Genomic DNA, 48,597 nt, shown 5'->3' with positions numbered 1-48,597 from the left:
AATTACATCCGGAACGCAGCAGATTTTGCAATTGGAAATAAGTATATACAGATAGCGGATTACAGGAATATAAGCAGAGGTTATTCAACAGTAGTTTCTTTGAAATTATCCTGTAGCTGCTTATTCAAAATAAATTCACCGATTTTTTCGCTCAGCTTATGTCCGGAATCTTTGTAAATGTGATTACCATCGGTAAATTCGTACGTGGTAGTATCACTAGTAAAGTTTAAGTAGTCAATATGATTTTTTGTTGCAATATCATTCATCAGAGAATCGAATTGTGGGCATACCTTATTTTCTAACTCCTTAATTTTTTCATGTACCGGGATACGAACCAGAAAGACTTCTCCGTGCTTACGAAAAAACCCGATTATTTTATTGAGATAATAAAGCCTTTCAGAAGACAAATTAAAATCGGAGGGCGGCGGATATTTGTCCTCGAGATCCTTAATTTTTTTCTTAATTCTTCTTTGTACTTCGGCTGAATCCATGCCAACAGTAACTTCAAGCCATCCATTGTTGTGTAAATAAAGGCTTTCTTTGCCTTCTAAATGCAGGATTCGTAATAATTTGTTCATCCAAATCATTAACAATGGGCTGGAATAGGAATGTAAAAGGTAGTCAAAATTAGGGTTACAATCTACACATGTTATTTTTCCTAATGAAAGATTATCTTCAGGAAAGATGATCTTATTATTTTCTTTTTCTTCTTCCAAATATAGGGTCCAGGGATCTGCGGTCACGATAAAGATTCCATTCTTTGCGTTTTCATTGAGCTTCTTTTTTATTGACTCATAATAAGTAGGGCCATAGGGCGACTGATTAATAGTAAAGGCATAATTAAACATAGTTGTGTAATAGCCGCCTTTATTTAATATACTATCAATTGTTGAAGGTAGTATGCCCTGCGCTGCTCTTGACGAACCTACGATCATACTGTTTTGTTTTGGGGTGGCAAAACGAATATAGTACGGATCGGTTCTTCCATCTGCGACAAATAATGCCGACACAAGCAAAAGTGCAGGTAGAAGTAAGAATAATAAGGTTTTTTTTATAAATTTTTTTTTCATCAAACTAAAATTGAAAATAAATAAACTCTTGATTTTTTCCATAAGACAATAAGATGGAAAATACTACAGCATAATAAAACGTCCAGCGTACCAGTGTGGGTTGTTTTTGACCTATTTTTTCGATGGCATATTTATTTGATCTGCCTATCCATTCTACTACTAAAAACACTGCAATCAACATAATGCAAATAATTGATTTGAACAATTCCGGATGAGTAAGAAATGGAATGGAGAATAGGTCATGTGAAAAAATGCCGGAGATATAGCTTAGTGCATGATGCAAATCGTTGGCCCTGAAAAATATCCATGCAAAAGTAGTTAAAGCAAAAGTTACAACGAGCTGGACAGCTTCTTTAATGGAAGGAAGTAATTTGCCGGATGCAACAATATCGAGATGATTTCTGTTGGTTTTGAGAATAACGGAGGGCATGATATATATTGCATTTAGCAGCCCCCACACGATAAAAGTCCAGTTTGCACCATGCCAAAATCCACTTACCAAAAAGATAATCAGTATATTCCGTATTTTTTTATACACCCCTCCCCGGCTGCCTCCAAGAGGAATATACAAATAATCCCTGAACCACGTTGATAAGGATATATGCCACCGTCGCCAGAATTCTGCAATATCTCTTGAAAAATATGGATATGCGAAATTTCTCAGCAATTCAAAGCCCAACAACCGGGCTGTACCTAACGCAATATCCGTATAGCCGGAAAAATCTCCATAAATCTGAAAGGCAAAAAGCACTGCTCCCAGGATCAGGGTACCACCTGAGTAACTTTCGGAATTATTGAAAATAAGGTTGACATATTCAGCACACGTATCTGCAATAACTATTTTTTTAAATAAACCCCATAATATTTGACGTAATCCATCTACCATTTTCGGATAGTCAAATGTTCTAATTTTTTCCACTTGTGGCAGAAGATGGGTTGCTCTTTCTATAGGACCGGCAACCAAAAGTGGAAAAAAGCTTACAAATAATGCGTAATCAATCCAGTTGGTTGTTGGTCTGATCTTATTATTATAAATATCGAACACATAGGACAGCCCGTGAAAAGTATAAAAGGAAATCCCGACCGGAAGAATAATATTGAGAGTAGTTAAATGAGCCTTTAAACCCATTGCTCCCAACAAATCGGCAAAAGATTCAATAAAAAAATTATAATATTTAAAAAAACCGAGAAAACCTAAATTCACAAAGACGCTGATAAATAACCACGTTTTTCTTTTGGCAGCGGAAGTCGCATTAGATATCCTTAATCCGGTAAAAAAATCCAGGAATGTTGAGAAAGCTAAAAGAAAGAGAAAGCGCCAGTCCCAAAAACTATAGAACAAATAGCTCACCAGGAGTATAAATATATTTTGAAGTGTAAGCGACTTGTTTAGCAGGAACCAGTAAACAAGAAATACAACTGGTAGAAAAATAGCGTACTCAACAGAATTAAAAAGCATACTTTTAGTTAAAGCGTGATGAGCAAGAGCGTTTAAAATAAAATTATTTAAAAAAAGTATATTTTACAGAATCAGGCTCAGGCAAATTCTCCTTCCGCTAACCGGTAGCACAAACGCAAAGTTACTGGCTATACCAACTGGCAAATAAATCAGTAGCTAACAACATATGACTGCACTGCTTCGAGGAAACGTGTTAACAAATTTTTGCCGGCAAATAAATAAGCAATAATGATCAGGAATACTATGCCATACACGGCCCCCCATATGTGTGCAGAGTGATTGATATTGCCACCACCCTTTTTATCTAAATAGGAGGAAAGCACAAGGTAGAGAAAACCAAAAAGGAAACCTGGTATCATAAACTCTCTTGGCAAAAAGATCAACCCTATTCCCTGTAACGGATTAAGAAAAATAAAAGCAAATATAACTGCGGAAACAGCTCCGGAAGCACCGAGGCTCCTGTAATTATAATTGGTTTTATTTTTTACATAGGTGGGCAGGAGGCAAACTACCAGCGCCGTAATATACATGACCAGATAATACCAACGCCCAATGGGGCCGAATATCGTCATAAAAAGTATTTCAACGTACTCACCAAATATCCAGAAAGAGTACATGTTAAAAGCGAGATGAGGTACATTGGCGTGTATAAAACCACAGGTAATAAAGCGATAATACTGCTTGCGTTCGGTTATTGCAGGTGGATAAAAAATTAGATCATCCACGAGCTTTTGATTTTTAAATGCAATAATGGAAGTGGCACAGGTGAGTATAAGTATGATAAGCGTTATGGACATGATTGGCTTTTTCCGAAGATAAAGGAATGAGGGTTAAGCATGGTTATCTTTCGTTAAAATAATCTTATGCATGATGATATTTTTCGTTTTTGACGATCGTGCAGGCCCGGTAAATTTGTTCAGCCAGTATCAGGCGTACCAGTTGGTGCGGAAACGTAAGCGGCGACAAAGACCATACAAAGTTGGCACGCCTGATTATGCTTTCATCCAGTCCGTACGCTCCTCCAATTAAAAAGAGCAATTGCTTAACACTTTCATTGGCCCTTGATGCTATCCATGAAGCCATATCCGCTGAGCTTACCATGCTGCCTCTTGCATCCAAAGCCACTAGGTAATCTTCTTTTTTTAAGTTTTGTAATATCAAAGCAGACTCTTTCAATTTCAGCTCTTTTTCCGACAAACCCGATTTAATTTTGTTAGTTGGAATGATCTTCCATTCCACCGGATAATAGTGGCTGATTCGTTTGGAGAAATCTTCTATGCTCGATTTTAGAGCGTCGTCATTTCCTTTTCCTATGCTGCATAAGATGATCTTCATTCGATGTAAAATGAAAATTTATAATTACGGTTTACCAACTACTTGGTAACCTTGTTTGGAAAGCTTTTGTTTTGTGTAGTTTATCCGGGGCATATAAATCATCAATAATTTTAAGGTACTTTTTAGTCAAAATATCATAGTTCAGGTTTTTGAGTAAATATTCTTTCCCTTTTTCCCCCATCTGCTTGAGTTTTGTTTTGTCCATGTTACTGAACCGTAGTATTTCTTCAGCCATTCGTGCCGGGTTGTTGGCCTCAATGAATGTGCCGCAGCCTGCCTCGTTAATGATACTGTGAAAGCCATCCAAAGCCACCAGAATTGGCTTGGAACTATACATATAATCAATCCATTTGTTAGGCGAGACGCCATATCTGTAAATAGCATTACCGCCCAGCCAGGGATTTACGAGGAGATCGGTGTGTTTCAGGAAAACCCCGACCATTTCTTTATTTACTTTATCAAAAAAATATACATTACTGAGGTTGGTTTCCCGAACATGTGTCATTAATTTGTCTTTGAGGGGGCCGTCGCCAAGAATGGCAAAGACGATAGGTTTATCTTTCAGTATTGTGGCAGCATCAATAATTTGATCCACGCAATTTGCCAGTCCAATAGTTCCGGAGTACCCCACTATAAAATTGCTTTCAGGAATCTGAGAAAAAAATGATTCGTAAGGATCTTTCACTTCAATATCAGCAGCAAATTCAGGATCAAAGCCCATCGGAACACAATGCACTTTGTGTGCATCGGGTTGCGACACCTGTTCCACATGTTCTTTTAAATTGGGCATTGTTCCTACTATAGTATCAGCATTTCTATAGCCTTTCTTCTCGATGAAAGACAATAAGCGGATAAAAAAGTTTTTTCGATTCCAATTTTTTGCTTCAATGATGGTTAGCGGCCAAATATCCCTGATTTCAACAACGAGTTTGCATTTGAATTTTCTTTTGAGAAGAATGCCCGACAGAAATGTGAGGATGGAAAGCGAAGAAACAATAATTACATCCGGTTTTTCTTTTGCTTTCAGCAAGCTCCAGTACAATAGCCTGATTTCGAAAACAAGCCAGCTTAGTATTCGTTTTAAGTTAAAGCCATATTCTATCTCCGTGCCATTCAGCAAAACACCTTCAACACCTTCGCACTTATAATAATATTCGTTCTTTAATCCCATATCGGGCGACTGATCGTAGTTAGACGATTTAGCAGAACGTGAACTGATCAGTTTAACTTTTCTTCCGTTTTTGGCCATATATTTCGAGAAAAAAAATTGTCTGGTAGGAGCACCGAACAGGGGCGGATTGGCATATTTAGAGATATACCAAATGATATGGGGGTGCGGATAAATGCAATCATTCATAATTTATGGGCTGCTGTTATTTTAAATGATAGATACGTTCAATAATATCCACAACTTTCAATCCTTCCAGAGCGTTTGTTGTTATTGCAGCTCTTCCGTTTAAAACCTCTACCACGTTGTTAATAATATAATGGTGATTTGCTGCCGAACCTTTATATGCGCCATAATCATTTCCCGGATTGGTTGGAGCTAAAACAGGCATTTCATAATCCTTGATATGGCAAACGTCCACCTTATCCATATATTGACCGCCAATTTTCACCGATCCATTTTCTGCGATAATTGTCATAGAACTTTCGAGGTTTTGATCCCACACGGCGGTGGAATAATTAATGGCACCCATCCCGCCATTGACGAAATCAAAGCTTACGAAGCCGCTATCTTCAAAATCGGTTGAATGGGAGTGAATGTGATCCGCAAACCTGGCCTGAATATTTTTAATGTCACCAAATAACCAATACATGATGTCAATAAAATGAGAAAACTGAGTAAACAAGGTGCCTCCGTCTAAATCCTTTTTTCCGTGCCAGCTTTCGGGCTTATAATAACGATCATCACGATTCCAGTAGCAATTCAATTGCACCATAAATATTTTCCCTAATATGCCGGTTTCAATAAGGTGTTTAATCCACTCGGAAGGGGGTGAGTACCTGTTTTGCATAACCGCAAATACCTGGCGCTGAACCTGCAAAGCTTTGAATATGATATTTTCGGCATCCTGTTTTGTAAGGGCCATTGGCTTTTCAATAACAATGTGCTTTTTTGCCGCAAGGCAAAGCATGGCCTGCCTGGCGTGGAAACCGTTGGGGCTTGCGATATTGATAACATCTACGTCAATATTTGAATCCAGGAACTCACCTAATGACCTGAAAAAAGGAACATTATGGTTATTGATTCCTAATGAACTTTTATCTTTAATATCCACTAACGCTACCAATTCGCATTCTTTGTTCCGAACGATCATTTCTGCATGTCTTTTTCCAATATGTCCACAACCGATAACCGCAAATTTAATTTTCATGTTTTCAAACGTTATTTTGAATTTTGCTTACAATGTTATTTTCCAACCTATATTGTTGCTGCGTTTCAGGACAAGTGGCCATATTGTTCTCGTCAAAATGCAGGCGATGTCCATATTCACTTACCCATCCGATTTGCTTCGCGGGATTACCCACTACCAATGCGTAGTCGGGTATTGTTTTTGTAACTACTGCACCTGCACCCACCATAGCATATGCTCCTATATCATGTCCACAAATTATTGTGGCGTTGGCTCCTATTGATGCGCCTTTGCCCACATGGGTGTTTAAATATTGTCCCCTTCTATTTACCGCACTGCGGGGATTTATTACATTCGTAAACACCATGGAAGGGCCTAAAAATACATCATCATCGCAGGTAACGCCTTCATATACAGAGACATTATTTTGAATTTTCACATTTCTTCCCAAAATGACGCCCGGTGAAACAACAACATTCTGTCCTATGTTGCATTTGTCTCCAACCTTGCAACCAGGCATAATATGAGAAAAATGCCAGATGTTGACTCCTTCTCCTATTTCTGCCCCTGCATCAATAACCGCAGAGGGGTGTATAAAAGTTTTCTTTTTCATGATTATTAACGAACAAATCAGCAAAATTCTTGTCAAAATAATCCGGAACCTCAAAATAACGGAAGATAACGGTGTTTTGAGATAATCGGTCTCTTTTTAATTTTATAAAGATAGTTCAGGCTGAATTCCAAATTCTGAATGTTTCTTAAAACTGGCACATTTGATACCTCCTCGTGATGGCAACATTGAAATATCATCAATAATCTAAACTGAAGGGACAGGCTTTTGCTGCAGATGAGAATTTTTGAATCATATATTACGGGCCGTTTTGTTAGGCATGCCTGTAATAGTAGTTTAAAGCAATGAATAATTTATGTTGAACCTTGCCGTGTCTGTTATTGTGGGGGATCGTTCACGACGGTTAATATTTTACTCATTCCGGATTATTCAAGATTGAACCGGGTTGGTAAACTGTTGCCCTAACGTTTCCCTAATGTGCGGTTGCAAGGGTATGAAAAAGTATGCCCTCCGCGCTTTGTTTTCACAATAACGATTAGAAGAATAATTTAGTTTAACAGGTGTATGACTCATCTGTAAAAAGTTCCGCACAAGAAGTTTTGAAAGGCATCGTAAGGCACAGATCGGGATTCCTCAGATTTCCTCTTGAGGCGTTTTTGAATTCTATTCGTTGTGGGGTTCCAAAGATGTTCGGCGAAGATATTTTATTGCAATAGTTAAGCACCTATCTAGGAATTTCGTAAATGTTCAATTAGAGCGAGATTGGCATAGTATTCCATTTCCTGGGTGTAGCTTTGTATCAAATCCTGACGGCGAAGCGCAAAATCAACGTATATATTCCGGGTTTGATCATCAAACAGCCCCAGTTGAACCCACCCTTCGCACTGGGAATTTCCCCATCCGGGTCTGCTTGTGGAAGCAGTTCCGTCTACATTATCGGTAAACGTTACTGTACTCTGTTGGAACATAACCTGCTTAACCGTATTACAGAAAGCCAAAATGTTAGCGTCGGTCCAATTGGGGTTGTTGTATCTTTTCGCCACTACAATATAAGCTATCACATGATTTCCATGCGAAACGTCCTGAATAGTAGAGGGGGATGCTGCCTGAGCCTGGGCGCCCTGTACATCATCCCAGGTAGAATTCCAGGTATATGCATCCGGAAATTCTGTGTTGTATTTCAGGTTTCTTTTTAAAAGTAGATCAAACATGTTTACCACGTCCTGGCACTGTGTTTTAATTTCCGCCTTATCTGTAAGTTCTTTGAGAAAGAGCCCTACATGGGCCCAGTGGGATCCCATGTGAGTCCTCGATCCCAGAAAGGTTGCATAGGGAACCGCACTACTGCGCATGCTCCTGCTGATCCATTTTTCCCAAATATTTTTCTCTATAAACTGGAGAGTTGAATTGTACCAGTCCCTGTTCCTGTCTGAACGATCTTTCCACCCCGTTTTCTTTATTTCATACAGGAACTGCGTAATATAGCGAAAAAGATACCCTTCATACAACTCTGCTTCGCTGTAATATGTAGACCCCAGAGTTCTGCATATCCATCCGAGATAGTCATCCTTTAATTTATATTTGTTTCCCGGGATTGATTTTGTTACCGCAGCGGTAGACAATACATTATTGATAATTTTTATTTCATCATTTAGGTACTCTTCATTTTGCGTAGCTACATACATATTCATCAATGGTGCTACCATATTATTTAAGCGCATGAAATCGTATTGGTCGCCTGACGCACTCAGTTGCAGATAGTATTCCCTGTAAGTGCTTTCAGACGTGCATAAACTGGTGTATTTCAGATCAAAATAATCAACCCAGTTTTTTTGAGACTGAACATTTGAACAAGCGCACAAGGCTATAGTAACAATGAGCAATATTTTCATATAGTATTTGGTGATCAGGTTCAGGTATGTAAATGGTCACATGTTCCTTGTGTATAACGGATTTTATTCTCTATCAACAATCGGGCCGGGAATATATTATCAGGCAGTTTCGGAAAACAATTGAACATCGGTTTTCTTGTACCTTCTTTTGATAGGAATGGGTTCACAATTATTTATCACAAATGCGATGTTCCGAAGCCTGATGAAAGTCTGTAGGTCTCCAAATATTCTTTGGCAATCAGCTGCCAGTTATGATTTTGTTTTATCAATGGAATATTAATTTTATAACTATCGAAACTCTCATACAGCAACGTTAGCTTTTCTTTTATTTCTTCTGCATCTCCAACAGTTACCGCTTCTCCAATTTTTTCACTGTAAAAGCCATCAATACCTTCATTTTTTTGATACATAACGGGCAGCCCTTGTAGCAAGGCTTCTACGTATACCAAGCCAAAAGTTTCATGCTTTGAAGGCATGGCAAAAACGTCACAATTTCTAAAGCGTTTCAGCAATTCGTCTTTATCAAAAATTTGTCCATAATATTTAAATATATCCGGGTACTGATGTACATTGGCTATTACCTCCTTTGCTTTTTTGCCTCCTCCTCCAACAATATGCAGTTTAATATGCTTATTGTTTTCCAGGCTTAGACGGCGAACTGCTTCTTGCAGGGCTACTATATTTTTACTCTTCGTAAACCTTCCTATAAATAAAACATCAAAAGTGTTGTGGTTCCGAATTTTCCGGGAGTGCGCTGCATTTTCTATCCAGTAAGGATCCACTCCATTGGGTATAATCCTTATTTTTTTTTCCAAATCTTTTTTTATAGTTTGAAGAGAATTTTGAGACAGAACCCTTTCCCTGTACGAGGCCGCTATCAGAATTACTCCTGTAGCCCTGTTAAGAATTTTTTTTCCAAAAGGTCTTAAGTAAACCAGCATTTTCTGAAAGAGATTCAAGTCTGTGTTTCTGATAGCCGTGACATACGGGATATTGTATTTTTTTGATAAAAGGTAAGCAACGCCTCCGTCGCTATACCAGGTATGTGCATGAAGAAGATTAACCTGGGTGAGGTTTACTTTTCGTTCTATATCTGCCAGAATTTTTTTGATTTTCAGAGGGTATAAAATCCTGTCGGTGGTTTTATTGAGTATATGCGAATAGATTATCCGGGAGTTTGTATTTTTAAGCTCAATCTTGTTTTTATTAATCAATCCGGCATCTCTCACAGGGCAGTAAATGATTTGGGTCAGGCCTTCCTGGTCTAAAGCGGTAACGAGATTTTTATATACCGCGGAGCCGGCGTAATCGTTAGCTAAATGTAAGATATTCAAGCTATTCATTTGTCGGGTATGATTTTATACAGATTGGCTTTAAACTGCAATTCCTGATTGTATTTTTTTAACATCCCGCTCTTCTCAAACTTCTGAAAAATTACTTTTGTCTCCTCGTCGTAGGCTGCCAGTTTCACCCAGCCGTCACCAACAAAATTCCCCCAACCTTTTCTTTGTATGTTAGCCGAACCATCCACGTTATCCCGAAATCTGTTGTGTTGGGCATCATAGATAATTCTTTTTAACGTAAAAGACAGCTTTTTAATATCGTTGAGGGTCCAATTCTTACTCTCCATGACATATGCCGAAATAATATAGGACACCACATGATTTCCATGGGAAACATCCTGTATGATGCTTTCTGATGACTTGCCGGCAAAACTACGTTCCACGTTATCGTATGTAGAATTCCATATATATCCGTCCTGATATGCTCTCAGATTTCGTTTCAAAAGAGTATCATATTGCTGTATCAAAAGTGTGGTTTGCGATTTAATTTCGGGATTGGCTGTGACAGCATTCAGGTACAATGCCAATCCTGCCCAATGAGAGCCCATATGGGTTCTGCTTCTAAGAAAATAGCGGTAGTGATTTTTATAAGATGAAAAGCTCCTTTTATACCATTTAGTCCAAATATGCTCTTCAATAAATGTCAAGGTATTGGTCCACCAGAACTTATTATATGAACTTTCCATCCAGGCTGAGTTTCTGACAAGAAATAAAAACTGCATGATATAAAAAAAGGAATAACTTTCATATAAAGGTACTTCTTTGTGGTAGGTACTATTTGAGGCTAATGAAATCCAGGACTTAAAACCATCTCTGAATAGAAGATTTCCCGGAATGTCTGAAGAGGTTTGAGCGGTTTCAATCAGATTGTTGATCAATGCTACCTGCTGATTGATCCAATACGTTTCACCGGTACTCTGTATCATTGCGTTAATCGCGCCTATGGTTTTTCTCAAAGCCATGAAATTATAAGCATCACCACTTTTGCTTTTATTCCATGCCTTTTGTTTTTCAGTAATATTGGACTTATTAGGGAGATTATATATGATATAAATAGGGTTGTTTTTATCAACAAAGTCTTTGCCCTGCGATAAACAACGAAAAGCCATAAAGAAAAACAAGCATATTATCAGACTTCTCTTTATATGAAGAGTTGTGTGTCCATTGCCGGAACGCATACAACAAATTCCTTTTTTTTATTGATTTTCATTTAGTGTTTTCGTTAACAATGAGCTTATTTTCTGTGCTCTGTTTTTCAGGGATTGCTCTCCTGTTTTGAGTTTTAGGGTCTCTGCCATAGACATTCGCACGTCGGGCCGGGATTTCAGTTTCTGGATAGCCCCGGCTATCTCATGTATATTTAATGGATTGATTAATATTCCCGTTGTTTTATCAATTTGTGTTTCCACGCTCGTACCCAAAGAGCTGACAACAGGAATGCAGCAGGCTTTTGCTTCCTCAATGGCATTGCAGTGTCCTTCAGTGAGGGTAGGCAGTACAAAAATGTCGAAAGCGTTATAAATTTCAGGCAGTTGATAGTTGGGTAACGGTGGTATGGTTTTGGTAAATTCATTGGCAGTTAAACCTTCCCTTCCACCCACACAAACCAGTTGAATATCCTTATCGTTCAATTGCTTTATGGCTTCAATAATTCGGTTGGGTCCTTTTCGGTGAATAAAATTACCAACAAAGCCCACAACAAATTTATGAGGTGAAATACCTGTTTTTTTTTTGCAAGCCTCTTTGTTTAAAGGTTTAAACAAAGAATAATCCACCGCATTAGGGATCACCGTCATTTTATTTTCATTAAATCCCAATGCCATCAGGCCTTTTTTATTTGTTTCTGATACACAAATAAAATGGCTCGTGCAATCCTTTAATCCTTGTAAATCCTTTTCCCAGGCTTTTGAAGATATTGGATAAGAAGATTCTCCCGAGGCGATCACTAAAGGAATGGAATGTTTCTTGGCGTACGAAAGAGCGGTCAGGGCGTTGGATATAAAATGAGCATATATTATACCCGGTTTTCCCGGTAAATTTTTTAAGCTTCTGTTAACAGCTTTTGAAATGAAAAACCGACTCCAAATTTGAGTGTTTATACCTAAAAATTTTTTATTGCTAAACGAAAAATATACGGGCCTGTACACCTTACATCGTTCTTTACCATATCCATCTTTAGAAATAGAATTGAACAACTCGCGTACTTTAAAGGGTGCAATCACTGTTATGTTGTGGTAATTACTCAACTCCTGAACTAAATTATAAACAAAAACTCCTTTGTTCGGCTTTCTGCGGGAAGGATAATTATCAGAAACAACTACGAATTCCATATTTTGATGCTTATTTTTTATAAACCAGAGATTGTATCCTGTAAAAGATGAGTTTGTATTTTTTGGCCCCAATCTCCAGATATTAAGTCATATTTTTTTTATGTGTAGCTAATAAATAAGGAATAATCAATATCTGCATATAAGCAAAAGAGCTCATGTACCACCGGGAAGTAAGTGAGGTAATTAGCACAATGCATATCACTAATATCAGCATAATTTTTTTATCTTTTGACCAGCTCTTTTTGAAAATCTGTGAGAAAAGTAATCCGAATAAAGCAAAATACACTGATAATCCTAACAATCCAAAGCTTATCAGCATGTCAACCCAATCATTATGGGATCCATGAACTGAATACCGGCTGGATGCATTGTATCCATAACCAAACAAATAGCGTATCAAGCTATCAGATTGATACCAGACCTCCAGCAGAATTTTGAAAAGATCATCTCTGCCAGAAGAGTTTCCTTCCAGCATGCTTTGCATCCGTTCTATCAAATACTGGTTTTGCATATATAAATCATATCCGAAATAGCCAACTGCAAAGAGCAAAAAGAGGGAAATGATATAACGTTTTATTTTTGATTTACTTTCAGAGGTATATAAATATTCAAATACAATTAAACCCAGCGCTACGATCCCGCAAATGATAGCAGCTCTTTTAGCACTTTGAATCATGAAAAACCAGATGATCATCAGAAATAAAAAGGAAAGCACCTTTTTTCTAAAGAGAAAAACAAAGGGCAACAAACCTATAAACAAATACACTGTATTATCAACAACCTCATCTTTCATTTGTTCTAATCGAAGCGCATTGATAGATTGATTGAATTTCAAGATCAAAACAGGCAACAATGTTAAAAAAAACGCGATCAGATGCTTGCGTGTTAATATTTCTTTTTCTGAAAAATAATAAAAGGGGAAAAAAGGTAAGAAGTTTAAAAGCACCATTTTAAGCGTACTGTAATCAGCATAATTACCGTATATAAAAAAATAAAATATATACATAACCAAAAAGAGTAGCCAAACCTTCATAATAGAAGTAAATTTCTTTTTGGTCAGTAACATTTTTAGAAGATAATAGAAAGAAATAAAAAAGATAATGACCAGTAAAGCCTGCCCCGACGCTTCCCCGCTGGGAAGCAATACTCCCTGAGAGTAATACAATATAATCAGTATTAATAATGTAAAACAGTTAAATTTATCTCTGGTTTTTTGCGATCCCATTTCCTGACCTCTGATTTGAATTATTGCTAAAGAAAGGCTTTAAACTATTTTTTACATTCCTGGTCAACTCTGATTTTCAACTTTAAGTATATTGTTTGCAAGAATATACGCTTCTTCTTCCGAAAAAATACCACAGCTTAACTGTGGCCAAAAACGAAGATCATCTAATCGCTTAATCATTCCTATATTATTGTCGATAACAACGGGGATATTTTGATACCCCAATGCGGAAAGGGCGTAAGCTCTGTGTTTTCCCGCTTTAACGATAAAACACCATTCATCATCATCTCCTGTTAAAAAATACCCCCTGATTCCTCCATCACTTAAGTAAGGTTTTTCTTTGTATCCCTGTTTTTTTATACTCTTAAAAGTTCTTATCATACGGTTCAGCTCAATTTCTCCCTTCTCAGCATCAACAGGACCGAAATCAGTATAGCCGGCAGATATATCAATTTGTTTGCCCTCCTGCCTGTTCTCGTTAAGGGCAATTCTTTCTCTTATTTTTAATATTTCGGTAACATCCTGATTATCCCATGGAAGAATATACCCGTAGGCTGGTATCTGTTTTAATTGCTCATTATCGCTTAGCCTAAGCACTTCACAGGCATTTTGGGGCATATAGCTTTCGTAATATGCTTTAATAAAAGATGAATTGTAATCAGAAGTTTTGTTATTGCTATAGTCAACAATTGTTTTTACAAACGGATTTCTGCTTTCTTCCAGTGTATGCCACAATTGGGTACGGCATTTGGAAGTTGGGATATCCATTAATAATAGCGGCATCGTTCCCATTTTAACTGCAGTATATGCCATCGTGAGAGGATGTACGGTGTCACCTCTCAGATCAATAATGGTTGATTTTCTTAATTGAAATCCCATTTTGCCTATCGAAGACCTTATATACCTGATCATTTATTGAATGAGTGCTGAGAAACGGTTAAGGATTTTTTATTTACACTATCGTATTTGCTGATCTGCTCTGAGAGCGCATTTAAAATTGCTCCCTTAATTTCGTGAACCGGTTTATCAATATCTATGTTGATTACTTCAGTAGGGTGATCAAATTGCAGATGAATAATTCCATCTTGCTTTTTTTTGATTTCTTCTCTGCTCATTTCCGGTCTTCTTGATTCTAATACATCCAGGGAACCGGTCAGTTTTATTACAAGATCTGGATAGATTTGCCTGGCAAGTTTATAACATGAAAGCTCATATCCTGACAGTAACCTCAAAATGAAATTTGAACTGTTGGCATTTGCATATAATTTGGGTCCGTCATTGTATCCTTGTATGCTTGTTTGCGGGTACCGGTCGCAGATGACTATACATCCCCGCTTCCTTTCCTTATCAATACGTTTGAGTCTGTTCTTCTTTTCAAAGGCTAAAGAAACGGATTTTATGGAAACAATGAGTTGCTTAAACAGACCTGCCCGGGGAATGTTTTTTTTTAACCCGGCATCTCCGGTTTTAGGAGCATTTTTATTTTCAGACTTACCGGAGGCGTTAAAGCTTGTACCGAGTTTTATGATCTTTGAAATCACTTTTCTTTGAAAACTCATTGGTCCGTCGCCTGAACCCATATACATAAACAATACATCTACCTTTTTAGACAATTCTTTGGTGATCTCCTTCGTCTGTGTTGATTTGCCTGCTCCGTCAGACCCCATCAAACAAAGGATAACCCCCTGATGAGGTAAGTTTCTTTTTGGGAATTTGGCTGGAAATCGGAGCCGTTTTGCCAGTTTAATTTGCATGCGTTTGATAAGATGTACAGCTTTAAGATAACCAACCCGCTGCGGCGACAAAATCCTATGCGGAGAAAAATACGGTTGCAACAGTTTTTTTAAAGAAACAAAACGCTTCTCGTTGTGCTGTCTATCGAGCCTGATCCGTTCAATTAAATCTGCCATTTCATTGCTCAAAGCCGCAGACGACAACAACTTTAATTTTGCCGGATCAACCTGATCGTACAACCATCCCGCTTCGAGATTAAAATGTTTAGAAACGGAAAGGTTTGATTTGCTATCTATTGTATTATGCTTAAAAGCTGTTCTTACCACAAGCAACAGGTATTCTACTTCAGCAGAAGATCTGTAAATATTGAAATGGGTGTCGAATACTTTGTTGTCTAAAATCAGGCTTTCCCATGGCAGATGATAGCTCTTGATTCCCACTTCTCCAATATCCAGGTTGAAGTGCGTATGCACATGTACGATTTTTCCCACTTCTTCATCAAAGCCAATATAATCCAAGATGCCTTTATATTTACGGTACCATACTGCTTCAAATAAATGGAACTTATTTCTTTTTAAGGTTTCAATTACGCGTTCTTCCTGATTTTTATCAAAAAGAATATCCAGATCCGTATCGCCGTTCACTGCGGCGTCTAAATGTTCATTGCTTTTCCAGTGACAATAGTTTATGTCTTCGGAATTTAAATCATCTAATAACCGGTTAACAATCTGTAAAGCCATTTATGATCTTTTAGTAATCTTTTTAAGAACCCCTTTAAAAGGCAAAACAGCCAGGAAGCTTAGTTTGTTAGAAAAATAATAGAACAGAACCATCAGTCCAATCCCATAAGTACCATAAGAAAACAATAGTACCATAAAATCAGATGCTATGAATTGGCGCACCAGGAAGATAACCGCAATAAAAACAACACCCAGCAGTACGGCTATGTGCAGTTCCGGTAGCGTTTTTTTTAAAAAATAAATCCAATTTATTTTTAGGATGCTGAGGCTTAAATGAATCATCAATATGTAGTTCATTGTTACCGCAAATAAGGTTCCGAAAGAAACTCCTATGATTCCCCAGCGGGATCCTATATAACATCCGAGTATTACACAAACAGCATATACAAACTGACGTTTAGCCCTGCTGTATACGTTGCCTGTAGCCCGGCTCAAACAATCGCCCATTTTATATCCCATTCGAAATACCAACCCTGCTGTTAAAATCTGGAGGGGAATAACCGTATCGGACCATTTACTACCCAATAAAACGTTAATTATTTCCTTTGAGCTAAAAATTAAAACGCAGGATATGGGAATACAAAGGAATGAGATCATCTTAGAACCATTAATAAAGGCTTCAATTAACCTATCATGCTGGTTTTGTCGGGCAGCCATTGCCGGGAATAAGGCTTTATCTATAGAGTCACCGATCAAACCAACCGGTTTAACCATTATCGAATATGCCCTGCTGTACACCCCCAATGCATCCGGCCCCAGATAACGCCCGGTAACGATATTGTCTCCCTGCAGCGCTAAATAATTAAAAAGCTTTGCAATTGTAAATCCTCCTCCAAAGTATAATAATTCCTTTGTTTCCTTCTTGCTGAAGCTGGGTGTTATAGAATGTTTACATTTTATAAAAGTAAGTATACATTTGAGGAGGGATTGCACCAATTGTCCGATAATAAGAGACCAGAGTCCAAAGCCATAGAAAGATAGTATAATTGCAACTACACCATATCCCGCCAAATAAGAAATGAAATTTATTTTAACCAGTATTTTTTGCTTCATCTCCCGGAGCAGCAAAGATTGAGAAACCGTTGTTATCCCCTCAATTATAAAAAGTATTGATATTATTTTGAGGACGTCCCGGAGTTCCGGCATTTTAAAAAAAGCGGCTAATAAGCCCGAACATAGAAATACAGTGAGGAAAAAGATCAGGCTCAATATCAGTGAAATAGTAGAGGCAACCCTTATATGCATTGGGGTGAGATTATCTTTTTGAACCAACGCCGGACCTACTCCCATCTGGCTTAGTAACTGAGAGAGTCCAACTACTACCAAAGCGGATTGCATTATGCCAAATTCAGCTTTTGAAATCAGCCTGGCAAGAACAAACAATACACCGAGTTGCAGGAATGTTTGAAATATGGTTCCCCCAAATTGCCAAAAGAAACCCTTAAAAGTTTTTTGCGTTAAATTTGCTTCCATTTATAATTATAATTATTCCCGTCAGACCGTATTCCATGCATTCAAATTGTTGCCTGCTTTTTTTTATAATATCTGCTTTTGCCGCCCCATAAATTTTCTAACCCATCTTTGATTTGTGGTGATATTCGTGTATATAATATGAGTAGGATCCCGGCTCATATTATTTTTTCTTTTTTTGAGGTGCGTCAAAGTATTCTGTATATCCGTAGCCGTATCGTTTATAACTGTTGTAGCTGTTTTTTTCGCCGACCCTGTTGATAACGGTATAGAGCGGTTGGGCGGGGTTGTCGGTCATTTTTTTATTGAGTTCGTGCATCACCCATTTAAAAGTAAATCCCTGCCTGAGCACTACAATGGTGATATGGGCGTGAGCAGCCAGCAGTGAGGAGTCAGTAACGAGTCCATAGGGTGGGGTATCGAAAATGATGTAATCGAACTTTTTATTGAGTTCCTCCATGAGTTGCTTCATATTATCGCCCAGGATGAGTTCGGCGGGGTTTGGGGGTATAGGTCCGGCGGGGAGGAGCCAGAAACGCTGTTCAAAGCCGGGCACTTCATGGAGGATATCATTGATGTTAGTGGTGTTTGCGGCGGCCAGGTAATTGCTGATGCCTGCTTCGGAGTGGATATTAACGGCTGCGCTGAGGCGTGGTTTACGCAAATCAAATTCAAGCACCACTACTTTTTTATTGAGCAGGGCATAGCTGGCAGCAAGGTTAAGGCTGGTGAAAGATTTTCCTTCTTCGGGTCTGTGGGAAGTAACCAGGATAACCTTTGGAGAATGCCCTGGTTTTGTAAAGCTGATGTTGGTTCTGATAACCCTGAACTGTTCTGCCACGATAGAACGGCTTCCCTTTTGAACTACAATGGGGGAGGTATCCTTTCTAACATAAGATATCTCTCCCAGTACAGGGGCGTTGCACTTTTGCTCTACTTCATCCTTATCCTCGATGGTGTTTTTGAAGAAATGGATGAGGTAAATAATGGCGATAGGGATGATCAGTCCCAGCAAAAAGGCGATAGCCATAACAAGTACCTTTTTTGGGCTTACGATACCGATGCTTCTGGCTTTTTCAATGCTTCTGGAGTCGGGGATTGTGGAAGCCAGGGTAATGGCCGACTCTTCTCTTTTTTGGAGGAGCAAAAAGTAAAGCTGCTCTTTTACGGACTGGTCGCGCTGTATCTGGACGAGATTTTTTTGTATTTGAGGAATATTCCTGATGCGGGCATTGAGCTCTGCATCCTTGCTGGTAATATCATTTAAAGCGATGCGGTAAGCCTGTTTGAGGTTGCCGATATTAGTGATCAAACTGGCTCTGAGGTTAGCGATCTGGTTGGCGAGGTCAACAGGGATAGGGTTTTTGGGTCCGAGCCTTTCAGCCTGCCGCTCTCTTTCGAGTACCAGCCTGTTGTGGGTCTGTATCATTTCAGCCAGGGATGGTTCGGCAATGCCTGAACCTGAAGGTACCAGTTTGGGATTGTCCTGGTTGGCTTTGAGGTTGCTTTCCAGGGATTCAAGGATGCTTAGCTGGGTTTGCTGTTCGGCTTTCTGAATGTCAACCTGTTTGGCCTGCTCCATATACTGTTGTGCTTCAACCGAAACATCGGTGATGCGGTTACTGCTTTTAAATTGCTGCACCTGTCCTTCCACGGTGCGCAGCTCATTTTCTATAATAGCCAGCCTTCCGTTTAAAAAATCGAGGGTGTTGTTGGTGACTTTGTTTTTATCCTCCAGGGCTTGTTGGTTATAGATATCAATGAGTGCGTTCAATGCGGTTTGCGCTCTTTTGTTGTTCCGGTCGGTAAGCTCCATGTTGATAATGGTAGCTGTTTTGCTTGCCGGTTGAACATTAAGGGCGGCTGAATAGTTGTTAACAGCAACTTTCAGGGGTTTCAGGTACAGCAGATAGTCGTTGTTGAGGTTTGTGCTATCAGCCTTAAAGGCCGGGTTATCGGTTATTTGGAAGAGCAGCCCGTTAATGGAGTACCATCTGCCTCTTGTAAGGGGGAGGTCTTTATTGTGTGCGCCATAGTCAAGGCGCCATTTTCCATTGGGTTGGCCGCTGATCCCCCATTGCAGCGGCTGGATAATGGTGTCGGGGTTGGCAATGCGAATGATCAAAGGGGTCTCTTTGGCGAATACGGATCTGTTGGTAAGGCTGCCCTTTCTTTTAATATCAAGGAAGAGTTGTTCTTTTTTTACCACGTCTTCCATAAGATCATAGCTTTTGAGGATCTCAATTTCATTGTCAACAAGTTTTCCTCCGCCCCCGAGATCCAGTTCTTTAAGCAAAGGGTTCTCAAGCAGTCCTGCTCCGCCCTTTTTTTCATCTTTGATCATAATGGAAGCCCTTGCCTTATATACAGGTTCTGCATATCGGTTATAGAGCCATGCGATGGTTAGCGCCAAGGTGAGCGACAGGGCGATCCATGGCCAGTTGTACAGGATCCTGAACAAAGCCTGCCTGATGTCTACGGATTCCTCAGGTAAGTTATTTTGAGGGATTTGCGAAGTAGTGGTATTTGTATGCACTGCCAATGTATTTTAATTAGAGCGTAAATAAAGATGAATATTTAACGGAACCGGGTAAGGGCAACAATAATGAGAGACAGGATACTGGTTGCTGCGGGGATAATGATATTTAGTCCTTCAGCCTGGAGCCCTTTTCGTTTACCGGGTTCTACGAGCACCACATCATTTTGTCGGAGATTATAGAACGGCGAGCGCATTACGCTGCTGTTGTTGAGGTTGAGATGGGCCACTTCCACTTTATCAGCAGCTTTACGGATGACCTTGATATTGTTTCGTTTGGCAAAAACGGTAAGGTCTCCTGCCATACCAATGGCTTCCAGCACATTGATCTTTTCACCTGCTACCTGGAAGGTGGAGGGTCTGTTGACCTCTCCCATTACAGTAACACGGAAGTTGATAAGGGTCACGCTGATAACAGCATCTTTAAGGTATTCGCTTACCACCTTTTTGATCTCTGCCTTGGCTTCATCAGTAGTTAATCCCATCACTTTTACGTCCCCGATAACGGGGATGGTAATGTTACCGGAAGGCGACACGGTATAAACGCTTTGCATGTTCTGTGTGTTGTTATTGTTGCCGGTAATAACAGCCGAACCCATGAGGTTGAACAATTGGGAAGCTTCGGGGCTGATGCTGCTGATAACGATCTGCAACTGGTCGTCGGGCTGCAGGCGGAGGGGATCAAAGGCTGCGGTTCTGACCTGCTGTACCCTGGCATCCTGCGCGGAGTTCAGATCCTGGAACAATGCCAGCTCCTTACCCGTTCGGCACGAACTGAATAACAGCAGAAGAGCAAATAATGTCAGTAGTGATTTATACATATAAGGTATAGCTTTATATTTAAAATAAACTTCGTAACGAAATTTCGGGTATTCATCTGATAATCCTGTCCTTTTTAAAGAATTATTTTATTGATTGGCCCGGGTATGGGTAATGATGGTTTGATAAGCAATGGTTACTGTAAGATATTTAAACAAGTAGTTATAGCCATTTTCTCCCATTTGTTCACGTAATGCGGTATCGTTGTAAAGCCTGTCGAAATTTTGTTTGTATTTTTTCATATCCCCTGTTAAGGACCATAGTCCTGCACCTGCTTTATCCAGCAGGGCTCCATAATCGGTGTTGGCGTCAATTGCGGCCAGCACGGGTATCCTGGCGTTGAAATAGGATAAAGTTTTGGACGGGATGTTGGGAATAGTAAATTTTTCGCTTAATGAAATTAAGCCAATATCGGCACTGCATACCAATTTCTGATAATCCTGCCGTGGAACAGCATCTTTTATTACCAAATTGGTTAAGTTGTAATCTGCTGCCATTTGTTCGAGGTGCTTCCTTCTGGTGCCGTTCCCCATAACCAAAAATACAATCTGATCTTTATGCAAGTACGCACGGGCGAGACTTACTATATTTTCTACTTTTTGGGGTTCACCAATATTCCCTCCAAAAATGGCCACATACTTTCCTTCTAATCCGTATTGCTTTCTTATGGTTTCATCTTTTTCGCGCAAGGGCTCCGCCTTTTGCCAGTTGGGCAGGAGAAGGAGTTTACGGGCATTAACTTCGGGATTATGGCGCATGATATAATCTATATTGCCCTGCGACATACAGCCAATGTAATCAGAATAACGATATAGCTTTTTTTCCTTTTTTCGGAAATAATTAATAAGAAGCTGATTTTTCATCATCCCCAGATCACGCGCATTTTGCGGGAAAATATCGCGCAGTATAAGATACGATTGCAATGTGTATTTTCTTTTCAGCCATGCCACGATGTCTACAAACGTTATGGGTGGCGTGGGTGTTATGATCAGGTCGAATATGCGTTCCGATAAGTATTTTTTTATCGCCCTTCTGAACTGGTAAGGCATCCGCACGGTGGCAATTCCCTTCAGCAGAGGGTGTACGTTAAAAATTTTTTGTGTTTTAACCCGTAATACGTCCACATTCTCTTCCTTTTGTAAAGCAGTGGGTTGACTTTCTTTAGCTGCGCTTACTACCGTTACTTCATGCCCGTTTTTAACGAATTCACCTACCAGGTCTGCATATAAATTCGACGATTCGCCTGGCTCGGGATGGTATAAAAGTAAGAAGAGTACACGCATGTTAACAGTTTTGCCAGGTTACCCTTTTTATGTAGTCTACGTATGATATGATTATTCTAACTACCTTATCGGAAACGTTGGGCATTGTATAGTCTGGAACCTGCCTGAAATTGCGGGGTGCTCTTTGCTGGTATTCCAGTTGCTTTAATCCCTGGAGTATCCGATCCGGGTTCAGTCCTACCATCATTACAGCGGCTTCCTCCATCGCCTCTGGCCGCTCATGTGCTTCCCGGATATTTAATGCAGGGAAATTGAGTATAGATGATTCTTCGGAAATGGTTCCGCTGTCGGAAAGAACCGCTTTTGCATTTACCTGCAGGGATAAATAGTTACTGAGCCCAAACGGCTTTTGTAGCTTTACCAGATCATTAAACGTGATATTCTTTTCTTTTATCATATTTCTGGTTCTGGGATGCGCAGATACAATTACAGGCAACCGGAAAGATTCTGCGATATTATTCAATGATTTAACAAGGTTATTGAAGTTTTTTTCAGCATTGATGTTCTCTTCGCGGTGTGCCGACACAACGAAATAGCTGTCTTTTTCGAGCAAAAGTTGCTGAAGTATATCGGATTTTTGAATTTTGGGCATATAGTGATGAAGCACTTCATACATGGGGCTTCCTGTTTTAATTATCCTGTCGGGAGGCAGCCCTTCCCTGAGCAGGTATTCCCTTGCGATATCAGAATACGTAAGATTGACATCGCTCACATGGTCAACTATTTTTCGATTGGTTTCTTCAGGCACGCGCTGATCAAAGCAACGGTTGCCGGCTTCCATATGAAATACCGGTATCTTTCTTTTTTTTGCAGGAATAGCGCATAAGCAGCTATTGGTATCTCCCAGTACTAAAAATGCATCGGGCTGCTCCTTTTCAAGGATGGGATCAATATTGATCAGTATTTGGCCTACGGTTGTGGTGGCATTTTTACCTGCGGCGTTTAAAAAATAATCTGGTCTTCTGAGTTCAAGATCTTCAAAAAAAACCTGGTTCAATTCATAATCGTAGTTCTGCCCGGTGTGAACCAATACATGATCTATGGCCCCGGATTCGTCTAACTTTGCGAGCACCCTGGACAGCCGTATGATTTCCGGCCGGGTGCCCACAACCGTAAGCACTTTCAGTTTTTTCGTGATTGTATTCATTAAATGAGGGTGTAAAGCTTGTTAAACGGTTTCAAAATAAGTATCCGGGTCGGCAGGATCAAAAAATTCATTGATCCAGAATATCGTATACAATTCGCCGGTGCCGGTATTGGTAATGTTATGTGTATACCATACCGGCATATCCACATAAGACGGCGCATCACCGCTTAATTCGAAGTTGAGTACTTCATCCGTATTGTATTTCCGAAGCTGTATCATTGCGTTTCCTTTTATCACAGCAAACCTTTCAATCTTCCGCGTGTGAAAATGATTGCCTCTTGTAATGCCCGGGTGGGTAGTTGAAAAAGAAACCTGACCTCCCTGTTGTAGTTTTACCAGTTCTACAAATGTTCCCCGGTTGTCGGTATTCTGCTTTAGTTTGTATGGAAAATAATGCTTAAGATTTATATGGCTTCTGAAGGTGTTGAACAGGTCAACACTAAATTTGTTCTGAAGTGAGGGAAATATTCCTTTTTCAAAATATTGGTTTTTAAACTCCTGCAATTTCGATAATATTTGAGATACATAATATTCGCCTGTGTGCTTAACTTTTTGCTCAGGGCTGTGGGTATCATTTCTTATAGCGTCAATAATCACCTTAACCAGTTCATCTATATATATCAATTTAATAAGACCATCCGTTTCAATTTTTGGTTCCTGGTTGCTGCACAACTGGTGACAAAAGGTAGCTACAACCGAGTTGTAAAAGGGTTTGCCAAACGGGCCGAACACATTTGGGATAATGAGTCCCGCAAATTTTCCGCCATGCGCCCGGGCCCAGGCTGCCAGTAAATCCCTTCCTTCCTTCTTTGATCTCCCATAGGGATTATCTCTTTCTTCCTGGGTGGAGGAAGAGAAAATGATTTGTGGTTTGGTCTGTGTTATTTCCAGTGAAGCTACAAGTTTCTTTACAAGGCTGAGGTTGATATCATAAATAACCTGCGGATCCTGGTGCCGGTTCATGCCGGCCAGGTGAACGATCACGTCACATTGCTTTACCCAGTTCTGTAATTGATTTTCGTTTTCAAAAAAAGACCTTTCAAACGGGACAAGCTGGAATTCTTCGTTCAACAGGCTTATGGTATTGAACAGGTATGTTCCGGCAAATCCATTTTGTCCTGTTATTCCAATTTTTTTCATTGCTGCTGTTTGTATCAAAATAATAACGCGTCAGGCTGTAGCCTCTGTCAAAAAGAATACTTTGCCTGCGGTTCGCATATACGTTGTTTCAGGCAGGCATTAAATTTAAGTCCTTTTGGATTATCTCAAGTCTCAATAATAATTTTTTGGTTTCCTCCAGTCCAATTTGATTGGTATTATGCGAATGATAATCTTCTATTTTGGAAACATCCGTATCACCCACCGAAAAGTACTGCTCATAATTGAGCCCCCTGTTATCTGCCGGGATCCTGAAATATTCTCCCATATCAATAGCCTTGGTCATTTCCTCCCTGTTCACCAGTGTTTCATATAATTTTTCGCCATGGCGGGTGCCTATGATTTTAATTTCATTGCTGGCATTGTATAATTCCCTGAGAGCTGTTGCAAGTAGCTCAATTGTAGTAGCCGGCGCCTTTTGTACGAAAATATCGCCTGGCTCTGCATTTGTGAAAGCATACAATACAAGGTCTACGGCATCTTCAAGCGTCATCATAAAGCGGGTCATATTGGGGTCGGTAACGGTGATCGGTTTACCCGTCTTGATCTGGTCAATGAACAGGGGAATTACCGAGCCGCGTGAAGCCATTACATTGCCGTAACGGGTGCCGGAAAGTACGAGCTGTTTGGCGGAAACTGTCCTGGATTTTGCAACCATTACTTTTTCCATCATGGCTTTGCTCATGCCCATTGCGTTAATAGGGTACACCGCTTTGTCGGTGCTTAACACTACTGCATTGTTTACACCGTTTCTTATTGCCGCATCTAAAACATTGGCCGTTCCTTCCACGTTGGTCTTTACCGCTTCAAGAGGGAAAAATTCACAGGAAGGGACCTGCTTCAGCGCAGCAGCATGAAAAATATAATCGACTCCCCTCACCGCATTTTCTACCGAATTGTATTCACGAACATCGCCGATATAAAACTTTACACGTGGATCTGTATACACTTTTCGCATGTCATCCTGTTTTTTTTCGTCGCGGCTGAAAATCCGTATTTCGTTGAAGTTGCTGTTAAGAAACCGGTTGAGAACTGCATTTCCGAAAGAACCGGTGCCACCGGTTATCAGAAGCTTTTTATTACCAAACATTTGATATTGATATTTTATATATTATTATTTATTTTAATAAAATTTCGATCAACCGGTTTGCATTTTCCGGGGTTACCTCTTCCTGAAAAGATGCTATATTTCTTTGAAGAAAATCATCGGAGCGATTCCACCATTCCGATTTTTGCAAAGCCTGTATAATCTCATCGTCAAACCTGTACCTGATTATTTTGGATGGAACGCCTCCCACTATGGCATAAGGCGGAACGTCTTTTGTTACAACCGAATGTGCGGCTATAATTGCACCGTTGCCAATGGTAACGCCTCCCATAATAGTAGACTTCATCCCAATCCATACATCATTACCGATCACTACTTTTTCAGGAACAGAATTAAACAGGTCTTGTTTTGACCAGGAATAACCGGTGCCGTTTTGTATATTAACGAACAGGGGAGAAGTGGAGATGAATCTTGTGGGATGTGATGGAAGCCCTATACATACATCTTTTGAAACAGAACAAAATTTTCCAATGCTTGCGTTATAAATATTGGTGTTGTAACCTATATACGAATAATCAGAAACGACACATTTTCTTAAAATTACAAATCGCTGAATGCGTGATTTATTGGAAATAACTGATTCTTTATCGTAGAACATCAAAATAGATATTTTTTTGTTCTGATATTGTTTTTTCAGGCGGCTAAAACTAAAATAGTTTTTGATCAGGCTACACATTCGTTATCTGATATTAGTAGTATTAGTTGCAAAAGTATAAGCTTTGGCAATGCAAAAATTCTTCCTATTTATTAAGAACATATTCTATAGCATCTCTAATAGCATTTGCCATGTCAGCCGGTTTCCTGAACTGATCATAATGCAATTTTGCATTTCTGCCCATTGCTAAAACTTTTTCCCGATTGTTAATGATCCAGACAATCGTCTTTTTTAGATCTTCATCAGTTCCATTATAGATAAATCCATTCTCGTCTTTTTTTATATTAAAAACTTCACCCCCTGTTATGGCATCAGCACTTGTTAGAAAAGGTACGCCATAGCCCATGCTCATCAATACAGAAAGGCCTGCCTGTGTTGGAGAAATGCAAACCAGGCTCTTTGAAAAGAAAGTTACTAATGTTTTTTGATCATAAATGGCTCCATGAAGGATTACTTTATCCTGTAATTTGTTCACTTCGATCAATTCTTTAAGCGTGCTTTCCATGGGCCCCGCCCCTATAATTTGTAAGGTGGGAAGCGCAATGGTTTTGGTTAGTTCAATGTATGCATTCAGCAATATATCAATGCCCTTTTGTGGATATAGTGTTCCGATGAATAAAAAATCGGTTTTTGAATTTTCTGTTTCAGCTAAATTAAAATGCTCATCAATAGCTACTGTATTATTGGCAACGAATAGTTTTTCGCGTGCAATTCCATTTTCAATATATTTTTTGACGGGATAGCTGCTGTAAAACAGTATGGCATCTGCCTTTTTTGCAAAGAAGAACCTCACCCTGTCCCACGTAGTTTTTGAATCCAGCTTATTTTCATAACTGGCAGACACGCCAATGCCCCATAGTATAAACTTAAATTTTCTTCTTTTTACCGATAAAAGCATTAAGGATATCCACCTCACATTGGATATTGCAATGACAACATCATAATCCCGGGCTAATTTTTTTAAATTGGTCTTATGAAAAAATAGTGGGCCAATATCATATCCCGGAGTATAGATCGTTTTGAAATCAAATTTTTTGCCTACAAAACTTTTATCGGAGTAGGCAACAGTCAGGTCGTAGTGCTGATTTAAAATATCAAAAATTTTAAGTCTGTAAGACCAGACCTTATTATAGATTATAAGTATTTTTTTAGTCCTCATATATGGGTTAACGATAAAAGATGTTTTATTATTCTTGCAGCGGCATGCCCATCCCACAAATCAGGAATACTTCCTTTTTTCCAGTTTCCCCCGAACAATTTTTCCATGGCAGGTTTTATTGCTTTGGGATCGGTTCCGATCAGTTCATTCGTTCCTATCGTAATTGTTTCGGGCCTTTCGGTATTATCTCTTAATGTAAGGCAGGGTATACCCATTACAGTAGTTTCTTCAGTTATACCGCCTGAATCGGTTATTACTGCTTTTGCTTTTTCCACCAGGTAGTTAAACTCCAAATAACCCAAAGGTTCGATCATGTGCAACGATGGATGTTCAATCCCCATGTTTTGAAGGATTTTTGCTGTTCTGGGGTGTACCGGAAAGATCAGCGGCAATCCATGGGAATGCGCAATGATCTCATTCATCAATTGTTTCAACTTTTTTTCTTCATCAACATTTGCCGGGCGATGCAACGTCATAACTATAAATTGGCCCTTTTCCAATCCCAGTTCTTTCCAGATAGGAGGTTGTTGAAACCGTTCCCTGTTTTTTAATAATGTATCTATCATGGTATTACCTACAAGAAAAATACATTCATCTTCAATACCATTTTTTTTTAAATTGTCATTTGCAATGGTAGTGGTTGTAAAAAAATAATTGGTAATACTGTCGGTTACCATACGGTTGATTTCTTCGGGCATGGACCAGTCGCCCGAGCGGATGCCTGCCTCAACATGCGCTACTTTTACATGCAGCTTTTGTGCAACGATGGCGCAGGCCATGGTAGAAGTAACATCGCCAACAACAAGGCAGAGATCGGATTTTTCGTGCAGTAATAGCTTTTCATAGCCTATCATTATATTGGCGGTTTGCTCTGCCTGTGTTCCCCCGCCGGCGCCTAAGTTTACATCGGGATGCGGAATACCCAATTGCTCAAAAAAGCTGCCGCTCATGTTTTTGTCGTAGTGCTGACCTGTGTGAACGAGCCTGTATTGAATATCAGATCCTGCTTGCTGATGTTTTTTGATCGCTTCTATAATCGGTGCAATTTTCATAAAATTTGGCCTGGCACCGGCTATAATATCAATATTTAGATTTTTTTTCATACAAAATTTAAAGAATATTGGGAACTTATATTATGATTAATTTACGCGATAGAGATTTACGTCTGACAATATATTTACCCGCAACGTTTTTATTTTGCTTTTTGGAAAGCAGGGCGGTTGAGAAAATTTCATTTTCACTTCTTGCAAAGGCTGCAACGATAGCCATTGACATCATAAGCCAGCTGGCTGAAAAAATACTTCCGCTAAACATGTTTTGCGTAAAGCATTGAATAAAAAGGACGCTGATCCATGAATATTGCGGAGTATATTTAAAAATATTAAATGATTTTATAAATATAATAACGAGTAAAATAGAAAGGGGAATAAAGCCCAGGAAACCTGTGCATTGCAGTGTTTCAAACAGAATGTTGTGCGGATAAATATCAAAGCCATCCAGTTTTAGCCTGTCCCCCATTATCGGATTATTGACAAATTGATTGAAAGCGTTTTGCCACATAATGGTTCTTACGGCCGATTCATTACCTTCGGCTATATCAGAACCGGTACTGGTAAACCGTTCAATTAAACTACTTCCCAATTCCTCAGAAATATAAATAATTCCAACCAAACCCAATACCAATATTAAAATAGTTCGAAGATTGGTAAATAGATTTTTTTTTATAATTAATATGAAAATGAAGGGTAAAATTAAAGCAATGAGAGAACCACGCGAGGAACCAAGGAAAAATGGAGTAACGGACACTGCGGTTAAAAGCAAAAAGTAAAACTTTTGCCGTAAGGATAAGGGATTTTCCATCCAGTAACTTATTGCAACCCCTATTGTAAGCGAAGAGCAATAAGATAGTGCCAAAGGAGAAAGCATGTCGATATCCGCTGTTTCTGACGTAAGACGACCTACTGTTCCGATATAATTTCTGAAAAAGACAACAGCGAGAACGGCAAAAAGAAAGCCGGAGAACAAAATTCCTTTTCTGATGGCATTATAATCGGTTGTTTTAAATTTTATATTGCTTAGCAACAAAAACGGAATCATGTCAAAGGATAAGTAATAGAGTAAGAGTCTTGATGTTCCTAAATAATAAGGCAGCCCTTTTAAAGCGTCGCTGAAGATCCTTATTAAATAAATCAGTGAAAAAAACAGAAAAATATATGTTTCGGATTTTGGCTTTAGCCGGGTGTTTTGTAAAAAAAAAACAGTTAAACATGACAATATTAATAGTCTAAGAGGAATAGAAACGCTTAGAGACAGCGTTCCGAGACCTATGTAGAAAAGAAGCATCAGGCATACATAGTATCCGATGAAGTTTAAAAATGCGGCCGTAAAAATATATTTTCTTCCCATTGATTTATTACTTCTTTCCCATAATGGCTGCACGTATCTTATAAAGTATTTATTGTCATTTTTAGAGTGGGCATTTGCCTAATGCTCAAAACAGAAAGTACAATGAATAATGCAAACAAGCCTCCGCTTGCAAGCCATAATTCATGGATCATAAAATTTGCATATAGTACTGCCGCGTTAACAAAAAGGAACAGTATAGCAATATATTTCAGGTAATTCCGGGAGATACCTGAAGCCTTTATTGCCCAGGCATTGCCTGCTAACGCTAAAAAAATATAGGTCAAAAGGGTGCTAAAAGCTGCTCCTGTAATCCCCCATTTGGGAATAAAAAAGATATTCAGCAGTATGTTTAAAATGGCTGAGCCAATAGTAGAAAAAGCGATAAAAGCAGTTTTATTTAACACGGTAAGTTCGTAATTGCTGATATGGTAAAAAGGCATCATCAAATGCGCACCCAGTACAATAGGTAAAACGGTAAATCCCGATAGGTAATCTTCTGAAATAAAATGAAATGCAAAATACTTTGTGCCGATCAAAATAGCGATGCTGAAAAGTGATGCGCACATTAATACGAAGGTTAAATAGAACTTAAGGATTGCATGATACTTTTTCTTGTCTGCGGAAAATTTGTAAACCAAAGGTTCAAAGTAGGTACCTACAGATCCATAAAAGAAAAAGATACTGCTCCCCAGGGAATATGCAAAAGTGTATATGCCAAGTTGGCTTTTGTTTAAATAGCCTTCCACGAAAAAGCGATCGGCGTAACTTAAAATATTGCCACTTAATGCATGAAATATCAGCGGTAATCCAAAAACGAATAAAAATTTAAGATTTTTATCAAAAACAAATATCCTTTTAAAATTAAAATGAGAAAATATGTCTTTATAAAATAAAAAGATAAATATAATACCTGCTGTCAGGGATCCGTAAATATAACCGAGGCCGTTACCTGTATAAAAACAAATACCAATAACAGCCACCAGTTTGGTAACGGCATACCATAATCTTGATTTTCTGAAAAAAGCGGGATTGTCCGTTGCCAGTGCATGCGAAATCATTAGCCCTGAAAGGTTATAAAATAATAAACTTATGAACAGAAAAAGAAGGTGAGGAAAAAAACTGATCCCCATGATCTCTTCCCTGAAAAGAGAAATAATGATGCAAATGAGAAAAACGCCTAATACTGATAATATATTTAATTGCAAAGCATAAGGCAGCATCTTTTCTTTGAAGGTAATGGTGTGGCGCAGGATGGCTCTTCCCTGCCCCAATGTTAAAACGGTGTTCATTATGCCTTCTATGGCAACAAGCAGCCCAACAACCCCATATTGATCTGTTGGTAAAAAGAGAGGCAGCAAAGCTATGGTCAGCCAATTCAGACCTTTGGCAAATCCTTCTATTCCTGCATAGGAAAAGAATTTTTTATACATCTTTTTTTATCATTGTCCTTATAATCTTACAGGTCATCTTTATATTCACTTTTTCCATTTTTTCTTTTTTTGAGGTGCGTCAAAGTATTCTGTATATCCGTAGCCGTATCGTTTATAACTGTTGTAGCTGTTTTTTTCGCCGACCCTGTTGATAACGGTATAGAGCGGTTGGGCGGGGTTGTCGGTCATTTTTTTATTGAGTTCGTGCATCACCCATTTAAAAGTAAATCCCTGCCTGAGCACTACAATGGTGATATGGGCGTGAGCAGCCAGCAGTGAGGAGTCAGTAACGAGTCCATAGGGTGGGGTATCGAAAATGATGTAATCGAACTTTTTATTGAGTTCCTCCATGAGTTGCTTCATATTATCGCCCAGGATGAGTTCGGCGGGGTTTGGGGGTATAGGTCCGGCGGGGAGGAGCCAGAAACGCTGTTCAAAGCCGGGCACTTCATGGAGGATATCATTGATGTTAGTGGTGTTTGCGGCGGCCAGGTAATTGCTGATGCCTGCTTCGGAGTGGATATTAACGGCTGCGCTGAGGCGTGGTTTACGCAAATCAAATTCAAGCACCACTACTTTTTTATTGAGCAGGGCATAGCTGGCAGCAAGGTTAAGGCTGGTGAAAGATTTTCCTTCTTCGGGTCTGTGGGAAGTAACCAGGATAACCTTTGGAGAATGCCCTGGTTTTGTAAAGCTGATGTTGGTTCTGATAACCCTGAACTGTTCTGCCACGATAGAACGGCTTCCCTTTTGAACTACAATGGGGGAGGTATCCTTTCTAACATAAGATATCTCTCCCAGTACAGGGGCGTTGCACTTTTGCTCTACTTCATCCTTATCCTCGATGGTGTTTTTGAAGAAATGGATGAGGTAAATAATGGCGATAGGGATGATCAGTCCCAGCAAAAAGGCGATAGCCATAACAAGTACCTTTTTTGGGCTTACGATACCGATGCTTCTGGCTTTTTCAATGCTTCTGGAGTCGGGGATTGTGGAAGCCAGGGTAATGGCCGACTCTTCTCTTTTTTGGAGGAGCAAAAAGTAAAGCTGCTCTTTTACGGACTGGTCGCGCTGTATCTGGACGAGATTTTTTTGTATTTGAGGAATATTCCTGATGCGGGCATTGAGCTCTGCATCCTTGCTGGTAATATCATTTAAAGCGATGCGGTAAGCCTGTTTGAGGTTGCCGATATTAGTGATCAAACTGGCTCTGAGGTTAGCGATCTGGTTGGCGAGGTCAACAGGGATAGGGTTTTTGGGTCCGAGCCTTTCAGCCTGCCGCTCTCTTTCGAGTACCAGCCTGTTGTGGGTCTGTATCATTTCAGCCAGGGATGGTTCGGCAATGCCTGAACCTGAAGGTACCAGTTTGGGATTGTCCTGGTTGGCTTTGAGGTTGCTTTCCAGGGATTCAAGGATGCTTAGCTGGGTTTGCTGTTCGGCTTTCTGAATGTCAACCTGTTTGGCCTGCTCCATATACTGTTGTGCTTCAACCGAAACATCGGTGATGCGGTTACTGCTTTTAAATTGCTGCACCTGTCCTTCCACGGTGCGCAGCTCATTTTCTATAATAGCCAGCCTTCCGTTTAAAAAATCGAGGGTGTTGTTGGTGACTTTGTTTTTATCCTCCAGGGCTTGTTGGTTATAGATATCAATGAGTGCGTTCAATGCGGTTTGCGCTCTTTTGTTGTTCCGGTCGGTAAGCTCCATGTTGATAATGGTAGCTGTTTTGCTTGCCGGTTGAACATTAAGGGCGGCTGAATAGTTGTTAACAGCAACTTTCAGGGGTTTCAGGTACAGCAGATAGTCGTTGTTGAGGTTTGTGCTATCAGCCTTAAAGGCCGGGTTATCGGTTATTTGGAAGAGCAGCCCGTTAATGGAGTACCATCTGCCTCTTGTAAGGGGGAGGTCTTTATTGTGTGCGCCATAGTCAAGGCGCCATTTTCCATTGGGTTGGCCGCTGATCCCCCATTGCAGCGGCTGGATAATGGTGTCGGGGTTGGCAATGCGAATGATCAAAGGGGTCTCTTTGGCGAATACGGATCTGTTGGTAAGGCTGCCCTTTCTTTTAATATCAAGGAAGAGTTGTTCTTTTTTTACCACGTCTTCCATAAGATCATAGCTTTTGAGGATCTCAATTTCATTGTCAACAAGTTTTCCTCCGCCCCCGAGATCCAGTTCTTTAAGCAAAGGGTTCTCAAGCAGTCCTGCTCCGCCCTTTTTTTCATCTTTGATCATAATGGAAGCCCTTGCCTTATATACAGGTTCTGCATATCGGTTATAGAGCCATGCGATGGTTAGCGCCAAGGTGAGCGACAGGGCGATCCATGGCCAGTTGTACAGGATCCTGAACAAAGCCTGCCTGATGTCTACGGATTCCTCAGGTAAGTTATTTTGAGGGATTTGCGAAGTAGTGGTATTTGTATGCACTGCCAATGTATTTTAATTAGAGCGTAAATAAAGATGAATATTTAACGGAACCGGGTAAGGGCAACAATAATGAGAGACAGGATACTGGTTGCTGCGGGGATAATGATATTTAGTCCTTCAGCCTGGAGCCCTTTTCGTTTACCGGGTTCTACGAGCACCACATCATTTTGTCGGAGATTATAGAACGGCGAGCGCATTACGCTGCTGTTGTTGAGGTTGAGATGGGCCACTTCCACTTTATCAGCAGCTTTACGGATGACCTTGATATTGTTTCGTTTGGCAAAAACGGTAAGGTCTCCTGCCATACCAATGGCTTCCAGCACATTGATCTTTTCACCTGCTACCTGGAAGGTGGAGGGTCTGTTGACCTCTCCCATTACAGTAACACGGAAGTTGATAAGGGTCACGCTGATAACAGCATCTTTAAGGTATTCGCTTACCACCTTTTTGATCTCTGCCTTGGCTTCATCAGTAGTTAATCCCATCACTTTTACGTCCCCGATAACGGGGATGGTAATGTTACCGGAAGGCGACACGGTATAAACGCTTTGCATGTTCTGTGTGTTGTTATTGTTGCCGGTAATAACAGCCGAACCCATGAGGTTGAACAATTGGGAAGCTTCGGGGCTGATGCTGCTGATAACGATCTGCAACTGGTCGTCGGGCTGCAGGCGGAGGGGATCAAAGGCTGCGGTTCTGACCTGCTGTACCCTGGCATCCTGCGCGGAGTTCAGATCCTGGAACAATGCCAGCTCCTTACCCGTTCGGCATGAACTGAATAAGAACAGAAGAGCAATGGAGAAGAAGAACGGTAACTTATACATATATGATGTATGTTTAAAGAATTTAGTATCGGTGAAAAGTGGAGCATTTACCTAATATAATTAAAAAACATTTGTTACCCTGGTGATAATTTACACAGCTTCGCCTGCTCAGTCCCATTTTAATGTTACTGACATTCAAAGCAATAACGCAGGTTTAGCATCAAATATGTGGATACTGCCCATATCTTTTAAGAGTTTATAGAAAAATAAGTGGAAAGACAGGAGCAGGCTTTTCGTTGGGGTCTCAAAAAAATGTATTTTGCATTAACCCATATATGGATACTGGCTGCATAACTATCAGAGGCGCAAAGATAGAGCTACTTTTCAAACCTCATATTATATTCGCTAGAATTTATTATATATCAACATCATAGAAGAGAAATCGCAAGTGTTTCTCAGAAGTACAGAGGGGGGATATAGATATAAAAAGAACCTGTTATGTTCATTTACAAAAAAATAATATAAGTAATAGCATAAAAAATAGCGTTGGGTATAAATTTGTGTTTATTAAAGCCCGGGATTAAAAGGAATAAAACAATTTAGCAACCTGATCGGGTTCCGCAAAACTTTAGCAACAAATAATATTGAGTTGGAATCGCATCATTTTTCAGCTGCCAATACGTTAAGAATGTTAATCTTATACGTGTCTTGCTTTGGGACTCAGAAGGCGAAGCTGTGGTTAATATATTAAATATAGTTTATAATTATGTTCTCGGTTGTAATACCTTTATACAATAAAGAAAAAAGCATTAAAAATACCATTTGGACGGTTATGGACCAAACGGTTACAGATTTTGAATTGTTGGTTGTCAATGATGGCTCTACCGATAACAGCCGCGAGATTGTGGCAAATATAAAGGATGACAGGATCAAAATTGTGGACAAACTTAACGGCGGTATATCAAGTAGTCGAAATGAGGGCATACTGCTGGCCAGGTATGACTATATTGCATTTTTGGATGCGGATGATCTTTGGGAACCGGATTTCCTGGAAACAATAAATAAATTAATCACTGATTATCCGGATGCGGATTGTTATGCAACCGGATATGCATGTAAATATAATAATACTACATTAAATGTGTTTGGTGCGCCCAAACGCGGAATAATCCGGAATTTTTTTAAACAGGTGTACAAAGCACCCGTGATGCATTCTTCGTCTGTATGTGTAAAGAAAAGCACTTTTGATAAAGTTGGATACTTCAACACCACTATCCGGCGGGGAGAAGATTATGATATGTGGGGCCGGTTGGGCAGAGCAACCAGCATAGCAGCAACCCCGGAAGCTAAAGTATGGTACAGGCTGGATGCGGAAAACAGCGCTATGACGGAGCTTCACAGGCCCCAGGCACTATGGCTTTATAATATTCCGCCGGAAAGTTATAAGGATAAAGATCAAAAAAGGTATTATAAAAGGTTTGTACATCGCCAGGTTTTGGAATACCTTATTAAAGGCAAATTAAAGTGGGCCGTTCAAATTGCTTTTCATAACAGAAAAATAGCAAACTGGTATTCATATCTTTTCATTCCCCAAAGCATCCAGTTTCGCCAGCTTGTAAGCTGGACAAAGCTCCAGGTTAGGCGATTTTTGAGAAAGGTGAAGGGGTTTTCTTCCGGATAGTATATTATAGTGATAACGATATACATAGCTCTAACTGTTTTTCTATATTTTTGCTGGCGGCAAGCCTTGAATGTTAGACGCACCGTTACTTTTCCACCCTCGCCCTTCTATGATTATAAGAACTAAACAAACTAAGATGAGGAAAATTGCTATTGCCGGAGCCGGCGGGTTTTCGAAAGAGATATATCTGACTATAAATGATATTAACAAAATTGAGGAGAAATGGGAATTCATAGGTTTTTTTGACGACAATGTTCCTAAAGGAAAGTTTTTTATGGACTTCAGAGTGCTTGGCAATATGAATGACCTGAATCAGGCACGGGAGGAGATAGATGTGATCATAGCTGCCGGTAAGTCGCATAATATCATTTCTATATTAAAAAAGCTTTATTCTGATAAGTTAACTTTTCCAAATCTTTTCCATCCTTCATGTCAGTTCTTACATTTTAAATCCCTGGTTATTGGTGTTGGTAATATTCTTCAGCCGTATTCATCTTTGTCTGCCGACAATAAAATTGGTAATTATAATGTTTTTAATGCGGGTGTAAGAGTAGGACATGATACTGTTATCGGTAATTATAATACATTTGCCACTTCAACTCTTATTTCAGGCGGGGTGGAGATAGGAGATCAAAACGATTTTGGCATGAATTCCGGTATCCTGCAATATAAAAAAGTAGGAAACGGAAATGTGATAGCACCCATGTCTGTTTTATTTAAAAGCATTAAGGACAGCGGGCATTATATGGGGATTCCTGCTATGTCTACAGGAATGTGAGCAATCCAATCTGAGATTGTTAACTTTATTGAATAATAAATAAGACAGAATACAACAATTTCAACACGCAAGTTAATTAATATGGATAAAAATCAGTTTTTACAATCTTTTGCAGAACAATTTGACGAGACCGACCCCTCTGCTTTTACCATGAACGCAAAATTTAAGGAAATGGATGAATGGAGTTCAATGGTTGCTCTGATGATTATTGCTATGGTGGATGAAAATTATAATAAAAAGATTACAGGCGCCGACCTTAGAGAGACAGATACCATTGAGCAGTTGTTTGAAAGAGTGGCTGCAAAATAGAACAGAATGTCAAAATTTCGAAACTGATTGCATGGAAGTAAGATTTCCGTTTTCACTTGAAGGTAAAACCATTCTGGTAACCGGAGCTTCGTCGGGTATTGGCTTAAGTGTTTGCAGGGCGGTGGTAGCTTCCGGTGGTAGCGTAATAGGAGTTGCCAGAAGAGAGGATTGTCTTAAGGAAATGGAGAACGAGCTAGGTGCGGGAAATGCGTCTTACATTAAAGCTGATTTATCCTTAGATGCTGATATTGAAGACATAACACTGAGAATGCCCGAGGTAAACGGGCTTGTATATGCTGCCGGGATAACAAGACTGGCTCCGCTGAAGTTCATTAAACGCCACGACCTTGAAGAGGTAATGAATGTCAATTATTTTTCAATGGTTTTATTGCTTGCTCAGGTAGTGCGCCATAAAAAGATCAAAAGAAACGCAAATTCTTCTGTTGTACTGATTTCCTCGGTAGCTCAGCAGGTGGGAACAAAATCGTCGTTATTGTATACAGGAAGCAAAGGGGCTATGTCTGCGGGCAGCAGAGTTATTGCCAATGAGCTTTCCTCACAAAAGATAAGAGTTAATACCATAGAGCCGGGTATGGTACAAACTGCTATGGCTTCGGAAATGGAAGACATGCTTTCAAAAGAAGTGGTTGAAAAGGACATGAAACAATATCCACTCGGCTATGGCATTCCTGAAGACGTGGCAAACGCCGCGGTTTTTTTATTGTCTGATGCTTCACGATGGATGACCGGTCAGTCTATTACGCTTGACGGGGGAAGGTACAAACTACTTGATTAATTTTTATATGGCTTTACTTCATAATAAACACGTAGCTGTAAAAGGCATTAGCGCTTGCGTGCCGGGGAATAGCATTAAAAACGCAGATAATACGTTTTTTTCGTTGAACGAAATCAATGCATTTATCAATAATGTGGGCGTAGAAGAGTTAAGGGTATCAGAAACAGAAGTGTGCACTTCAGATTTGTGTGTTGCGGCTGCCCAAAAATTGCTTGAGGAACTTGACGTGGATAAAAATGACATTGGTATTCTTGTATTTGTTTCACAATCCCCGGATTATTATTTTTTGCCCAATACGGCATGTATCATTCAGGATAAGTTACAGTTAAATAAAGAAACACTGGCTTTCGACGTGCCATTGGGATGCAGCGGTTATGTGTACGGATTAAATTTAATTGCTTCTTATTTATCATCAGGGCAGATGAAAAAGGGACTTTTACTGGTTGGCGATACTGCATCAAAAATTCCCAATCCAAGAGATAAAAGCAGTAGTATGTTATTTGGAGATGCGGGTACGGCAACGATTATGGAGTATGATGAAAGATCTGAAGGGATTTATTTTCATATGGCTACCGATGGATCGGGCTATAAAGCCATTATTGTGCCCGAAGGAGGCTTTCGAAATCGCTTTTCAAACAAATCTTTGACGGAATATAAAAACGATGAGGGATTGATCAGAACCCCTAATAGCTTACATCTGGACGGGTTTGATGTTTTTTCCTTTGGCATAAGCGAAGCACCCAAAACCTGTAAAAAATTGATGGAGCATCTGAATATCACAAATAATGATATTGATTATGCCGTTTTTCACCAGGCCAACAGAATGATGAATGAAAAAATCCGGAAAAAATTAAGTCTTCCGGAAAATAAAGTTCCTTATTCACTTAAGCATTTTGGAAATACCAGTTCCGCATCTATACCGCTTACAATGGTTACTGAAATGAGAGAAGATTTACGGAAAAAAACAAACCGTCTGCTGCTTTGCGGTTTTGGAGTCGGACTATCGTGGGGTACTGCTTATACTACATTTAACAATATCATTGTTCCCGAGCTAATTGAAATATAAGAGAGAATAAATTATATGTCTGGTAATTCATTTGCGTCTATATCGGCTGTTTCGTATTATTTGCCATCAGGTTCTTTAACCAACGAGCAGCTTAGTAAGGCTTTCCCCGAATGGAGTGTAGATAAAATTATGCAAAAGGTGGGGATATCTACCCGGCGGATTGCAGCGAAAGATGAATTTACTTCTGATTTAGCGGTGGCCGCAGCACAGCGTCTTTTTGAAGAGTATAATTTACGCGGTGATGATATAGACTATCTGATATTATGTACACAGAGCCCCGACTATTTTTTACCTACTACTGCCTGCCTGGTGCACGATAGATTGAAGTTATCTTCAGCAGCAGGAGCTATAGACATTAACCAGGGTTGCTCCGGTTTCATATACGGAATCAGCCTTGCCAGGGGACTCATTGCGGCAGGTGATGTTAAGAATGTGCTGTTTATTACGGCAGAAACATACAGTCGTTTTCTGCATCCTGATGATAAGGGGAACAGGTCAATTTTTGGAGATGCAGCAGCGGCGGTATTGGTATCGGCTGATCCCGCCGGCGGAAAGATTGGGAGAGTAATACTTGGAACAGACGGCGGGGGCGCTAAAAATCTTATTGTAAAAAACGGGGCGGTACGATTTCCTAAAACAGATGTTCAGACCATGCGGGAAGATGAAGATGGGAATCTGTTTAATGATAATTACCTTTATATGAATGGTACTGAAATTTTTAATTTCACACTGGAATCTGTACCTGCTCTTGTAAAAGATACCCTGGAAAGAAACCTGCTGCATCAGGAAGACATTGATCTGTATATTTTCCACCAGGCAAATAAATTTATGCTTGATTACCTTCGTAAAAAGATCAGGATTCCTCAGGAAAACTTTTTTATGAGTATGGAGCATTCCGGCAATACGGTTTCATCAACAATTCCTATTGCCATGAAGCGTGCTTTATTGGAAGGAAAAATAAAAAAAGTCACAAAGGTGCAGGTTGCCGGCTTTGGAGTTGGATATTCCTGGGGAGGTACTGTATTACAGTTTTGATCTGTCTATCGCTTTTATGAAGCAATTATTCCTGATTTAATTCGTTTTTGCGATACAAAATGCATTGGCATTAGTATGTACAAATTGTTTTTAAAAAGACTGTTTGATTTTTTTATTGCAACTGCAGCTTTTGTTTTTGCTTTTCCCGTTTTTATGATTATAATGATCTGGCTGGTTTTTGTGAACAAAGGCAAACCTTTTTTTCTGCAAAAGAGACCCGGAAAAGGAGAAAGGATATTTAAGGTGATCAAGTTTAAGACAATGACAGATGAAAAGGATGAAAATGGAAATTTACTGCCTGATCATTTACGGATGACTGCCATAGGCCGCTTTGTAAGAAAAACTTCTCTTGATGAAATTCCCCAGCTTTTAAATGTTATAAAGGGTGATATGAGTCTTATTGGCCCGCGACCTTTATTGGTATCTTATTTACCCCTCTATAATGAAGAACAAAAACGGCGACACAAAATAAAACCAGGCATTACCGGCTGGGCGCAGGTAAACGGGCGAAACGCCATCAGTTGGGAACAAAAATTTAATTACGATGTATGGTATGTAGACAACTATAGCTTTTTGCTGGATATAAAGATCATTTTTTTGACCATATTTAAAGTATACAGGAGAGAAGGTATCAATGCCGAAGATACAATACCCATGCGCCCTTTTGCAGGAACGCCGAAAAGAACGTAAATGTGTTGTGTAAATCATACTTTCGAAATAGCTGTTTATTATTATATGCGACATATTAAGAAGGGATTGCAGGTTTAAAAAAAAATGTCTATTTTTATCTGATATCGCGATAAACCCTAATGTTTACTCAAAGCTTTCATTGTTCCCTCTGTAGCTCGAGTTGATGAAGCGTTCAGTTATGGTCCCATTTTTTATGAATAACCGGTGATATTGTTCTAACTTATTTTTATATTATCAGGATGATAATTAAACGGTTGATTTATATACCCTATTACCTTATCAGAACCAAATGGAATTTGTTTTTCAGGTATTCCGGGTTTGTTAAAAAGAAAAAGAAAATCTCTTATTTCCGCTTATATAAGGATGTTATATATACAATGCTGAAGCATAATGCTTCCCCCCTTGATTATTTTTCTTTCAGGTTTTACGATTTGCCGGAAGAAGAATGGGACAACTACCCTTGCACCGGGTTTATGTATGAATACCAGTTAAAGATGAACCCCAAAGACCAGCGAATGGTTTTGCATGACAAAATAAATTTTTTGACATTATTTAATGATTTTTCCGGAAGAAAGTGGACCACACTTGCTACACTTAAGAGCAATAAACAATTTGCTATCCAATTCCTGAGAGAGGCCGGAGAAAAGCTGGTTCTTAAAAACTCAACCGGCGGAGCTGGTAAGCAGGTTGAGGTGATAGCGATCCCTTCCGATATTCCTGAATCTGTAATTAAAATAATGGAAGCCAATCATTTTGATTTGGCAGAGCATTATGTTGTTCAGCACGACGCATTAATGAAGTTATCACCAAGTGCTTTGAATACGATAAGAATAGTTACTCAATATCTGGACGGAAGAGCAATTATATTGTTAGCATTTTTAAGAATCAGTGTTAATTCCAGTGTGGACAACCTCTCTGTGGGACATTATGGAGTTAATTTTGGTGCTGCAATAGATATAGAAACAGGGGTGATTTATGGGCCGGGTGTATACCTGGATATTACAAAACCGGATGTATATTACCACCCTGTTACACACACACCTATTATTGGATTTGAAATTCCCCACTGGGGAAAATGCAAAGAGATTGTAATTAAGGCCGCAATGCTGACTCCCGGAAACCGTTCCATAGGATGGGATGTTGCAGTTACCAATGAAGGTGCGGTATTAATTGAAGGAAATCACAACTGGAACTTATTAAGCATGTCGCCGGGGCAAAGGGGATATAAAAAAGAATTTTTGCAATATTCATCTATGATATAACCATATGGATCGTTAATGTTGAAGTTAAAAGTTACTTTTTGGAGACTATAGTGATGGATAAAACATTTGTAAAAAAAATTTTAGTAACGGGTGTTGGCGGGCCTACACCTCGTTCTTTTGTACGCGCTGTTAAATATTTTGGTGGTGCGCATAAAAGTTCGTTTGAATTTATAGGAGTAGATTCAAATCCTTTAGCCTATGGTCTTTATGACAGGGATTTATTTGAAAAATCTTTTGTGGTACCTCGGGCAGATGCTGAACAATACTGGGATGTAATGAATGCGGTTGTAGAAGAAAATGCAATTGACGCTGCCATAGTTTTACCGGAAACTGAAGTGTTGGAGTGGTCCAGAAACCATAGTAAATTAAAAAGGACGATAAAGCTTCATTTGCCCGATTACAGACTGGCAAAAGAACTGGTAAATAAATATCAATTACATACTCTTCTGAATGGTACCGAATATGTACCGTGCTTTTTAAAGTTAAAACCCGAATATTATTCTTTTGATAACTTAAAAAATGAGCTGGGTGGGACGTTTTGGGTCCGAAGTACTGAAGGTTCCAGTGGGCTGGGGTCTTTAAAGATAGAGAGTCCTCACGTATTGACTCAATGGATTACAATGAATCCCGACGTTTCAGAATTTATTGCAACCGAGTATTTACCGGGACGCAATATGGCATGTAAACTTCTTTACTTTAATGATAAATTATTGGCTAGCGCGTGTGCTGAAAGGGTAAAATATATCATGGCAAAAACAGCACCGTCCGGTATAACAGGTAACACGTCATTCGGGCGTTTGTTAAATGAACCCCGGCTGGTTGATATTTCTGCTGACGCATTGAATGTAATTTCAAAGAAAATTGGCACAGGTCTCAATGGAATATTTACTGTTGATTACAAAGAAGATGTAAATGGTAAACCTAAAATAACAGAAATTAATATCAGGCATGTGGCCTTTACCTCTTCCATAGCCGCCGGCGGAGCCAACTTACCTTTAGATACATTACTCGTGCTGTTTGACGAAGAAAGCAGATATTCAAAGGCAACTCATTATACTTTTAAGGAACCATATGTTTTTCTCAGGGATGTAGATGCCTACCCCATTGTTATGAAAGAATCTGATCTGCTAAAATAGGGTATACTCATTTATGAGGTTGGAGTATTTTAAATCACTAAATGGGCTTAGAGCAATCGCCGCATTCATGGTGATCACAGCTCATTTTTTTAGTCTGGAGAATTCTTTCAATTCAGTATTGTTTTATAAAATAGTCAAGTTTGGGAGTTCCGGGGTTTCGCTTTTTTTTGTGTTATCCGGATTTGTAATTACGCGAATTTTACTTAACTCTATAAACAGCAACAGTTATTTTAAAGCATTTTATATAAGAAGAATATTACGCATCTTCCCTCTTTACTACCTGGCACTGGTATGCTATTATTATTTGCCCCATTTATTGAGTTCACTTTATCACTATTCTCCCTTCTTTGACAGGCAGATTTATTACTACATTTATCTTCAGAATTTTGGGAGGACTTTTAATTGGAATTCATCGGGCCCCATTCATTTCTGGACACTTTCTGTTGAGGAACATTTCTATCTTTTATGGCCTGCCGTAGTATATTTTGGGTACCGATTCAAACAGAGATGGTTGGTATATATCAGTGGCGTACTATTGTTATTGCCGCTGTTGCTCCGGTATTATATGCTTTCCTTAGGGCACATGATTGACTTTTTTACTTTTACGAGGCTTGACCAGCTGGTTTTGGGCGGCGTTTTGGCTATTTTGGAGCGAAGAAAACTTCTAAGCAGAAAATATGAAAGGGGGTACCTGATTAGCATGATAATTGGCATTTCGTTTTTTATTTTGTGTATTTTTTTCAATGATTTTTACCAGGATGTTTTTAAACACAGCGCCCTGGGTATATTCTATTTTAGCATAATTGGACTGTGTGTGATATATGAGGATGAGGTTATGCAATATTTGGGAACAATAAGTTATGGTATATATGTATGGCATGTTTTGTCAGTTGACGTGATTGAAAATTACCTTGCAACGCATTGGATAATTTTGGATTTTCTTCTGATTATAATATTTACCATTGGTATTTCTTCTGTCAGTTATTGGCTTGTAGAAAAACCTTTTTTAAACCTTAAACGTTTTTTTTCCTACGGATAAAGAATATTTGCACATGACGTGGTTAGTATAGAAAATCATTTATCTAAATAATCAAATACAATGCATTCTAAAGTATGGCTTTCTTCGCCCCATATGGGTGGTAATGAAAGGAAATTTGTTAATGAAGCTTTTGATACAAACTGGGTGGCGCCGCTCGGGCCGCACGTAAACGGACTTGAAAAAGATATTGCAGGATTTCTTTTGCCTGAAAATGAAAATGATATTCATGTAGCGGCACTAAGCTCCGGCACAGCGGCTATTCATTTGGGTTTGATATTGCTTGATGTTAAGCCCGGCGATGAAGTGATCTGCCAGAGCATGACTTTTTCGGCATCCGCTAATCCCATTGCATACCAGGGCGCAACGCCGGTGTTTATTGACAGTGAACCCGATACATGGAACATGTCGCCGGAATTTCTGGAACAAGCGATCAAAGACAGGATCGCCAAAGGAAAGAAGCCGAAAGCCGTTATTCCTGTTCATTTATATGGCATGCCAGCAAAAATGAATGAAATCATGGCCATTGCCAACCAGTATGAAATTCCTGTACTGGAAGATGCCGCAGAGGCATTGGGAAGTCATATAAACGGGAAAAAATGCGGTACCTATGGAGTGATCTCCGTGCTGTCTTTCAACGGAAATAAAATCATTACAACGTCTGGCGGAGGAGCAATGGTTGCACATCGGCCGGAACTGGCAGAAAAGGCCCGCTTTCTCTCTACGCAGGCACGCGACCCCGCACCGCATTATCAGCATTCTCATATTGGTTACAACTACAGAATGAGTAACATATGCGCAGGCATCGGTCGCGGGCAAATGGAGGTTTTACCGGAGCGCATTTTACAACGGCGCACTAATTTTGAATGGTACAATAAAGCTTTATCAGACATTGCTGCCATACGGTTTTTAAACGATCCGGAAGGATATTACTCCAACCACTGGCTTACTACGGCGCTTATTGAGCATCCTGTTGTTACCAGGGAAACGGTCAGGCTGGCTTTGGATAAAGTAAATATCGAGAGCCGTCCGTTATGGAAGCCTATGCATTGTCAGCCCGTTTTTAAAGATGCCCCGTTTTATGGTGATGGCACAGCAGAAAACCTGTTTAAGGATGGGTTGTGTTTGCCTTCGGGGTCTAATTTAACGGATGAAGAGCGTGAGCGCATTTTAAAAGAAATTAAAACAGTCTTTTCTTAACGGCTTTCAAAGCGATAAAACCTAAAAACAAAAGGTCTGCTGTTAATACAGACCTTTTGTTTTGTATTATGCTGATTCCTCAAACATTCATCACTGCTCTCATTCTCCCTGTCTCCATTAAGATCAGTATTTGAACACTTTTCCCCCCGCCATCACTTCCTGTTTTTTTTCATCGAATGTAACTTTTTGACCTGTGCGGTAAGCGGCATTCGACATGATAACCGCAATGGCATGGTTATAGCCGGCTTCTATCGGTGCATTGGGCTGTTTGCGGCTGCGAACGCAGTCCATCCAGTTTCGTACATGCGACAGCGTTAGATCGTCGCTGCCGGTATTGGCGTCGGTGGTTACTTTTGTGGCAACCTCATTCAGCGAAACAGAAGGCAAAAGGTTCGCCTTCATCCCCATGGCTTTTGCATGATTTTCCTTTAATCCACCTTCAGAACTGATTTGGTTGGTATCTAAGTTGAGGGTGCCGCCATTGGAATAATAGATCTCCTTAACATCTCCTGCTGCATTGGTCATACGAGAACTAAAAATTACCTGGAATCCTTTGGATAGATCGCTGAGCGGTCCATAGTCGAAAACAGCAGTTAAGGTATCTGCATTCTTTCTGCCGTCTTTCCAGGCATAAATGCCGCCGTTAACGGCTACGCTGCGTGGGTGCGGCAGGTTGGCAAACCAATGTACCGTATCAATCTGATGGCACATCCATTGCCCGGGAATGCCTGAAGAATAAGGCCAAAATAAACGGAACTCCAGGTATTTCCTTGGATCAAATTTTTCGAACGGACGGTTCAGTAAAAAACGTTTCCAGTCGGTATCTTCTTCACGCAGCTGAGGAACCAGTGAAGGCCTGCGCCAGCGCCCCGGCTGGTTTACATTCCATATAAGCTCTACCATTACAATAGGCCCAAACTTCCCCTGCTGTATAAAGTCATAGGCGGCTTTATAAGTGGTTCCGCTTCTCCTCTGGGAGCCTACCTGTACAATTTTCCCGCTGTCTTTAACGGCCTTCAGCACAGCCCTCGCGTCTTCCATGGTTTCGGCCAAAGGTTTTTCTGTGTACGTGTCTTTGCCGGCTTTTACAGCTTCAACGGTATGCAGGGCATGCTGAAAATCTGCAGTACTGATAAAAACCGCATCAATGTTTTTCAAATCGTATAACGCCTCATTATTTACGCAGGCCGTAATATCATGCCCCAGTTGCTGTTTAAGATAGGCTTGCCCTTCTTCTCTTCTTTTTTTCCATATATCCGAAACGGCAACCATATCAAAGTTCAGCTCTTTATGCAGTTTAACGAACGAAGGCAACAATGAGCCCCTGAACCTGTCGGAAAAGCCGATAACGCCCACGTTTACCCGATCGTTGGCACCTATAATATTGCGATAGCTTTGAGCGCTGAGCCCCATAGTGCCCATATAGGTGGCCAAACCGGCCATGGAACCTTTTTTAATGAACTCCCTGCGAGAATTTTTCATATGCGATCCTTTGATGAATAAATTTAAGTGAAAGAATAGTAGTTTTAATCTTTTACAGGTTGTAAACAAAACAGATTATAGTATTTTGCAGCATCTGAAACCGATGTTGCCCGTATAATGAGCGGTGTTTGTTTAACGCATACTAATTTACAGGGTACTAATTTATAAATGTTTAATTATGAAAAAAAGAAAATCCCTTTTTTTGACGCAATTGATGCTGATGCTGTGCTTTATTTTTGCCGTATCGGCTTACGGGCAGTCTTCTAAAAATAAGTTACAGGCATATAATATAGAAGTAACACCGGTTGATGCATCAAAAAAAGTGACTATCACTGCCGATGGCAAACCTTTTACAGAACTGGTGTATACCGACACGCTTGAAAAACCTTTTTTGTATCCTATATATGCGCCCGACGGACAATTGATTACCCGTGGCTTTCCGTTTGCCCCACGTAAAAATGAACCTACCGATCACCCTCACCATACGGGCTTATGGCTCAACTATGAAAGTGTGAACGGGCTTGATTTCTGGAATAACTCTTATGCTATTCCCGAAGATAAAAAAAGCAGGTACGGCTGGATAAAAACAAAGAAGATCGTTAAAACCAAAAGTGGCAAAAAGGGAGAATTGAAAATGCAGGCTACCTGGGAAAATCAGAAAAACCAGGTATTGCTCAACGAAACGACCACTTATTTTTTCAGGGCCGATGAAAACAAAAGGATCATAGACCGGATAACTACGCTCACCGCAGCACAAAATGTAAATATGCCGGATGTAAAAGACGGGATGCTGGGACTGCGCCTGGCGCATGAGTTGGAGCTGCCGTCTGAGGAGAAGAAAGAATTTAAGGACGATAAAGGAAATGTAACTGTGGTAGAGGGCAGCGCTGACGGCGCTCCATCGGGAAATTATATTACCAGTGAAGGTAAAGAAGGCGATGCTGCCTGGGGCACCAGGGCACAGTGGTGTATGCTGTACGGAAAGCAGGGAGATGATACTACCAGCATTGTTATTATTGATCATCCCCGCAATCCGGGCTATCCCACCTACTGGCATGCAAGGGGGTATGGATTGTTTGCGGCCAATCCTTTAGGACAAAAAGCATTCAGCAACGGAAAGGAAACGCTGAATTTTGCTTTAAAGCAGGGGCAGTCTGTTACCTTTCGCTACAGAGTGGTAATCGCTTCGGGGAAACAACGGCTGAGCAATGAAGAGATCAACCTGGTGGCGGGAGATTTCTTTCAAACTACCCGGTAAACTTTTGCGGATATTAATATTTGGATACGTATTTTTACTAAATAAAACACTACACATGAAGTCGAAAAATCTTGTTTTAATTGTTGTTATAGGCGCCATATTGTTATTGGGTGGATGCGGTTGTGGCGGATACAATAAAATGGTAGGATTGGATCAGAATGTTAAAGGCAAGTGGGGCAATGTGCAGAGCGAATACCAGCGCCGGTCTGATCTGATACCGAACTTAGTTAATACCGTAAAAGGCGCAGCAAATTTTGAACAGGAAACACTTACCAAAGTAATTGAAGCCCGTGCCAATGCCACCAAAGTAAATATTAACGCGGATGATCTTAGTCCGGAAAAAATGGCGCAATTTCAGCAGGCGCAGGGTGAATTAAGCGGCGCGTTGAGTCGTTTGCTTGTAACGGTAGAACGATATCCCGAGCTAAAAGCCAATCAGAATTATCTTAA

41 protein-coding genes and 1 pseudogene are annotated in these 48,597 nt (G+C 39.8%); 13 read left to right on the top strand and 29 right to left on the bottom strand.

Features of this window, described 5'->3' with window-relative positions:
* Positions 1-80 precede the first annotated feature (80 nt).
* The 28 genes and pseudogenes from PLH26_RS01930 to PLH26_RS01795 form a co-directional block, all read right to left on the bottom strand.
* Positions 81-1,070, bottom strand: coding sequence for a hypothetical protein (locus PLH26_RS01930; protein ID WP_324584289.1), 990 nt, complete (start codon positions 1,068-1,070; stop codon positions 81-83).
* 4 nt (positions 1,071-1,074) lie between these two features.
* Positions 1,075-2,421: an MBOAT family O-acyltransferase gene (locus tag PLH26_RS01925; RefSeq protein WP_324584288.1), complete on the bottom strand. Its 1,347-nt coding sequence runs from the start codon at positions 2,419-2,421 to the stop codon at positions 1,075-1,077.
* A gap of 257 nt (positions 2,422-2,678) precedes the next feature.
* Complete coding sequence (locus PLH26_RS01920) at positions 2,679-3,326, bottom strand: rhomboid family intramembrane serine protease (RefSeq protein WP_324584287.1); 648 nt, start codon at positions 3,324-3,326, stop codon at positions 2,679-2,681.
* A 64-nt stretch (positions 3,327-3,390) separates the two neighbouring features.
* Positions 3,391-3,864, bottom strand: a complete 474-nt coding sequence (locus PLH26_RS01915) for a 23S rRNA (pseudouridine(1915)-N(3))-methyltransferase RlmH (protein WP_324584286.1) — start codon at positions 3,862-3,864, stop codon at positions 3,391-3,393.
* A gap of 31 nt (positions 3,865-3,895) precedes the next feature.
* Positions 3,896-5,221 (bottom strand): glycosyltransferase family 4 protein, encoded by a 1,326-nt coding sequence (locus PLH26_RS01910; RefSeq protein WP_324584285.1) that lies wholly within the window; start codon positions 5,219-5,221, stop codon positions 3,896-3,898.
* Between the two features lie 16 nt (positions 5,222-5,237).
* Positions 5,238-6,242, bottom strand: a complete 1,005-nt coding sequence (locus tag PLH26_RS01905) for a Gfo/Idh/MocA family protein (protein ID WP_324584284.1) — start codon at positions 6,240-6,242, stop codon at positions 5,238-5,240.
* A gap of 4 nt (positions 6,243-6,246) precedes the next feature.
* Positions 6,247-6,834, bottom strand: a complete 588-nt coding sequence (locus PLH26_RS01900; protein ID WP_324584283.1) for an acyltransferase — start codon at positions 6,832-6,834, stop codon at positions 6,247-6,249.
* A gap of 686 nt (positions 6,835-7,520) precedes the next feature.
* A complete protein-coding gene (locus tag PLH26_RS01895) occupies positions 7,521-8,684 on the bottom strand; it encodes a hypothetical protein (RefSeq protein ID WP_324584282.1) in 1,164 nt (387 codons plus the stop codon).
* A gap of 176 nt (positions 8,685-8,860) precedes the next feature.
* Complete coding sequence (locus PLH26_RS01890; RefSeq protein ID WP_324584281.1) at positions 8,861-10,027, bottom strand: glycosyltransferase; 1,167 nt, start codon at positions 10,025-10,027, stop codon at positions 8,861-8,863.
* On the bottom strand, positions 10,024-11,205 hold the full coding sequence (locus tag PLH26_RS01885) for a hypothetical protein (RefSeq protein WP_324584280.1): 1,182 nt from the start codon (positions 11,203-11,205) through the stop codon (positions 10,024-10,026). Before PLH26_RS01885 ends, PLH26_RS01890 begins: the two co-directional genes overlap by 4 nt.
* An 18-nt stretch (positions 11,206-11,223) precedes the next feature.
* On the bottom strand, positions 11,224-12,357 hold the full coding sequence (locus tag PLH26_RS01880; protein ID WP_324584279.1) for a glycosyltransferase: 1,134 nt from the start codon (positions 12,355-12,357) through the stop codon (positions 11,224-11,226).
* 82 nt (positions 12,358-12,439) lie between these two features.
* Positions 12,440-13,582: an O-antigen ligase family protein gene (locus PLH26_RS01875; protein WP_324584278.1), complete on the bottom strand. Its 1,143-nt coding sequence runs from the start codon at positions 13,580-13,582 to the stop codon at positions 12,440-12,442.
* A gap of 63 nt (positions 13,583-13,645) precedes the next feature.
* Positions 13,646-14,365: a hypothetical protein gene (locus PLH26_RS01870; protein WP_324584277.1), complete on the bottom strand. Its 720-nt coding sequence runs from the start codon at positions 14,363-14,365 to the stop codon at positions 13,646-13,648.
* A 125-nt stretch (positions 14,366-14,490) separates the two neighbouring features.
* Positions 14,491-16,056: a nucleoside/nucleotide kinase family protein gene (locus PLH26_RS01865; RefSeq protein ID WP_324584276.1), complete on the bottom strand. Its 1,566-nt coding sequence runs from the start codon at positions 16,054-16,056 to the stop codon at positions 14,491-14,493.
* A complete protein-coding gene (locus tag PLH26_RS01860) occupies positions 16,057-17,529 on the bottom strand; it encodes a lipopolysaccharide biosynthesis protein (RefSeq protein WP_324584275.1) in 1,473 nt (490 codons plus the stop codon). It abuts the gene before it with no gap.
* A 160-nt stretch (positions 17,530-17,689) separates the two neighbouring features.
* Positions 17,690-20,062, bottom strand: a complete 2,373-nt coding sequence (locus PLH26_RS01855) for a GumC family protein (protein ID WP_324584274.1) — start codon at positions 20,060-20,062, stop codon at positions 17,690-17,692.
* 41 nt (positions 20,063-20,103) lie between these two features.
* Positions 20,104-20,883 carry a polysaccharide biosynthesis/export family protein gene (locus PLH26_RS01850; protein ID WP_324584273.1) on the bottom strand — a complete coding sequence of 260 codons (780 nt, stop codon included), beginning with the start codon at positions 20,881-20,883 and terminating at the stop codon, positions 20,104-20,106.
* A gap of 87 nt (positions 20,884-20,970) precedes the next feature.
* The gene (locus PLH26_RS01845) at positions 20,971-22,164 is read right to left on the bottom strand and encodes a glycosyltransferase family 4 protein (protein ID WP_324584272.1); all 1,194 of its coding nucleotides are present in this window, start codon (positions 22,162-22,164) and stop codon (positions 20,971-20,973) included.
* Between the two features lies 1 nt (position 22,165).
* Positions 22,166-23,311, bottom strand: a complete 1,146-nt coding sequence (wecB, locus tag PLH26_RS01840; protein WP_324584271.1) for a non-hydrolyzing UDP-N-acetylglucosamine 2-epimerase — start codon at positions 23,309-23,311, stop codon at positions 22,166-22,168.
* A 21-nt stretch (positions 23,312-23,332) separates the two neighbouring features.
* On the bottom strand, positions 23,333-24,451 hold the full coding sequence (locus PLH26_RS01835; protein WP_324584270.1) for a polysaccharide biosynthesis C-terminal domain-containing protein: 1,119 nt from the start codon (positions 24,449-24,451) through the stop codon (positions 23,333-23,335).
* Between the two features lie 88 nt (positions 24,452-24,539).
* Complete coding sequence (locus PLH26_RS01830) at positions 24,540-25,559, bottom strand: polysaccharide biosynthesis protein (protein ID WP_324584269.1); 1,020 nt, start codon at positions 25,557-25,559, stop codon at positions 24,540-24,542.
* Between the two features lie 159 nt (positions 25,560-25,718).
* Positions 25,719-25,890 (bottom strand): annotated as a pseudogene (locus PLH26_RS01825) (DapH/DapD/GlmU-related protein); the annotation flags it as partial.
* 427 nt (positions 25,891-26,317) lie between these two features.
* Positions 26,318-27,391, bottom strand: coding sequence for a glycosyltransferase family 4 protein (locus PLH26_RS01820; RefSeq protein ID WP_324584268.1), 1,074 nt, complete (start codon positions 27,389-27,391; stop codon positions 26,318-26,320).
* The gene (wecB, locus tag PLH26_RS01815; protein ID WP_324584267.1) at positions 27,388-28,494 is read right to left on the bottom strand and encodes a non-hydrolyzing UDP-N-acetylglucosamine 2-epimerase; all 1,107 of its coding nucleotides are present in this window, start codon (positions 28,492-28,494) and stop codon (positions 27,388-27,390) included. The genes PLH26_RS01820 and wecB (PLH26_RS01815) overlap by 4 nt, the downstream gene beginning before the upstream one ends.
* A gap of 25 nt (positions 28,495-28,519) precedes the next feature.
* Positions 28,520-29,830 (bottom strand): O-antigen ligase family protein, encoded by a 1,311-nt coding sequence (locus PLH26_RS01810; RefSeq protein WP_324584266.1) that lies wholly within the window; start codon positions 29,828-29,830, stop codon positions 28,520-28,522.
* Between the two features lie 5 nt (positions 29,831-29,835).
* The gene (locus PLH26_RS01805) at positions 29,836-31,227 is read right to left on the bottom strand and encodes an oligosaccharide flippase family protein (protein ID WP_324584265.1); all 1,392 of its coding nucleotides are present in this window, start codon (positions 31,225-31,227) and stop codon (positions 29,836-29,838) included.
* Between the two features lie 45 nt (positions 31,228-31,272).
* A complete protein-coding gene (locus tag PLH26_RS01800; RefSeq protein ID WP_324584264.1) occupies positions 31,273-33,654 on the bottom strand; it encodes a GumC family protein in 2,382 nt (793 codons plus the stop codon).
* A gap of 41 nt (positions 33,655-33,695) precedes the next feature.
* Positions 33,696-34,478, bottom strand: a complete 783-nt coding sequence (locus tag PLH26_RS01795; RefSeq protein WP_324584263.1) for a polysaccharide biosynthesis/export family protein — start codon at positions 34,476-34,478, stop codon at positions 33,696-33,698.
* A 706-nt stretch (positions 34,479-35,184) separates the two neighbouring features.
* On the opposite strand from PLH26_RS01795, the gene PLH26_RS01790 reads away from it, so the two are divergent.
* From PLH26_RS01790 to PLH26_RS01745, 11 genes are all read left to right on the top strand, one after another.
* Positions 35,185-36,099 (top strand): glycosyltransferase family 2 protein, encoded by a 915-nt coding sequence (locus tag PLH26_RS01790; protein ID WP_324584262.1) that lies wholly within the window; start codon positions 35,185-35,187, stop codon positions 36,097-36,099.
* Between the two features lie 136 nt (positions 36,100-36,235).
* Positions 36,236-36,877 carry a PglD-related sugar-binding protein gene (locus PLH26_RS01785; protein ID WP_324584261.1) on the top strand — a complete coding sequence of 214 codons (642 nt, stop codon included), beginning with the start codon at positions 36,236-36,238 and terminating at the stop codon, positions 36,875-36,877.
* An 81-nt stretch (positions 36,878-36,958) separates the two neighbouring features.
* Complete coding sequence (locus PLH26_RS01780) at positions 36,959-37,186, top strand: hypothetical protein (protein ID WP_324584260.1); 228 nt, start codon at positions 36,959-36,961, stop codon at positions 37,184-37,186.
* A gap of 31 nt (positions 37,187-37,217) precedes the next feature.
* Positions 37,218-37,982 (top strand): SDR family NAD(P)-dependent oxidoreductase, encoded by a 765-nt coding sequence (locus tag PLH26_RS01775; RefSeq protein ID WP_324584259.1) that lies wholly within the window; start codon positions 37,218-37,220, stop codon positions 37,980-37,982.
* A gap of 7 nt (positions 37,983-37,989) precedes the next feature.
* Positions 37,990-39,048: a 3-oxoacyl-ACP synthase III family protein gene (locus tag PLH26_RS01770; RefSeq protein WP_324584258.1), complete on the top strand. Its 1,059-nt coding sequence runs from the start codon at positions 37,990-37,992 to the stop codon at positions 39,046-39,048.
* A 15-nt stretch (positions 39,049-39,063) separates the two neighbouring features.
* A complete protein-coding gene (locus PLH26_RS01765; protein ID WP_324584257.1) occupies positions 39,064-40,083 on the top strand; it encodes a 3-oxoacyl-ACP synthase III family protein in 1,020 nt (339 codons plus the stop codon).
* Between the two features lie 75 nt (positions 40,084-40,158).
* Positions 40,159-40,773, top strand: a complete 615-nt coding sequence (locus tag PLH26_RS01760; protein ID WP_324584256.1) for a sugar transferase — start codon at positions 40,159-40,161, stop codon at positions 40,771-40,773.
* 239 nt (positions 40,774-41,012) lie between these two features.
* Positions 41,013-42,035: a sugar-transfer associated ATP-grasp domain-containing protein gene (locus PLH26_RS01755; RefSeq protein WP_324584255.1), complete on the top strand. Its 1,023-nt coding sequence runs from the start codon at positions 41,013-41,015 to the stop codon at positions 42,033-42,035.
* Between the two features lie 38 nt (positions 42,036-42,073).
* Entirely contained in the window at positions 42,074-43,171 is a 1,098-nt protein-coding gene (locus tag PLH26_RS01750) for an ATP-grasp domain-containing protein (protein ID WP_324584254.1), read from the top strand.
* 13 nt (positions 43,172-43,184) lie between these two features.
* Complete coding sequence (locus PLH26_RS21685; RefSeq protein WP_502876356.1) at positions 43,185-44,210, top strand: acyltransferase family protein; 1,026 nt, start codon at positions 43,185-43,187, stop codon at positions 44,208-44,210.
* Between the two features lie 60 nt (positions 44,211-44,270).
* Entirely contained in the window at positions 44,271-45,407 is a 1,137-nt protein-coding gene (locus PLH26_RS01745; RefSeq protein WP_324584253.1) for a DegT/DnrJ/EryC1/StrS family aminotransferase, read from the top strand.
* Between the two features lie 123 nt (positions 45,408-45,530).
* Here the strand turns inward: PLH26_RS01745 and PLH26_RS01740 are convergent, their stop codons facing one another.
* Entirely contained in the window at positions 45,531-46,889 is a 1,359-nt protein-coding gene (locus PLH26_RS01740; protein ID WP_324584252.1) for a Gfo/Idh/MocA family protein, read from the bottom strand.
* 178 nt (positions 46,890-47,067) lie between these two features.
* Here PLH26_RS01740 and PLH26_RS01735 point away from each other — a divergent pair, with 178 nt between their 5' ends.
* Together PLH26_RS01735 and PLH26_RS01730 are read left to right on the top strand one after the other, a co-directional pair.
* Positions 47,068-48,147 (top strand): DUF6807 domain-containing protein, encoded by a 1,080-nt coding sequence (locus PLH26_RS01735; protein WP_324584251.1) that lies wholly within the window; start codon positions 47,068-47,070, stop codon positions 48,145-48,147.
* 55 nt (positions 48,148-48,202) lie between these two features.
* On the top strand, positions 48,203-48,597 hold a 395-nt coding region (locus PLH26_RS01730; RefSeq protein ID WP_324584250.1), incomplete at its 3' end, for a LemA family protein.

It is taken from the genome of Agriterribacter sp., assembly GCF_035444585.1.
In the GTDB taxonomy this organism is placed as follows: domain Bacteria; phylum Bacteroidota; class Bacteroidia; order Chitinophagales; family Chitinophagaceae; genus Agriterribacter.
This window is presented reverse-complemented; position numbering and strand designations above follow the sequence as displayed.

Bases quoted from the DNA above. Each gene is read 5' to 3' on its own strand.
- PLH26_RS01930 (WP_324584289.1), bottom strand. From the start codon at position 1,070: ATGAAAAAAAAATTTATAAAAAAAACCTTATTATTCTTACTTCTACCT.
- PLH26_RS01920 (WP_324584287.1), bottom strand. From the start codon at position 3,326: ATGTCCATAACGCTTATCATACTTATACTCACCTGTGCCACTTCCATT.
- PLH26_RS01915 (WP_324584286.1), bottom strand. From the start codon at position 3,864: ATGAAGATCATCTTATGCAGCATAGGAAAAGGAAATGACGACGCTCTA.
- PLH26_RS01910 (WP_324584285.1), bottom strand. From the start codon at position 5,221: ATGAATGATTGCATTTATCCGCACCCCCATATCATTTGGTATATCTCT.
- PLH26_RS01905 (WP_324584284.1), bottom strand. From the start codon at position 6,242: ATGAAAATTAAATTTGCGGTTATCGGTTGTGGACATATTGGAAAAAGA.
- PLH26_RS01900 (WP_324584283.1), bottom strand. From the start codon at position 6,834: ATGAAAAAGAAAACTTTTATACACCCCTCTGCGGTTATTGATGCAGGG.
- PLH26_RS01895 (WP_324584282.1), bottom strand. From the start codon at position 8,684: ATGAAAATATTGCTCATTGTTACTATAGCCTTGTGCGCTTGTTCAAAT.
- PLH26_RS01890 (WP_324584281.1), bottom strand. From the start codon at position 10,027: ATGAATAGCTTGAATATCTTACATTTAGCTAACGATTACGCCGGCTCC.
- PLH26_RS01885 (WP_324584280.1), bottom strand. From the start codon at position 11,205: ATGCGTTCCGGCAATGGACACACAACTCTTCATATAAAGAGAAGTCTG.
- PLH26_RS01880 (WP_324584279.1), bottom strand. From the start codon at position 12,357: ATGGAATTCGTAGTTGTTTCTGATAATTATCCTTCCCGCAGAAAGCCG.
- PLH26_RS01875 (WP_324584278.1), bottom strand. From the start codon at position 13,582: ATGGGATCGCAAAAAACCAGAGATAAATTTAACTGTTTTACATTATTA.
- PLH26_RS01870 (WP_324584277.1), bottom strand. From the start codon at position 14,365: ATGCCGCTATTATTAATGGATATCCCAACTTCCAAATGCCGTACCCAA.
- PLH26_RS01865 (WP_324584276.1), bottom strand. From the start codon at position 16,056: ATGGCTTTACAGATTGTTAACCGGTTATTAGATGATTTAAATTCCGAA.
- PLH26_RS01860 (WP_324584275.1), bottom strand. From the start codon at position 17,529: ATGGAAGCAAATTTAACGCAAAAAACTTTTAAGGGTTTCTTTTGGCAA.
- PLH26_RS01850 (WP_324584273.1), bottom strand. From the start codon at position 20,883: ATGTATAAATCACTACTGACATTATTTGCTCTTCTGCTGTTATTCAGT.
- PLH26_RS01845 (WP_324584272.1), bottom strand. From the start codon at position 22,164: ATGCGTGTACTCTTCTTACTTTTATACCATCCCGAGCCAGGCGAATCG.
- wecB (WP_324584271.1), bottom strand. From the start codon at position 23,311: ATGAATACAATCACGAAAAAACTGAAAGTGCTTACGGTTGTGGGCACC.
- PLH26_RS01835 (WP_324584270.1), bottom strand. From the start codon at position 24,451: ATGAAAAAAATTGGAATAACAGGACAAAATGGATTTGCCGGAACATAC.
- PLH26_RS01830 (WP_324584269.1), bottom strand. From the start codon at position 25,559: ATGTTTGGTAATAAAAAGCTTCTGATAACCGGTGGCACCGGTTCTTTC.
- PLH26_RS01820 (WP_324584268.1), bottom strand. From the start codon at position 27,391: ATGAGGACTAAAAAAATACTTATAATCTATAATAAGGTCTGGTCTTAC.
- wecB (WP_324584267.1), bottom strand. From the start codon at position 28,494: ATGAAAAAAAATCTAAATATTGATATTATAGCCGGTGCCAGGCCAAAT.
- PLH26_RS01805 (WP_324584265.1), bottom strand. From the start codon at position 31,227: ATGTATAAAAAATTCTTTTCCTATGCAGGAATAGAAGGATTTGCCAAA.
- PLH26_RS01795 (WP_324584263.1), bottom strand. From the start codon at position 34,478: ATGTATAAGTTACCGTTCTTCTTCTCCATTGCTCTTCTGTTCTTATTC.
- PLH26_RS01790 (WP_324584262.1), top strand. From the start codon at position 35,185: ATGTTCTCGGTTGTAATACCTTTATACAATAAAGAAAAAAGCATTAAA.
- PLH26_RS01785 (WP_324584261.1), top strand. From the start codon at position 36,236: ATGAGGAAAATTGCTATTGCCGGAGCCGGCGGGTTTTCGAAAGAGATA.
- PLH26_RS01780 (WP_324584260.1), top strand. From the start codon at position 36,959: ATGGATAAAAATCAGTTTTTACAATCTTTTGCAGAACAATTTGACGAG.
- PLH26_RS01775 (WP_324584259.1), top strand. From the start codon at position 37,218: ATGGAAGTAAGATTTCCGTTTTCACTTGAAGGTAAAACCATTCTGGTA.
- PLH26_RS01770 (WP_324584258.1), top strand. From the start codon at position 37,990: ATGGCTTTACTTCATAATAAACACGTAGCTGTAAAAGGCATTAGCGCT.
- PLH26_RS01765 (WP_324584257.1), top strand. From the start codon at position 39,064: ATGTCTGGTAATTCATTTGCGTCTATATCGGCTGTTTCGTATTATTTG.
- PLH26_RS01760 (WP_324584256.1), top strand. From the start codon at position 40,159: ATGTACAAATTGTTTTTAAAAAGACTGTTTGATTTTTTTATTGCAACT.
- PLH26_RS01755 (WP_324584255.1), top strand. From the start codon at position 41,013: ATGATAATTAAACGGTTGATTTATATACCCTATTACCTTATCAGAACC.
- PLH26_RS21685 (WP_502876356.1), top strand. From the start codon at position 43,185: ATGAGGTTGGAGTATTTTAAATCACTAAATGGGCTTAGAGCAATCGCC.
- PLH26_RS01745 (WP_324584253.1), top strand. From the start codon at position 44,271: ATGCATTCTAAAGTATGGCTTTCTTCGCCCCATATGGGTGGTAATGAA.
- PLH26_RS01740 (WP_324584252.1), bottom strand. From the start codon at position 46,889: ATGAAAAATTCTCGCAGGGAGTTCATTAAAAAAGGTTCCATGGCCGGT.
- PLH26_RS01735 (WP_324584251.1), top strand. From the start codon at position 47,068: ATGAAAAAAAGAAAATCCCTTTTTTTGACGCAATTGATGCTGATGCTG.